Genomic DNA, 55,968 nt, shown 5'->3' with positions numbered 1-55,968 from the left:
CGTAGGCGACCGCCTGCCGCACCCGCACATCGTCGAAGGGGGCGACGCGGTTGTTCATCGACAACAGGATCTCGCCCGTGGACGTCCCGTCGATCACCTGGAAGTCTTCGGCCTCGAACTGCGAGACGAGATCGGGCGCCTGCATGTTCCAGGCCATGTCGATATCGCCGGCGCGCAGCGCGTTCGTCTGCGCCACGGCGTCGGCGAAGTACCGCACCGTCGCCGACTCGATACCGGGCGCCTCCCCCCAGTAGTCGTCGCGGGCGGCGAGCTCGATGCGGTCGCCCTGCACGAACTCCTCGACCGTGAACGGGCCCGTGCCGACCGGATCGGTGGCCAGGGCATCCACCCCGCCCTCGGAGAACATCGCACCGACCGAGGTGCCCATCGCGAACAGCCACGAGTTGCTCGGGCGGCCGAGCACGACCCGCACCTCGGTGTCGGAGACGACCTCGACGCGATCCACGACGTCCATCTGCGCCTTCAGGCTCAGCGTCCAGTCGTTCTTCACCCGGTCGATGCTGAACGCGACGTCGTCGGCCGTGAACTCGTCGCCGTTCGAGAACGTCACCCCGTCGGCCAGTTCGAAGACGTACGTCGTGCGGTCGTCGCTCACCTGCCAGTCGGTGGCCAGCAGCGGCTGGATCCGCCCCTCCTGGTCGATCTTCACGAGCCCCTCGTACACGTTGTTCATCAGCACCTGCGGGATCGCCGAACCCGCCGTGGTCGTGAAGTCGAGATTCGCCGGCTCGCCCGTGAGGCCGACGACGACGCCCGTCTTCGCCTCGTCGTCGGAGGTGCTGCCCGCCGTGCAGCCGGCGAGCGCGAGCGTGGATGCCGCGGCGAGCGCGACGGTCCGGACGATGCGGCGGTGTGCGGTCATGGGGTTCCTTCGGTCTCGGCGAACGCGGGACGGATGCGACGGGCGCCTGCGGACGCACGGCGCGCACGCGGCGCGCACTCCGAGGCTAGCGCGTGGCGACCGACACGACGCATCCGCCGACCCTAGGCTGGGCGCGTGCGCACCGCCGATCGGGGCCAGCAGGGCGCGGGGGACTCCCTCTTCGCACGCGCCCCGCTGCGGTGGGGCTTCACCGTCACCCTCGGGCTGCTCGGGGCCCTCCTCATCGGCTACGCGGTCGTCAACCTCTCCGGGGTGCTCGTCTCGGTGTTCGTCGCCGCGTTCATCGCGCTCGGCCTCGACCCGCTCGTGCACTGGTTCCAGCGCCGCGGCATGCGCCGCGGGGCGGCGGTGACGACGGTCATCCTGCTGTTCGCAGCGGCCGCCGCGATCGTCGTGTGGATCATCGTCCCGCCCGTCGTCACCCAGATCGTCACGCTCGTGCAGACCGTCCCGGCGCAGATCGCGGACCTGGAGGCGCAGCCGTGGTTCACCGAGCTCGACGAGGCGACGAACGGGGTCGCCGACGGCTTCGTCGTCTGGCTCGGCGATGCGCTTGCGGACCCGGAACTGTGGGCCGACATCGGCGGCGGGGCGCTCGCCTTCGGCGTCTCCGTGCTCGACGGCGTCTCGACCGGGATCTTCGTGTTCATCCTCACGATCTACTTCATCGCGAGCCTCGACCAGACCAAGCGGGCCATGCTCTCGCTCGTCGCCGGCTCCCACCGCCCCGTCGTCGCCGACTATGCGGAACGCATCATGCGATCCATCGGCTCCTACCTCAGCGGCATGGCCGTGCTCGCCTTCGTGAACGCCGTGTTCTCGACGATCCTGCTGAGCCTCGTCGGCGTCCGCTACGCCCTCATCATCGGCGTCCTCGCGCTCTTCATCACCCTCATCCCCCTGATCGGCACGATCATCACGACCGCGATCATGACCGTCGTCGCCCTGCTCGTCTCACCGGTCTCGGCCGTCGTCGTGCTCGCCGCGATGCTCGTCTACATGCAGGTCGAGGCCTACGTGCTCACCCCGCGGGTCATGAGCAAGGCCGTGCAGGTGCCGGGGGCCATCGTGCTCATCTCGGCGCTGGCCGGCGGAACCCTCCTCGGCCTCCTCGGCGCGCTCGTGGCGATCCCGGTGTCGGCGGGCATCCTGCTCATCATCCGCGAGATCGTCGTGCCGCGGCAGGCGAAGAAGTAGAGGGCGGTTCGGCCGGGCACCGCGGCGCGAGGCCGCCCGCCCGCCCGACGCGCGCCGCGACGGGTGCGGACTTCCGCGAGAGGCCCTACCCTTGGTTCCGACCGGCGTTGCGAGCCGGCGACGGTTGGGGGACCGGATGCTTCGAATGACGCGACTCGTGTTCGCCGCGGTTCTGGCGGGCGCGATCTCGACGCCGATGCTCGGCGCCGCGGCATCCACACCCGCTGACCGGGCGTCGACCACGGCCGCCGCGCCGCTCGCAGCCGACCGCGCCACGGCATCCACCGCCGCCGCAGCCGACCGCGCCGCGGCATCCACCGCCGCCGCGGCAGCCCCGGCCGACTGCCGCGCGTTCCCCTCGGAGGCCGACGGCCCGCACCGCGCCGACGAGGCCCGCGCGGCCTTCGGCGTCGACGGCACGGGCGTCACCGTCGGCATCATCTCCGACTCCTTCGGCCTCGTCAGCGACCCGACGACGCCCGCCGACGATGTCGCGCTCGGCGTGCTGCCGGGGCCCGGCAACCCCTGCGGCTACGAGACGCCGGTCGAGGTGCTCGTCGAAGGCCCCGACGGCAGCGCAGACGAGGGTCGCGCGATGGCCCAGCTCATCCACGGCATCGCCCCCGGCGCCCGCCTGATCTTCGCGAGCTTCGCGACGCAGCCGGTGCCTCCCGGCATGCCCGAACCGCGTGCCGTGTTCGCCGCCGCCCAGGCGCTCGCCGAGGCCGGCGCCGACATCATCGTCGACGACATCGGCGAGTTCGACCTCGACCTCTACTACCAGCGCGGCGTCACCTCCGTGCAGATGGACGAACTGACCGCCGCCGACGCCGGCCTCATGTTCCTGAGCTCGGCGGGCAACGACAACCTGGTCGGCCCCGACGGCACCGAGGTCGCCGGCCGCCCCGTCGGCTCCTGGCAGACCGCCGCCTACCGGCCCGCCGGCTGCCCGGAGTGGATGGCGGACGGCACGCCCGACGACCTCGACTGCCTCGACTTCAGCGGCACCGGCGACACCTCCTACGGGGTCGAGCTGCGAACGCCCGCCGCGGCCGAGCACAGCATGCTGCAGTGGGGCGAGGCGGCCCGCGTCTTCGAGCCCGTGCCGAGCGCGTTCGAACTGCGCATCTACGACGCCGCCACGCACACCCGGGTGGCGACCTCGACGGCGAACCAGCCGAACTTCCCGATCACCTGGGTGCTGCCGGCCGACCCGCCCGCGGCTGACCTCCCGCCGGGCGACTACGACATCGTCGTCGCCCGCACCCGCGACGGCGGCGATCTGCCGGCGATGTGGATGATGCCGTTCGACCGCAGCGGCCGCGTCGACCTCGTGCCCGAGTACGCCGTGAGCACGGGTGCGGATGCCGTGGGGCCGACCGTCAGCGGGCATCCCGCGCACGGTTCGGCGATCGGCGTCGCCGCCGCCGAGTGGACGACGCCCGACGTCCCCGAACCGTTCAGCTCGATCGGCCCGGGCATCGAACTGTTCGGCCCCTTCGACGAGCAGCCGGCGCCGCCGCTGCCCGAACCCGTCATCACGGCCGCCCCGCAGATCACCGGCGTCGACGGCACCCTGACCTCGTTCTTCGGCCGGCCGGCCGACGGCGGGTACCGCTTTTCCGGCACCTCGGCGGCCGCCCCGAACGTCGCCGCCGTGCTCGCCCTCGCCAAGTCGCTCGCGCCCGAGGCGACCCGCGACGAACTCACCCGGTTGCTCGCCGAGACCGCGCTGCCGATGACGAACCCCTACGCGGCCTTCGGATACGCCGACGAGCACGTCATCGGAGCGGGCCTCGCCGATGCCTACGCGCTCCTCGCGGCGCTCGCGCCGCCGACACCCACACCGGGGCCGACGCCGGGGCCGTCGCCGACCGCTGCGCCCGCCGCCCTCCCCGAGACCGGTGCGGATGCCGCCGCCGCACTCGCCCCCGCCGCCGCGCTGCTCGCGGGAGCGCTCGTCGCCCTGCTCGCGGTCGCCGCCCGCCGCCGCTCCCGCCGCCCCGCCGCATCCACTCGCCGCTGACGCGGGATTCACCGGCGCACTGCGCCCCGGCATCCACTCACCTGCCGGCGAAGTGACGCAACCTGCTGTCCCCAGCACCGCCGGACAGCAATCTGCGTCACCTCGCGGCGCGGGCCGGCATCCACCAGCCCGCGGCCCGCTCAGTCCCAGATCGACGGGGCCTCGGCGCGCGTGGGGGGCAGCGCCACATCGCTGCCCCAGCGCTGCATCCACTCGGGGATCTCGCCGGCCTCGGGCGGCACGCCGACGGCCTCGATGAGCTCGGCGACGCCCACCGTGCCGCCCGAGCGCCTGAGGAACCGCGCACGGATGTGCCCGACTGCGTACAGTTCCGGCCGCCCGTCGGCGCCGGGCCGCACGAACCGCTGCTCCATGTACACGGCCTTCTCGTCGAAGCCGATGATGCGCGACTCGATCGTGAACCGCTGCCACATCGTCAGCGACTTGCGGAACGTCATCGTCTCGCTCGCGACGACCGGGTACCAGTCGCGCTCCTTGAAGATCTGCCAGATGCCGGTGCGCACGAGCATGTCGAAGCGGGCGACGTCCATGATCGAGAAGTACACGCCGTTGTTCATGTGCCGCAGGATGTCCTGATCGGTCGGCAGCGTGATGAAGTTCGACCGGGCGACGTCGTAGTGACCGAGCCGGGGGCCGAATCGGGCGAGGAGGAAACGGAGCAGCGTCCGGAAGAACATATGCACCCGATGGATGATAGAACGCCCACAGCCGCCCGGCCGAACCGTTGGCGGTGATCCACAGCAGGGCCGTGCTTCGGCGGGTGGATGCTTGTGCGGGCCGGCGAGAGCCGTCGCCCGTTCGCGGGGGGTCCGCTGGGCCGCGGCTGCTCGCGCGGCGAGTGGATGCCGGTGCACCCCGGCATCCACTCGCCAGCCGCCGGTCGAGTAGCGAAGCGTATCCCCCAGCCGCCGGTCGAGTAGCGAAGCGTATCCTCCAGCCGCCGGTCGAGTAGCGAAGCGTATCGAGACCCCTTGCGAGAGGGTCTCGATACGCGCTTCGCGCACCTCGACCGGCGCCGCGACACTCACATCGCGGCGGCCTGCCCGCGCCCGGCCCGCACCGGAACCTGCCGCTGGTCGACGCCGTTGTAGACGGAGAGCGGCCGGATGAGGGCGTTCGCGGCCTGCTGTTCGAGGATGTGCGCCGTCCACCCCGTCACGCGCGAGGCGACGAAGAGGGGCGTGAACGTCTCCGTGTCGAAGCCCATGAGGTGGTAGGCGGGCCCGGCCGGGTAATCCAGGTTCGGCTTGATGCCCTTGCGCTCGCCCATCGCCTCTTCGAGCGCGACGTACAGCTCGAGCAGGTCGGGGCGTTCGTAGTGGGCGGCCATCCGCTCGAACGCGGCGCGCATCGTCGGCACCCGCGAGTCGCCGTTCTTGTACACGCGGTGCCCGAAGCCCATGATCTTGCGCTTGGCCGTCAGCGCCTCGTCGAGCCACGACGCAGCCCGCTCGGCGCGCTCGATCTCGGCGAAGGCGTGCATGACGGCCTCGTTCGCTCCGCCGTGCAGCGGCCCCTTCAGGGCCCCGATGGCGCCGGTGACCGCCGAGTACAGGTCGGCGAGGGTGCTCGTGATGACCCGGGCGGTGAACGTCGACGCGTTGAAGGAGTGCTCGGCGTAGAGGATCATCGACACGTCGAAGGCCTCGACGACCTCGAGGTCGGGCAGCTCGCCGAAGGTCTGCCAGAGGAAGTTCGCCGAGTACGACAGGTCGTCGCGCGGTTCGACGAACGCCTCGCCGCGGCGGCGGCGCTGGTCGTAGGCGACGATCGAGGGCAGCTTCGCGAACAGGCGGATCGCTTTGTCGAGGTTCGCCTCGGCGCTGTCGTCGGGGGTCGCGGGGTCGGCGGCGCCGATGAAGCTGACAGCGGTGCGCACCACGTCCATCGGATGCGAGGTCGCCGGCAGGGCGTCGATGACGCGCTTGACCTCGTGGTCGAGGCCGCGCAGGGTGCGCTCGCGCGACTCGAACTCGGCGAGTTCGCCCTCGTCCGGCAGCTCGCCGAACCAGAGCAGGTAGGCGACCTCCTCGAAGGTGCAGTTCGCGGCGACCTCCTGCACCGGGTACCCCCGGTAGAGCAGCGAGTTCGTCTCCGGGTTCACCTTCGAGATCGCCGTGTAGTCGACCGGCACCCCGGCCAGGCCCTTGTAGATCTCCTGCTGTTCCATGTTCCTGCTCCTCGTCGAGTGTGATGTGCAGCCTATTCGGTCCTCCCCCGTCCCCCTTCCCCTGGCGCACCCCCGCGCCCTCTCCCCCACCCTCTCCTCTCCCTCTCCCCCGCCCTCTCCTCTCGATGCTGAGGTTCCCTCACTAGACATGTATGCAGGGTGCGGACCTCCGAACACCCTGCATTCTCGTCCACTCACCGAAGGAATGGTCCTCCACAGGGCGCGGGTGGAGGCGGGCGTTCCACGGGTTCCGGCGAACACGGCGGACGCCGGTGCGGAGCCGGCAGGATCCAGGGGTGACTGCGCGCGCCGAACTCCCGAAACGCCTCCGCGGCGCCGCATTCTCCCTGCTGGACGCCTCCGACGTCCCGCGCAGCCGACTGATGGCGCGCGATCTCGATCGCCGCTTCATCGGCGCGCGGTTCCCATCCGGCGGCGAGCTTCCGCTCAGAGCCGCCGCAGCGCTCGCCGCGTGCCCGCCGGGCACGGTCATCGGCGGGGCGAGTGCCGCACGTCTGCTCGGTCTGCCCCTTCCGCACGGCCTGGCATCCGACGACGAGGTGCACGTCATCACCCCTGCTCCCGGGCGCGCGATCCGCCGCCGCGGCGTGCGCGGCCGCGTCCTGGAACTCTCCGACGGCGACACCGTGCGGTCGGCCGGGCTCGTCGTCACCGGCGCGGGCCGGACGTGGTGCGATCTCGCCGGCAGCCTCACGATCCCGCAGCTGGTGGCGATCGCCGATCGCGTGCCGGAGGCCGAACTGCGGGCAGCCCTCGACCGACACCGCGGCCGCCGGTTCCGCGACAGGCTCGAGACCGCTCTCCGGCTCCGCGATGCTCGCTCCGAGTCGCCGCCCGAGTCCGAACTGCGCTGCATCCTCTGCCTGGAGGGGCTCCCCGCGCTCATCCCCCAGCAGCGCATCTACGACGAGCGCGGCCGCTTCGTCGCACGCGTCGATCTCCTGTTCCCCGAACACCGCGTCGTCCTGGAGTACCAGGGCGACCACCATCGCACCGACCGGGCGCAATGGCGCCGTGACCTGCAACGGCGAGCCGAGCTCGAAGCCCTCGGCTACCGCGTGATCGACATCACCGCCCTCGACCTTCGCGATCCGCACGCCCTCGTCCGACGGATCGCCCGCATCCTGGCCCGTTCCGCCCGGTGAGCGAAGGGCGCCGGGCGACGCCGCGCGACGCATTCGCCGGGCTGATAGCGTGCGGACAGGTGGAACACCGAACGACTGGGGGGTCGGATGCGAGGGGTGCGGATCGCGGGGGCAGCCGCGCGGGGCGGCGGGGCCGCGGTGTTCCTGGCGGGCATGCTGCTGTTCGGCGGAGCGACGGCCGATGCGGCTGCCGGAGCAGCGCCGAGCGGAACGGCGCCGGCCGCGGCGCTCTTCGCGACGGCGCTGCCGATGACGAACCCGTACGCGCCGTTCGGTTTCGCCGACGAGGACGCGATCGGTGCGGGACTCGCGAATGCCGAGGGACTGCTCGAGACCCTGTGCGAGGAGCCGACGCCCACGCCGACCCCCACCCCCGCAGCGCTTCCCGCGACCGGTCCCGAACCCGAACCCGGCGCATCCATCGGCCTGATGCTCGCCCTGGCCGGCACCCTGCTCGCGCACGGCCGCACCCGCCGCGCACCCGAGCCCCGCTGAAGGGGCCGGGCCGGCACGCGAAGCGCGCCGGGGCGCGGGCGGGCGCATCAGCGGGCGACGTGGAAGTTGTAGACGCTCGTGTCGAAGCGGTTGTAGGCCTCGTAGTCGATGAGCTCGTAGAGCTCGGCGCGGTGCTGCATCTCGCCGAGCTTGGCGGTCAGCGAGCCGGCCGATTCGAGTTCGTCGAGGCCGCGCATCGCCGATCCCATGGCGAGGCGCAGCAGCGACACGGGCCAGATGACGATGTTCATGCCCACGTCGGCGAGCTGCTGAACGGTGAACAGCTCGGACTTGCCGAACTCGGTCATGTTCGCGAGCAGCGGCACGTCGACGGCGGCGCGGACGGCCGCGAACTCCTCGAGCGAGCGCATCGCCTCGGGGAAGATCGCGTCGGCACCGGCGTCCACGAGCGCCTTCGCGCGGTCGACGGCGGCGGCCAACCCGTCGACGGCGGCGATGTCGGTGCGCGCCATGATGAGGAAGTTCGGGTCGCGCCGGGCGTCGACCGCGGCGCGGATCCGCTTCAGCGCGGTCGATTCGTCGACGACGGCCTTGCCGTCGAGGTGCCCGCAGCGCTTGGGGTTGATCTGGTCTTCGATGTGGAGGCCGGCCAGGCCCGCGTCCTCCATCTCCTGCACGGTGCGGGCGACGTTCATCGGCTCGCCGAAGCCGGTGTCGGCGTCGATGATCGCCGGCAGTTCGGTCATGCGCGCGATCTGCTTGCCGCGGCCGGCGACCTCCGTGAGGGTCGTCAGGCCGATGTCGGGCAGGCCGAGATCGGCGGAGAGCACGGCGCCCGAGATGTAGACGCCCTCGAAGCCGCGCTGGCCGATGAGCTTGGCCGACAGCGGGTTGAAGGCGCCCGGGAAGCGCATGATCTCGCCGGTGGCGAGGCGCTCGCGGAAGAGGCGGCGCTTCTCGGCGGGGGCGGTGGCGGAGTACAGCATCAGAAGATCCCTTCCGGAACGTCGGCGGCGGCGAGCGCGCCGGGGGCGACGGCGAAGGTGAGGCCGCCGAGCTCGTCCGGCCCGAGCTCGGGCAGGCGCTGGGCGACGTCGAGGAAGCGCTCGATCTCGGCGGCCTCGAGCACGTGCTCGGCGAGGGTGCGGAACTTCTGCACGTACTGCTCGCGTGCGAACGGCCGCGCCCCGAGCGGGTGCGCATCGGCGACGGCGATCTCCTCGACGATCTCGGCGCCGTCGGTGAGCGTGATGACGACGCGGCCGCCGAAGGCCTTCTCGTCCATGTCGAGCGAGTGGTAGCGGCGCGTCCATTCGGGGTCTTCGACCGTGGTGACCTTGCGCCAGAGGGCGACGGTGTCGGGGCGGGCGGCCCGTTCGGGCGCGTATGAGTCGACGTGGTGCCACGCGCCGTCCTGCAGGGCGACGGTGAAGATGTACGGGATCGAGTGGTCGAGGGTCTCGCGCGAGGCCGTCGGGTCGTACTTCTGCGGATCGTTCGCGCCGGAGCCGATCACGTAGTGGGTGTGGTGCGAGGTGTGCAGCACGATGGATTCGACGTGCTCGGGGTCGAGGATGAGCGGGTACTGCTCGTGCAGTTTGCGGGCGAGGTCGATCCACGCCTGCGCCTGGTATTCGGCCGAGTGCTCCTTGGTGTAGGAGTCGAGGATGGCGCGCTTGGCCTCGCCCGGCTCGGGCAGCGAGACCTCGTATCGGCCGTCGGGGCCGTCGAGCAGCCAGGCGATGACGCCGTCTTCGCCCTCGTAGATCGGCACGGGGCTGGTCTGGCCGCGCATGGCGCGGTCGACGGATTCGACGGCCATCTTGCCGGCGAAGGCGGGGGCGTGCGCCTTCCACGTCGAGATCTCGCCCTTGCGGGACTGCCGGGTGGCGGTGGTGGTGTGCAGCGCCTGCCCGATGGCCTGGAAGACGGTCTCCCGGTCGAGGCCGAGGAGGGTGCCGATGCCGCCGGCGGCCGAGGGGCCTAGGTGGGCGACGTGGTCGATCTTGTGCGCGTGCAGGCTGATGCCCTTGGCGAGGTCGATCTGGATCTCGTAGCCGGTCGCGATGCCGCGGATCAGGTCGCGGCCGGTGAGTCCGCGGCGGGCGGCGAGGTGCTGGGCGACGGCGAGCACGGGCGGGATGTTGTCGCCGGGGTGCGAATACTCGGCGGCGAGGAAGGTGTCGTGGTAGTCGAGTTCGCGGACGGCGACGCCGTTGGCCCATGCGGCCCATTCGGGCGAGGTGCGGCGGGCGGCGCCGAAGACGGTGGAGCCGTCGCCGCCGATCGAGACGGGGTGGGCGAGCGCCTGGCTGCGGGCCGAGACGACGGGGCCTCGGGTGATGGATGCCGCGGCGACGGCCGCATTGTCGATGACGCGGTTCACGACCATCTCGGCGACGGCGTCGTCGATTTCGACGGGGTCGGTGGCGACGCCGGCGAGCTTCCAGGCGAGCTGGCCTTCGCGTTCGAGGTTCTCGTCGCTGCGATGGGTGCGGACCTGGTGGACCTGCATGGGTACCCTCCCTGGGCGGTTCGGTGCGGTTCGGCGCGGTTCAGCCGGCGGATGCTGCGAGCGCGTGCCGCAGGCTCTGCCGGAGGTGGACGTGGGTGGCTGCTTCGGCGAGGGCGGCGTCGCCGTCGGCGATGGCGCGGGCGATCGCGAGGTGTTCGGCGGCGGCGTCGCGGAGCCGGGCGGGGTCGGCGGCGGCGAGGCGGCGGGCGCGGGCGGAGTGCAGGCGGACGTTGCGGAGCGCCTGGCTGAAGTAGGGGTTCGCGCAGGCGTCGTCGACGGCGGTGTCGAGTTCGGCGGTGAGCGCGTAGTAGTCGTCGAGGCGGCCGTCTGCGGCGAGCGCGGGGGCTTCGTCGCGGAAGCGCCGGGCGAGCCGTTCGAAGGGGTCGGGATCGGCCCGGCCGGCGGCGAGGGCGGCTGCGGCGGCCTCGAGGGGTTCGCGGAATTCGTAGAGGGCGACGACGCTCTCGGCCGAGAGGGGGGCGGCGATGGTGCCGCGGCCGGAGGACTGCACGAGCCCGTCGGCGGCGAGGCGGGCGAGGGCTTCCCGCAGGGGGGTGCGCGAGACGCCGAGGCGTTCGGCCTGCTCGATCTCGGCGAGCAGGGTGCCGGGGGCGAGGATGCCGGCGAGGAGTTCTTCCCGCAGCGCCTCGTAGGCGCGATCGCTGGCTCGCATGCTCGACCTCTGTATACACCGGACTGATTTCAAGCCCGATCCTACGCCTATTCGGCGTGCTCTGTATACACAGACCGGGCGATCCGCCCGCATCCACCCGCCGCCGCGTCGGCGAACGCGACCCCGGACGGCCGCGCCGCCGCTCAGGCCGCCGGCCGGTCGGCCCACACGGGCTCGGCCACCGCCTCGGTGAGCACCCGCTGCACGAGCCCGGCATCCACCTCGGCGAGCGAGGCGGGCGACCACTTGGGGTTCCGGTCCTTGTCGACGACCTGCGCACGGATGCCCTCGAGCAGGTCGTGCTGCCGCATGAACCACGTCACGAGCCGGAACTCCTGCTCGAAGACGTCCCGCAACTCGGGCAGCGTGCGCGCTCGCCGGATCGCGGCGAGCGTGAAGGTGAGGCCCGTCGGCGAGAGGGCCTCGAGTTCGTCGGCGGCGGATGCCGCGTTCGCCGCCGCATCCGGGTCGGCCGATTCCGCGGCGGCGACCCCGCCGACCCGTTCGCCGGCCGCGAGGGCGCGCAGCCGTTCGATGATCCCGGCGACGGTGGATGCCGAGTAGCAGGCGTCGATCCAGTCGCGCTTCAGCGCGAGCCGCGACTGCCCGGGCGTCTCGTCGAAGAGGCGGACGATCTCGGCCGGAGTGCCGGGGTCGGCCCGCTCCGCGAGCGCCTGCACGAGGTGGCCGAGGTGCTCGCTCGGCACCAGGACGTCGGCGAAGCCCGCGTGGATCGCGTCGGCGGCATCCATCGTCGCCGCGTTCAGCCCGAGGTACGTGCCGAGCTCGCCCGGCGCCCGCGACAGCAGATACGAGCCGCCGACATCCGGGGTGAAGCCGATGCGCGTCTCGGGCATCGCGAGCCGCGAACGCTCGGTGACCACGCGCACCGTCGCATGCCCGGTGAGGCCGATGCCGCCGCCCATCGTGATGCCGTCCATGAGGGCGACGACCGGCTTCGGGAACTCGGCGATGAGGTCGTCCAACCGGTACTCGGCGCGGAAGAAGGCCTGCGCCTCCTCCTGCCGCCCCTCGAGGGCGAAGTCGCGCAGCTCGCGGATGTCGCCGCCGGCCGAGAAGCCGCGCTCGCCCGCCCCGTCGAGGACGACGAGGCCGACCTCGGGGTCGTCGACCCACGCCTTCATGACGCCGGCGAGCTCGCGCAGCATCGCGAAGCTCAGGGCGTTCAGGGCCTTCGGGCGGTTCAGGGTCGCATGTCCGACGCCGTCGGCGACAGCGGCGAGGATGTCATCGGTCACCCGACCACGGTAACCGCACCCGCCGACCCCCGCAGCACCGGTCGGGGATGCGAGCGGCATCCGCTGCGCGATCCCCCTTCCCGCGGGCGATGCGACTTGCTACCGTGATGCGACATCACCCGGCGAGAGGGCCCACATGGGAGTCCGTAGTTCCATCGGCAACGCGCTCAGGCGCGTCATCGGCGACGAGCGCACCGCGAAGCTGCGCACGGGCGAGCGCCGCATCCGCAACGGCGTCGCACGGCGGCTGGCCGATCCCGAGCCGAAACCCGCACCGGCGCCGAAACCGGCCCCGAAACCCGGCCGTTGGCTGCCCTCCGACCCGTTCTCGGCGCATCCGGCCCCGGTCGTCACACGGCACGAGCTGCTCGCGACGCTGCACGAACGCCTCGAACCGCGCACCTACCTCGAGGTCGGCGTGAACGACGGCTCCAGCCTCGTGCTCTCGCACACGCGTTCCATCGGCGTCGACCCCGCGTTCGCCGTGCGCCGCGAACTGCATGCCGATGTGCAGCTCGTGCGGGCCACGAGCGACGACTTCTTCGCCCGGGCGGATGCCGTGGCGCACTTCGACGGCGTGCCCGTCGACCTGGCGTTCATCGACGGCATGCACCTGTCGGAGTTCGCCTTCCGCGACTTCGTGAACCTCGAACGCCATCTCGCGCGCACCGCCGTCGTCGTCTTCGACGACGTGCTGCCGCGCAACGGCCTCGAGGCCGCCCGCGACCGCAAGACCGACGCCTGGGCCGGCGACGTCTACAAGGCGCTCGACGCGCTCATGCGCCGCCGCTCCGACCTCGTCGTGCTGCTCGTGAACACCGCCCCGACCGGCACCGCCGTCGTCGTCGGCGTCGACCCGTCCTACACCGACGGCATGGCCGACCACGACGCCGAACTCGCCTCCTTCGAGCAGGCGGACCCGCAGAACCCGCCCCGCGAATGGCTGGAACGCGCCGTCGCGGTCGACCCCGAGGCGCTGCTCGGCCTGCCCGTGTGGGAGGAGCTGAAGCGCGCCCGAGAGACCGCCGATGCGGATCTCTCCGGCATCGTCGCGGCCCTGCGGGCCCTGCCGCGGTACGGGGATCGAGTGGATGCCGGAGGCGCGGACGGGGTTGCGGATGCCGGCGCTGCGGCGGGCGGTGCCGGCGACGCGGGCGGCGTTGCGGATGGTGCCGGCGCAACGGAGGGTGCCGGAGGCGCGGGCGCGGCAGCAAGCGCGGCCGGCGGAGCAGCGGGAGGCGGCGCCGCTCCCGCCGCGGCGAACGCCTGAGCATGCGGGCGTGTCGGCGCCCCGTCGTACAGTGAGGCCATGACCTCCGCCGCGCCCCGGCATCCATCGCCCCGCACGACCCTGCTCGCCTTCGCCGCCGACCTCGTGCTCGTCGTCGTGTTCGTGCTCATCGGCCGGGCCACGCACGACGAGAACCCCGTCATCGGGGCGCTCACCACCCTGTGGCCCTTCGCGGTCGCCCTCGTCGTCGGCTGGGCCGTCGGCCTCGCCTGGCGGGCGCCGCTCGCGCCGCTGCGCACGGGGGTGCCGCTGTGGGTCGTCACGGTGGCCGGCGGGATGCTGCTGCGCGCCGTGTCGGGGCAGGGCACGGCGCTGCCGTTCGTGATCGTCGCGACGGTCACGCTCGGCTCTTCCTCATCGGGTGGCGCGGCATCGCCGCACTCCTCGCCCGGCGACGCGCGCGGTAGCCGGGCCGGCGCTCGCAGCGTCCGCACGCGTCGGCACGGCGACCACGCACCGGCGGCGGCGCGCGGATGCCCCGGCATCAGGCGGCGGCGCGTGGATGCCGGGCCCCCGGCATCCACCCCGGCGCTCGTCAGTCGGCCGTCGCCGTACCGACGAGCACGCCGCGGGCGAGCGAATGGAAGTGGCGGTTGAAGCCGAGGATCGCCGGCGTCGCATCCTCGGGGAGCTCGAGGTGCTCCACGTCGAGGGCGTCGACGACGAAGAAGTAGCGGTGCACACCCGTGCCGGGCGGCGGGCCGGCGCCGATGAAGCTCGTCAGCCGTCGCTCGTTCGGCAGGGTGACGGTGCCGGCCGGCATCCGCCCGCCCGCGCTGCCCGCGCCCGCGGCGAGCGAGCTCGCCCCGGCCGGGAGGTCGTAGGCGGCCCAGTGCCAGAAGCCCGAGCCGGTCGGCGCGTCGGGGTCGAAGCACGAGATCGCGAAGCTCTTCGTCTCGGGCGGGGCGCCCGTCCAGGCGAGCTGGGGCGAGCGGTCCTCGCCGCCGCCGGCCGCACCCCACTGGGCCTTCGGCATGGGCTCGCCCCCGGCGAAGTCGTCGCTCGTGAGCGTCATGGGTGCGAACTCGCGGAGCGTCGCGAGTTCCGCATACGGGTCGTAGGAGAACATGCGCTGCCTTTCCGGCGGGCTCCGGCGCCCGCCGCCGCCCAGCCTACGTCGCCGGGGCCGGCCGCGACCAGGCCCGGGACGCCCGGCTCGACAGGGCGAGCAGCACGAGGATGTCGAGGGCGAGGGTGAGCAGGGTCGTGCGCAGCGTGATGTCCTGCCCGCCGAAGAAATAGTCGACGGCGAACGCGGTGATGCTGAGCGCGGCGACGACCATGACGACGATGCGCGCCCAGTCGATCCCGCGCCAGACGAGGAACGCGAGCACGGCCTGCACGACCAGCACCCCGGCGCCGGCGCCGAGCACGACCGCCCGGGCGAGCCCGCTCGCGACGGCCGCCTCGCCGGGGCCGAGGGCGTCGATGATCGCACCGGCCTCGTCGCGCACGACGCGATCCCATTCGACGCCGAGCGCGACGAGCCAGACGATGCCGGCGAGCACGCGCAGCACGATGAGCCAGACGCCGGCGGCCAGCGGCCCGGGGCGGCTGGGCGGCGGGGGCGGCGCCTGCTCGTCGACGAGTGCGGTGGGCGGTTCGAAGGCGGTGCGCTTGCGGGCATCCGCCGCCGCTTTGGCCTGTCGCCGCCCTCCTGCCCCGCTCCCGGTCCCGCGCCTGCTCCCGCTCGATGGAAGTCGCGTCTCCCGTTGGAGGTATGGAATCCGCGACCTCCAACGGGAGAAGCGACCTCCATCGGGCTCGCCGAGACCGCGCAGGTCGATCACGGGCAGGTCTCCGTCCGTGCGGATCGAGTCGCCGCCGCCGTTGCGGGAGTGGTATCCGGTCGAGAAATCGCGCAGCACCCCGACCTCGACCCCGGGTACCCCGCGCAGGGTCTCGACGATGTGGTCGCGTTCGATGTCGATGTCGGCGTCGATCTTGTGCGTGATCTGCAGGGTGAACAGCGACAGCCCGACCCGCCGGTCGAAGGTGCCGGCGGCGAGCCAGCCGACGCGGTGCCCGCCGGGCAGCAGCCAGCCGTCGGGCGTGCGCCAGAACCGCACGTGGTGGCGCCTGGCGGGGTTGCCGGCGACCTCCTGCTGGTAGGCGAAATCCTGCCGGCGGCCGAAGAGGAACAGGGGGCTGACCGGCGCTTCGTCGTAGCTGCGGCGGCTCAGGGTCGAGACCACGATGCGCCAGGTGGATGCCGGGGTGACGTCGTCGGCGCGGGTCCACCCCGCCTCGCGCATCGCCCGATGCAGTTCGGCCTCGCCGCCCTGCAGGGCGAGGTTCACCGGGTCGCCGAGCAACCCGTCGCTCGTGCGGGCGCGGCCCATGAAGTAGTCGGGCACGTAGATCGTCGTGAGGATGCGGTGCAGCCGCGGCAGCACGAGATAGGCGAGCACGATCCAGAACGCGACGAAGAGGAGGATGCCGACCCAGCCCCAGTGGAACGTCTCGCCGAGCAGCAGCACCGCGAGCCAGATCGCCGCGAGCCCCGCATAGCCGAAGAAGAAGCCGTCGAGCGCCGTGCGCACGGGCCAGCGCCGCACGCCGGGCGCCCGCCGTGTGCGGCCGCGCGCGGGCCGCGGCCCGGTCTCCCCCATGTCTCGATCGTATCGACGGGTGTGGATGCCGGAGCGCCCCCGAGCTGCAGCCCGCCCGCCGCGCAGGCCGCGAGCCGCAGCCCGCTCGCCGCGGGGCGCCCCCGAACTGCGGCACGCTCGCCGCGGACTCGCAGAAGTGCCGATCTCCCGTGGGAGTGCCGGGAAGTCGGCACTTCGGCAGGAAACCGGCACTCCTGAGGGGGTTCCTGCGGGAGAGCGGCACTCCGGCGGGAATTCGGCACTCCGGCGGGAATTCGGCACTCCTACGGGAGGGCGCTGCGGGAGATCCGCACTCCTATGGGAGGACGCTGCGGGAGATCCGCACTCCTACGGGAGGACGCTGCAGGAGATCCGCACTCCTACGGGCGGGCGCTGCAGGAGATCCGCACTCCTATAGGAGGGCGCTGCAGGAGATCCGCACTCCTATAGGAGGGCGCTGCGGGAGATCCGCGCTCCGGCGGGGAGATCGACACTCCCGGGAGGCCCGGCGCGAACTTAGGGTAGCCTAAGCTGAAGTCCCGATCCTGGAGTCGCCCCCATGACCTTCACCCTCGAACGCCGCCCGCGCGAGCTCGTGTTCCGCCGCGGCCGCCTCGCCGCCCGCACCGAACTCGCGCCCGGTTACGTGCGTGTCCGCATCGAGGGCGAGGAGTTCACCGGCTTCGACTCCCCCGGCGCCGACGACCACATCCGCGTCTTCTTCGGCCCCGACGGCGGGCTGCCGTCCGGCGCCGAGCTGCCGAGCTCCGACGAGTTCCGCGAGCACGGCAGCCGTGAGTACACCCCGGTCGCCTGGGGCGATGCGGCGCTCGAGCTCGAGTTCCTGCTGCACGGCGACGGGCCGGGGGCATCGTGGGCGGCATCCGCACCCGTCGGCGCACCGGTGGCCGTCGGCGGGCCGCGCGGCTCCATGCACGTCGTCGGCACGCCCGACGCCTGGTTCCTCGCGGGCGACGAGACGGCGATGCCGGCGATCCGGCGCTACGTCGAGCTCGCGGGTGCGGATGCCGCGGGCACCGTCATCCTCGAGTCGGCCGATGCGGCCGGCGAACTGCCGCTCGAGGTGCCCGCGGGCATCAGCCTCGTGCGCGCGCACCGCGATGCGGGCGGGCTCGCACCCCTCATCGAGGCCCTGACCCCGGCCGACCGCCCCGCCGGCGAGGTCTTCGGATTCATCGCGGCCGAGCAGGCCATCGTGAAGCCGGGCCGCGCCCTGCTGCACGAGCGCTGGGCGCTCGAGCCCGCGCAGACGATCGTCAAGGGGTACTGGAAGCGCGGCGACGCCGGCTACCACGCCCCGCATTGATCCGTCGGGTGCGGATGCTCCCGCGCATCCTCACCCGTCGTGCACCTCGAGCTCGACGCGCGCCGTCGATCCCGCTTCGAGCCCCTCGGCCCGCAGCACGGCGCGCTTCAGCGGCAGGGCGTAGGTCTCGCCGCCGGGGAAGATCGACGTCGACCACGTCGTCGCCCCGATGGTCGCCGTCACGCGCACGGCGCCGAAGCCGCGCGGCATGCGGGGGCGGTCGGCGATGTCGGCGCTCGGCTCGGAGGGCACGTCCACGAAGAACCAGTTGGGTCGCGCCGCCCACTCGTAGACCTCGGCGGTGAAGCGGATACGCATGTCGCGAGGCTACCGCCGGCCGCCGACAGCGCTCACAGCCGGCGCCGAGGCCCTCGTGAGGTACGACGAGCGGCAGGCGGAGACGGCCCGCGCCGAGGGGCTCCGCATCAGGCTGGGATAGCAGGTCGAATTCGCACGGTTCCGCGGATCCGGAGCAATCGGCCGATAGGGTGAGGACGACGAGAGGGGCGCTCGCGATGCCGACCGGTGTGCCGATCGAGATCAAGCGGCTATCGAAGCAATTCGGGCCCGTGACCGCGGTGGAGCGGCTGACGTTCACCGTGCAACCGGGCCGGGTCACCGGCTTCCTCGGCCCGAACGGCGCCGGTAAGACGACGACATTGCGCATGCTGCTCGGGCTCGTCCGCCCCACGAGCGGCTCGGCGACGTTCGCGGGCGTGCCGTACGCATCGCTCGCCGACCCGCTGCGGTCGGTCGGCGCCTCCCTCGAGACGGCGTTCCACCCCGGGCGGACGGCGCGCAACCACCTGGCGGTCACCGCGGCCGCGGCCGGAATCCCGAAGACGCGCGTCGACGAAGTGCTCGAGGCCACGGGCATCCACGCCTTCGCGGATCGCCGCGTCGGCGGCTTCTCGCTCGGCATGCGCCAGCGCCTCGGCCTCTCGTACACGATGCTCGGCGACCCCGGCGTGCTCGTGCTCGACGAGCCGATCAACGGCCTCGACCCCGAAGGCATCAAGTGGATCCGCGGCTTCCTCAGGCAGCTGGCCGCCGAGGGCCGCACGGTGCTCGTGAGCTCGCACCTGCTGAGCGAGGTGCAGCAGTCGGTCGACGACGTCGTCATCATCTCGAAGGGCCGCCTCGTGCGCACAGGCACCCTCGCGAGCCTCGAACTCGACGTCGCCCCGCAGACGATCGTCGACTCGCCCGACCGGGCCGCCCTGTCGGCCGCGATGGATGCCGCGGGGCTCTCGCACACGGCCGGCCGCAACGGCCTCATCGTCGACGAACCCGACCCGGCGGCCGTCGGTCATGCCGCGTTCGTCGCCGGCGTCGAACTGGCCGCGCTCTACCGGCTGCGCTCGGGCCTCGAGGAATCGTTCCTCGCCCTCGTCGGCGAGCATCCGGAGGTCCCGGCGGGCATGCCCTCGGTGCAGGCGGCGGATGCGGACCGGCCGGAGGCCGGAGCGGCAGCCGAGGGCGGCGACGCCGACGAACCGGGAGCTCCCGCGGGCGAACCCGCCCCGGGCGCCGACGAACCGGACGGCCCCGGCGCCGCGGCCGACTCGGACGACACCCCGGAAGGAGGCGAACGCTGATGCGCGCCCTCGCCTCCGAATACCTGAAGGTCGTCACGACCCGCGCGTGGTGGATCATGCTCGTCCTGCTCGTCGCCTATGTCGGGCTGCTGGCCGGCGGATTCGGCGCCTTCCTCGGCTGGGCCGCCGAGAACCCCGGAGCGGCGGCGGGCGCGAGCACGCAGATGCCGTCTGGGCTCGATCCGGCGCCGCTCGTGTACGCCTTCGCGAGCTCGATCGGCTTCGTCTTCCCGTTCCTGCTCGGGGCGCTCGCGGTCACCGGCGAGTTCCGGCACGCCACCCTCACGCCGACGTTCCTCGCGACGCCCAACCGCGCGACGGTGCTGTGGGCGAAGTTCGGGGTGCTCATCGCCTTCGGTGCGGTCTTCGGCGTCGCGGCGTTCGCGGCGACGATGGGCGCAGGCGGCGGCGCCCTCGCGGCCTTCGGCATCGACCCCGGCTTCGGCGACTCCGAGACGTGGGCGATGGCGGCGCGCGGCGTGCTCGCGATGGCGTTGTGGGCGGCGATCGGCGTCGGCCTCGGCGTGCTCGTGCCGAACCAGGTCGCGGCGATCGTGATCGTGATCGCGTTCACCCAGTTCCTCGAACCGATCCTCAGACTCGTGTTCTCGCTGAACGACGTGACGGCCGTCATCGGACGCTTCCTGCCGGGCGCCGCGAGCGACGCCCTCGTCGGGCCGAGCTTCTACTCGATCGCCGGCATGGGCCAGTCCGAACCCCTCGAGTGGTGGATCGGCGGCCTCGTCCTCGCGGCGATCGCGATCGTCCTCACCGCCATCGGCTCCTTCACGAGCTGGCGCCGCGACATCACCTGAGCCGCGCGACACTCGCAACGGCGCATCCGCCCGCTGCCGGTGCCGCCCGCTGCCGCCGCCCGGCGGCTACGCGTCGCCGTCGGGCTCGGGGGCTGCGGCGACCCGCAACCGCTCGACGAGTTCTGCGGCGTGGTTGGTGGTGAGGATGAGGCGGGCGAACTCTCCGGCCGACAGGTCGAGCACGATGGCCTGGCGCTTGCCCTTCACGAGGACGAAGTCGCTGCCGCCGTGGTATTTCCAGACGCCGGCGGCGACGACGAGCGGGATCTCGGTGCCGCGCGTGCGGATGCCCCGGATCCAGATCCACGGGTCGTCGGTGATGGTCGCCGAGCGGATGTCGTCGCGCTGCACGACGAGGTCGCCGCCGCGGAACGCGAGCGTCTTCTCGGCCCCGGTGAGTTCCACCTCGAGCCGATCCGCATGCACCCGCAGATTCGCCATGTCTCAAGTCTGCCCGACCCTGTACCCCCGAGGGGGCATGCCAGGCCACGAAGCCGTAACGACCCCGTCGTCGGGGATCCACAGCGGCCGGCGGGTCACGCCGGAGGGCGGGCCTCCGCTGCGGCGCGCGCCGCGGCCGGCAGGGCGGCGAAGACGCGGTCGATGGCGGCCTCGTCGTGGGCGGCGGTGACGAACCAGGCCTCGAAGACGCTCGGCGGCAGCGACACCCCGGCATCCAGCATGGCGTGGAAGAACGGCGGGTAGCGCCACGCCTCCTGGCTCTGCGCGCCCGCGTAGTCGCGGACGCCGGCGCGCACCTCGTCGCCGAAGACGAAGCTGAACAGGTTGCCCGCGCGCTGCACGGCGTGCGGCACGCCGGCCTCGGCGAGCGCCGCCGAGACGCCCTCGGAGATGTGGCGCGAGGCCTCCTCGAGGCGCCGGTAGACGCTCGAGTCGAGGGCGCCGAGCGTCGCGATGCCGGCGGCGACGGCGACGGGATTGCCGGAGAGCGTGCCGGCCTGGTACACGGGGCCGAGCGGTGCGAGGCGATCCATGATGTCGGCGCGCCCGCCGAGGGCGGCGACGGGCATGCCGCCGCCGATGACCTTGCCGAAGGTCATGAGGTCGGGGGTGTAGGCGGTCTCGGTGCCGTCTTCGAGGCCCCACCAGCCTGCGGGGCCGACGCGGAAGCCGGTGAGGACCTCGTCGCTGATGACGAGGGCCCCGTGTTCGTGGGCGAGGTCGACGACGGCGCGGTTGAAGCCGGTGTCGGGGGCGACGACGCCCATGTTCGCGGCGGCGGCCTCCATGATGACGGCGGCGATGCGGTCGCCGTGGCTCGCGAACACGGCGCGGAGCGCGTCCGGGTCGTTGTAGGGCACGACGAGGGTGAGGGCCGCGATGGATGCCGGGACCCCGGCCGATCCCGGGAGCGCGAAGGTCGCCAGCCCCGATCCCGCTTCGGCGAGCAGTCCGTCGGAGTGGCCGTGGTAGTGCCCGGCGAACTTCACGAGCACGTCGCGGCCCGTGTAGCCGCGGGCGAGGCGGATCGCGCTCATCGTCGCCTCCGTGCCGGTCGAGACGAGCCGGAGGCGTTCGACGGGGCCGATGCGCTGTTCGACGAGCTCGGCGAGCTCGGTCTCCGTGGGGGTGGAGGCGCCGAAGGAGAGGCCGCGGCCGGCGGCATCCACCACCGCCCGGACGACGCGCCCGTCGGCATGCCCGAGGATCGCCGGGCCCCACGAGGCGACGAGGTCGACGTATTCGCGCCCCTCGACGTCGGTGACGTAGGCGCCGCGGGCGGCGGTGAGGAAGCGGGGCGTGCCCCCGACGGAGCCGTACGCGCGCACCGGGGAGTTCACCCCGCCCGGGATCGCGGCGCGCGCCCGGTCGAATTCTGCGGCGTTCGTGTCGCCCATCATGCCTCCCCGCGTCGGATGCGTGCGGCCAGTTCGGCCGCCCAGTAGGTGAGCACGGCATCCGCACCCGCACGCTTGATGGCGAGCACGGATTCCGCGACGGCCCGGTCGCGGTCGATCCACCCGTGGGCGGCGGCCGCCTCGATCATCGCGTACTCCCCCGAGACCTGGTAGGCCCACACGGGCACCTCGCTGGCGGCCGCGACGTCGGCGAGCACGTCGAGGTACGAACCGGCGGGCTTGACCATGACGGCGTCGGCGCCCTCGGCGATGTCGATGAGCGCCTCGCGGAGGCCCTCGCGGCGGTTGCCGGGGTCGAGCTGGTAGCTGCGGCGGTCGCCCTGCAGGGTCGACTCGACCGCGTCGCGGAACGGCCCGTAGAAGGCGCTCGCGTACTTCGCCGAGTAGGCGACCACCGCGGTGTCGGTGCGGCCTTCGGCGTCGAGGGCGTCGCGCACGGCGGCGACCTGGCCGTCCATCATCCCCGAGAGGCCGAGGATCTCGGAGCCGGCCTCGGCCTGCGCGAGCGCCATCTCGCGGTAGCGCTCGAGGGTGGCGTCGTTGTCGACCATGCCGCGGTCGTCGAGCACGCCGCAGTGGCCGTGGTCGGTGAATTCGTCGAGGCACAGGTCGGTCTGGACGACGAGGGCGTCGCCGACCTCCTCGCGAACGGCACGGGTCGCGACGTTGAGGATGCCGGCCGGGTCGGTCGCCTGCGAGCCGGTCGCGTCGCGGACGAGCGGCACGCCGAAGAGCATGATGCCGCCGAGGCCGAGCTCGGCCGCTTCGGCGGCGGCGCGGCGGAGGGTGTCGAGGCTGTGCTGCACGACACCCGGCATGGATGCGATCGGCACGGGCTCGGCCGCGCCCTCGCGCACGAAGGCCGGCAGGACGAGGTCGGCGGGTGCCAGGCGGGTCTCGGCGACGAGCCGGCGCATCGCCGGGGTCGTGCGGAGCCGCCGGGGGCGGATGCTCGGAAGCGGTGTGTTCGAACGGGGTGTGCTCGGAAGGGGTGCGCTCACCCGTCAAGCCTATGCCGGGGCGCCTGGGCGTTTCCCCGCGGCCGGGGGCGTCGCGGTGGATGCCGGGGGTGGATGCCGCCGCGCGCCCTACTCGGCGTCGCGGCGGGCGACGGCGACCTTGGCGATCGCGTCGATGAGGGATTCGGCGCTGCGCTCCTCGGCGACGACGTCGACGTGCAGGCCGTGCTTGGCGGCATCCTGTTCGGTCTGCGGGCCGATGGCGGCGATGAGGGTCGACTCGGGCAGGGGCGCGAGCTGCTTCTGCACCTGCTCGGCGACGCTTCCCGAGGTCACGAGGAGGGCCTGCACGCGGCCGTCGCGCACGTCGTCGACGACCTTCTGCGCGACGGGGACGCCGACAGTGCGGTAGGCGACGACGGCTTCGACCTGGTGGCCGATGCGGGCCAGGCCCACCGAGAGCACCTGCTTGGCGATCGCCGAGCGCAGGGCGAGCACGCGCAGCGGCTTCTGGCCGCCGGTCGCGCGCTCCCACTCGTCGAGCATGCCCTGCGCGGAGTTCTCCTCCGACGGGACGGTGTCGACGTGGTAGCCGGCGGCGAGCAGGGCGGATGCCGTCGTCTCGCCGACGGCGGCGATCTTCGTCGTCGGGGGCACGACCGCGCCGTGCGAGGAGAGCACGTCGACGGTGGTCGCGCTCGTCACGGTGACCCAGTCGAAGCCGCCTGCGGCGAGCTTGGCGAGGGCCGCTTCGAGGGCGGGGGCATCGTCGGTCGCCGCGAAGTTGATCATGGGCGCAACGACCGGCGAGGCGCCGCGGGCGCGCAGGCTCGCCGCGACCGTGTCGCCCCAGGGGCCGCCGCGCGGCACGAGCACGCGCCAGCCGCTCAGGGGCTTCGCGGCCCCCGATCCGGGCAGCCTGAGCGCCCCGGTCATCGGTTCGGATTCACTCACGGCGACTCCTCCAGAGGTGCGAGGTCGGCGGCGCCGTTGCCGAGCAGTTCCGCGACGACGCGCGAGGCGACATCGCGAGCCGCATCCGCCAGGTCGGCGGCCGCGCGGCTTTCCGGGGTCGCGGCGTGCGAGCTCGTCAACGCCGTCGTCCCGTCGGCACTGTACACGCTCGCCGTGAGGAACAGAAGTTCGTCGGCGAGGAACGCCGTCGCCCCCACGGGGGCCGCGCAGCCGGCCTCGAGCCCGGCGAGCACCCCCCGTTCGGCGATCGTGAAGGCGCGGGTCGTGGCGTGCTCGACGGCGGCGAGACCGCGTTCGAGCTCCCGGCTGCCGCGTTCGTCGCGCACCTCGAGGGCGAGCGCGCCCTGCCCGGCGGCCGTCGGCCAGTCTTCGAGGGGCAGCAGTTCGCTCGCGGCATCCGCACGCCCGAGGCGGCCGAGGCCTGCGGCCGAGAGGATGACGGCGTCGAGCCGTTCCGACTCGTCCTCGGCGGAGAGGCGGGCCAGACGCGAGTCCACGTTGCCGCGGATGTCGATCGCACGGATGTCGGGGCGCAGCGCCCCGAGCTGGGCGATGCGGCGCGGCGACCCGGTGCCGACGCGGGCGCCCTCCGGCAGCTCGGCGAGGGTGCGTCCGCCGAGGGTGCACACGGCATCCCGCGCGTCGGCCCGCTTCGGGATCGCCCCGATCCGCAGGCCCTCGGCGTCGCCGGTCGGCAGGTCCTTCAGGGAGTGCACGACGACGTCGCAGTCGCCGGCGAGCAGCGACTCGCGCAGCGCCGTCGCGAACACGCCCGTGCCGCCGATCTGCGAGAGCGAGGCGCGGGAGGTGTCGCCGTGCGTGGTGACCGGCACCACCTCGATGTCGGCGCCTGCGGCCTTGCCGAGCCGCTCGGCGATCTGACGGGTCTGCGCGAGCGCGAGGGCGCTGCCCCGCGTGCCGACCCGGATGACCGCCATCAGGCCGCCGACCCGGCCTGCCCGGCGGCGTCGATCTCGGCGTCGCTCGCGCCCACGCGCTCGTGGTCGGGCCACGGGCCGAGGGCCGTCAGGTGCGCGCGCTCGGCGTCGGGCACCTCGTTCAGGCGTTCTTCGACGAGGTCGACGAGGCCCGCGACGAAGGCGGGGTGGATGCCCGGGGTCGCCACACGGCGCACGGCGAGGCCGTGCTCTCCGGCCGTGGCGACGGCCTCGTTGTCGAGATCCCAGACGACCTCCATGTGGTCGCTGACGAAGCCGATCGGCACGATCACGATGGCCTTCGTGCGCGCGCCGGCGGCGAGCTCGGCGATCGCATCGTTGATGTCGGGCTCGAGCCACGGGGTGCGCGGGTCGCCCGAACGCGACTGGTAGACGAGGGACCACGGCGAGTCGGCCGCGGCCTGCTCGACGATCGCCTGGGCGACCGCGAGGTGCTGTGCGACGTACGCGCCGCCCTCTCCGTACTCGGGGCCCGAGGCCTGCGCGGCCGCGTTCGGGATCGAGTGCGTGACGAACATCGTGTGGATCTCGCCGGTCTCGATGCCCTCGGCGCGCAGTTCGGCGCGTGCGGCATCCACCCCCTCGACGAGGGGCACGATGAAACCGGGGTGGTCGAAGTACTCGCGGATGCGGTCGATCGCGACCTCTCCGCCGAGGCCCGTGGTCGCAAGCGCCTTCTCGAAGTCCTCGCGGTACTGGCCGACGCCGGAGTACGAGGTGTACGCGCTCGTGACGAGGCCGAGCAGGCGCCGGTCGCCGGCGGCGTGCGCCTGGCGGATCGCATCGGGGAAGTACGGGGCCCAGTTGCGGTTGCCCCAGTAGACGGGCAGCTCGATGCCGCGCGCGGCCAGCTCGGCCTCGAGGGCGGCCTTCAGCTGCCGGTTCTGCTCGTTGATGGGGCTGACCCCGCCGTGGTGGCGGTAGTGGTGGGCGACCTCTTCGAGGCGCTCGTCGGGGATGCCCTTTCCGGCGGTCACGTTCCGCAGGAACGGGATGACGTCGTCCTGACCCTCGGGGCCTCCGAAGCTCGACAGCAGAATCGCGTCGTACCCGGCCATTACTGCAATACCTCCACGATTTCGGCGGTCTGGATGCGTCGGCCCGTGTAGAACGGGACCTCCTCGCGCACGTGCATGCGGGCATCCGTCGCCCGGAGCTCGCGCATCATGTCGACGAGATCGGTGAGCCGGTCGGCCTCCATCGGCAGCAGCCACTCGTAGTCGCCGAGCGAGAACGCGGCGACCGTGTTGGCGACGACCCCGCGGAACGCCGCGCCCTTGCGGCCGTGGTCGGCGAGCATGCGGCTGCGTTCGGCCGGGTCGAGCAGGTACCAGTCGTAGCTGCGCACGAAGGGGTAGATCGTGAGCCACCCCTTCGGCTCGACGCCGCGGAGGAAGCCGGGCACGTGGGCCTTGTTGAACTCGGCATCGCGGTGCACGCCCATCGCGTTCCACGTCGGCAGCAGCGCCCGGAACAGCCGTGTGCGGCGCAGCTCGCGAAGCGCCCACTGCAGCCCCTGCGCGTCGGGGCCGTGCAGCCAGACCATGAGGTCGGCGTCGGCGCGCAGGCCCGACACGTCGTAGAAGCCGCGCACGACGACCTGCTCGTTCTCGATGATCGCGACGGTGCCGTCGAGCTCCTCGACGATCTTGGGGACGTCGCGGCCGTCGAAGTCGTCGGGCCGGGCGGGGTCGCGGCGGAAGACCGCGAAGAGGGTGAACCCGTCGCCGGAGGGCGCAGCCGCGGCGTCGGTTTCGGGGCGTGCAGAAACGTTCTCTGCCGATTCGGCAGGAGGGGGAGTCATGGTTCCATGATCGCTCAGTGCCCGTGATCGGCCAAAACGTCGCGGCCGCTCTCAGCGAGTCCGAAGCGGCGGCGTGCCGGATGCGGCGCGCGCCGGGCGGGTGCGCCGGAGCGTCAGTCGTCGGCGGCGCGGCGCACCAGCATCCACACCCCGAAGCCGACGACGGCCGCTGCGGCCGCACCGATCACGACGACGGCCGTCGGATGCTCATCTGCGAAGGCGCGCGCCTTCGCCCGGAACCGCTCGGTCTTGATGCCCACCTGCTTGGGCACGTTCAGTTTGTCTTCGAGCTCGTTCAGGGTCTCGGCGAAGGCCTCGCGGGCCAGTTCGGCGTTCGCGCGGGCCTGGGCGCGGTTCAGGTTGCGCTCGCGGGTCGCCGCGTCGCGCTTGGAGAGATGCGGGGCGGCAGCGGATGCCGCGGCCCGCTCCTGCCCCCACGCACCCGGATCAGCGGCGGTCATAGTCGCCCACCCCCTTCGCGGCGTCGATGTCCTGCCTGAGCGATTCGATCGTGTCGAGCGGTTCGGAGCCGCGTTTGAAGTTCACGACCGCGATCCACACGAGGATCGCGATGAGCAGCAGCAGCACGCCGCTCACGGTCAGCGCCGCCGCCCAGGCGGGCATGACGAGCGCGAGCGCGAGGATCGCCGTGGCGATGAGCGTGCCGAGCAGGAAGATGCCCACGAACGCGGCGGCGACGATGAGCCCGGCGCCGATGCCGAAATGCTTGGCCTTGTAGCTGATCTCGGCCTTGATCTGGGCGATCTCGGCGCGCACGAGTTCGGAGACCCGCGTCGGCAGCTCCCCGATGAGGGTGAAGAGCGAACGTTCTTCGTCTGACGGCATCCGCGCCCCCGATCAGTCGTTCTTGCGCGTGCCGCGCTGCCCGGCCGGTTTCGCCCGCGTCGACGACGTCTTCGAGGACGACGAGCGCTGCTTCGCCTGTTTCGCCGCCGAGGACACCTTGCCGGCGGCGGCCTCGGCCGATGCGGCGGCGGCGTCGATCGCATCTTCGAGCTCGTCGGCCGCATCGTCGACCGCACGTTTGGCGGCCTTGGCGGCCTTGCCGACGTCGGCCTTCGCGTCGCGCTGGGAGTCGGCGGTGCTGCGGACGAAGCGCTTGACGCCGTCGAGCACCGAATCGCTCACGTCGCCGACGCGTTCGAGCGCGAAATCCTTGACGGTTTCGACGCCCTGCTGCACCGCGGGCGTGTTCCAGACGTTCTTCGCCGCGGACGCGATCTGCTCGTATCGCTGCCGCCCGGCGCGCGTGCCGAGCACGTAGCCGATGCCGAGCCCCACGACGAAGAGGAGCTTGCCCTTCATGTCCACCCCTCTCCATGTTGGCGTCCTCCCAGCGTAGACCTCGCATGCGCTCGTGCAAACGGGGCGTGCGGGGAATATGCCGTTGCGGCTATGGATCGGCGCCGGCCGGCGGGCGCCGCGCGGCGGGCCGGGCGGGGACTGGCGCGGCCGGGCGCGTGACGGTAACGTCGCGGCAGGCGACGGGAGGGCGAGGATGCCGGACGAGCGGACGAGCGACACGATGACGGGTGCGGATGCCGAGGGGCGGTCCGCCCCGGGGGCGGCAGGGCGGCCGGCTGCGGTGGATGCCGCGACGCGCTCGCTCCGCGAGATCGCCGCCGTGCTGACCGCCGCCCTCTGGGCCGCCGTCACGGTGCTGCTCGTCGCGGGCGTGTCGCTCATGCTGTTCGGCGTGCTGCTCACCGCGCGGCCCACCGGACTCTGGCAGGGCGCGCTCTGCATCGTCGCGGCCGCGGTGCTCGCGGGCGTGTACCGCGCCCGACGCTGACGGGCGCGGGGCGCGGAGGCACCGGGGCGCGGGCGGCTGCCGCGGCGGCGCCTCAGCCGAGCGCGGCGAGCGCGCGGGCGGCCGCCGCGCGGGCGTGCGGGATGACGGAGGCCAGGCCGGTTCCGGCCAGCCATGAGCCCGTCGCCCCGATGGCGGGCACTGCGGCGGGCATCGCGGCGAGCGCGAGCTCCAGGCGGTCGACGCGGTCGCGCTGGCCGAGCGCGGCGTGGGAGAGCGCGTCGCGCCAGCGGACGCGCGCGGCATCCACCGCGGTGTCGAGGCGGACGCCGAGGAGGGCGGATGCGTCGGCGAGGGCGAGCGCGGTGAACGCGTCGTCGTCGAGGTCCGCCGCCGGGTTCGCTTCGCCGGCGCGGCCGTAGGAGAGGCGCACGATGTGGCGGCCGGCGGGCAGCGCTTCGGCGAGCCACGGCCACTTCGCGCTGACATGGGTGAGGGCCTTCGCGGTGACGCCGGGGGCGTCGCGGGAGACGAGGAGGCCCGTGCCGCGCGGTGCCGCGTCGAGGGCGGGGGCGTCGACGGCGAGGATCGCGAGTTCGACCGAGGCCGGCTCCGGCCACGGTTCGGTGAAGGGGGTGGATGCCGCAGGCTCGGCGAGACCGGCGAGCAGGGCGCGGGATGCCGCGGCGGGCGCGGCGAGGACGACGGCGCGCGCGGAGACGGTGCCGGCGCTGCCGGCGGACGCGCGGATGCCGGTTCCGGCGCGGTCGAGCCGCGTGACGGCCGTGCCCGGCACGAGGACGACGCCGAGGCGGCGCGCTTCGGCGACGAGCGCGTCGACGAGGGTGTGCATGCCGCCGCGGAGGCCGCGCACGGCCGAGCCGGCACGCCGTGCGGCGAGCAGCCGCCCGACGGCGGGGCCGAGCGCGCCCGCCTCGCGGACGGCGGCGGGCAGACCGGGCGCCACGGCATCCACGTCGAGCACGTCGGGGTCGGTCGAGTAGACGCCCGAGGAGATCGGCGCGACGAGCCGGGTGAGCACCTCATCGCCCATCCGGCCCCGGACGAGGGCGCCGAGCGCCGTCGGCTCCTCGGGCAGCTCGAGCGGGCGGGCGTCGAGGGCGGCCGCACGCTCGGCGGCCTCAGCCCCGATGAGGGCGACGACGTCGCCGGCGAGCGGATCGGCGGGGATGCCGAGGAGGCCGGTCTTCGGCATCCGCCGCACACCCAGGGCGCCGTCGGCGTCGCGGAACGCGAGCGAGGATCCGCCCGGTCGCGGGTCGACGATCTCCGCCCCGAGGCCGAGCTCCTCGAGGTACGGCTGCACGACGTCGCCGCGCAGCGCGAACGATTCGGCCCCCGAATCGAGGGTCAAGCCGCCCAGGCGCACCCGGCCGACGCATCCGCCGAAGCGGTCGGAAGCCTCCAGCAGCGCCACGGAGGCGCCGGCGTGTGCGGCATCCACCGCGGCGACCAGGCCCGCGACGCCCCCGCCGGCCACGACGAGGTCGACGGATGCCGGAAGGGACGCTCGGCTCATGCGCCGAGTTCGTGCACGAGACGGACGAGGCGGGTCAGCACCGACGCATCCGTCGCCGGCGGCACCCCGTGCCCCAGGTTGAAGACGTGCGCCGGCGCGGCCCGCCCGGCCTCGACGACCTCGCGCGCGGCCTGCTCGAGGGCCCACCACGGCGCCCCGAGATAGGCGGGGTCGAGGTTGCCCTGCAGCGGCACCGCCTCGCCGATGCGGGCGGCGGCGACGTCGAGCGGGATCCGGTAGTCGACGCCCACGGCATCCGCACCCACCTCGTGCATCTCGCGCAGCAGCTCGCCCGTGCCGACGCCGAAGTGCACGACGGGCACGCGGCGGATGCCGTCGGCCGACTCGTACTCGAGGTCGCGGACGTGCGCGAGGGCCCGCGCCGAGGCGGGGGCCACGAAACGCTCGTAGTCGGCGAGCGAGAGCGCCCCGGCCCACGAGTCGAACAGCTGCGCCGCCGAGGCGCCGGCGAGCACCTGCGTGCGCAGGAACCGACCGGTGACCTCGGCCGTCCACTCCATGAGCGCCGACCATGCCCCCGAATCGGTGTGCATGAGGGTGCGGGCGGCGAGGTGGTCCTTGGAGGGGCCGCCCTCGGCGAGGTAGGCGGCGAGGGTGAACGGAGCGCCTGCGAAGCCGATCAGGGGGGTCGCGGACGCCTCGCCGTTCGGGATGCCGGCGAGCTCGGCGACCGTGCGGCGCACCGCCTCGCGGATGGGTTCTGCGGCCTCGTCGAGCCGGGCGGGGTCGAGCTCGGTGAGGCGGGCGACGCCGACGGAGTCGCCGTACGCGCGCTCGAACACGGGCCCACGGCCCGGCTGGATCTCGACCGGGACGCCGAGGAGCTTCAAGGGAACGACGATGTCGCTGAAGAAGATGCCCGCATCCACCTTGTGCCGCCGCACCGGCTGCATCGTGATCTCGCTCGCGAGCGCCGGATCGAGGCAGGCGTCCAGCATCCGCGTGCCGACGCGCAGCTCCCGGTACTCGGGCAGCGAACGGCCCGCCTGCCGCATGAACCACACGGGCAGGGTGTCGGCCCGCTCGCCGCGGTAGGCGCGGATGAGACGCGAGCGGTCGGTGGAGCCTGAGGCGAGCGGATGATCGGTGGGGAGGCGCACGGGGATATTCTCGCGCATGCCGCTGTGCGATGCCTGGCGGAGTCGCCGGTTGAGTAGGCGCCGTTGGCGCCGTATCGAAACCCGGCCTGGTCTCGATACGGCGCTGCGCGCCTACTCGACCGACGTGGGCGGCGTCGCCGGTTGAGTAGGCGCCGTTGGCGCCGTATCGAAACCCCGGCATGGTCTCGATACGGCGCTGCGCGCCTACTCGACCGACGGAGGGGGCGCTGCGCGCCTACTCGACCGACGTGGGCGGCGTCGCCGGTTGAGTAGGCGCCGTTGGCGCCGTATCGAAACCCCGGGGCCTGGTCTCGATACGGCGCTCCGCGCCTACTCGACCGACGGGGTGCTGCGCGCCTACTCGACCGACGTGGGCGGCGTCGCCGGTTGAGTAGGCGCCGTTGGCGCCGTATCGAAACCCCGGGGCCTGGTCTCGATACGGCGCTCCGCGCCTACTCGACCGACGGAGGGGGCGCTCCGCGCCTACTCGACCGACGTGGGTGGAGGCGCTCTGGGCGTCTTCGCAGACTCGCCTTCGACGGCCGGTAGAATCATCCGGTGCTCATCTGCTTGACCGCGAGCCACCAGAACGCCGGATTCGACATGCTCGAGAAGCTGCAGGCCGCTTCCGGCGGTGCCGCGCGCGGCATCCTCGACCGCCACCCCGCCTTCGACGGGGCCGTCGTCGTCGCCACGTGCAACCGTTTCGAGGCCTACCTCGACCTGCCCGCGCCCGAGGGCGCCTCCCCCGTCCCCGCCGTGCACGCCGCGATCGGCGTCGTCGGAGACGCCGCCGGCCTCACCCCCGACGAGCTGCGGGCCACCTTCGGCTTCCAGCACGGCAACGCCGTCGCCGAGCACCTCTTCTCGGTCGCCGCCGGCCTCGAATCCGTCGTCGTCGGCGAGGGCGAGATCGCCGGGCAGGTGCGTCGATCGCTCGAAGCCGCCCGCGCCGAGGGCACCACGAGCCCCGAACTCGAACGCCTCTTCCAGCGCGCCTCGCAGACCTCCCGCCGCGTGAAGAACGAGACCGCGCTCGGCGGCGAAGGGCGTTCGCTCGTGCGCCTCGCCCTCGACCTCGCCGAGAGCCGCATCGACGACTGGGCCGCCGTCCGCGTCCTCCTCGTCGGCACCGGCCGCTTCGCGGGCGCCTCCCTCGCCGCCCTCCGCGAACGCGGGGTCACCGACGTTCGCGTGTACTCCCCCTCCGGCCGCGGCGCGAAGTTCGCCGCCTCGCACGAACTGCCGGCCGTCGCCCGCGGCGACTATGCCGCCGAGGCCGCCGCCGCCGAGCTCATCGTCGCCTGCTCGACGGTCGACCGTTTCGTGGTGGATGCCGCGCTCCTCGAGACCGGGCGCGCGGCCGGCATCCACTCGGGTCTGCACGCGGTCGGCGAAGGGGTCGCCGACCGCCGGCTGCTGCTCGACCTCGGCCTGCCGCGGAACATCGATCCGGCCGTCGCCGACCTGCCCGGCGTCGAACTGCTGGACCTGGAGACCATCAAGGTGCACGCGCCGCTCGGCGACTTCGACCAGGCCGACGCCGCGCGCCAGATCGTGCATCGTGCCGCCCGCACCTTCGGCGAGGTCGCCGAGGAGCTCGACCTCGCGCCGGCCCTCGTCGCCTTGCGCTCCCACGTCTTCGACATCCTCGACGCCGAGATCGACCGCGCCCGTTCGCGCGGCGACGACGGCACCGCCGAGGCGGCGCTGCGCCACATGGCCGGCGTGCTGCTGCACACTCCGATGGCCCGTTCGCGCGAGTACGTGCGCCGCGGCGAGGCCCGCGCCTGGGTCGAGGGCCTCGAAGCGCTCTTCGGGGTGCGGGCGGATGCCGCAGGCGACCGGCCGGCGGATGCCGCCGCCTCCGAGGCGGACGACGAGGAGCGGCCCGCGGCGAGCGCCTGAGACCGGCGCTTCGCTCGCCCGGCCGTTCGGCGACCGCCTCAGGCCGGCGCGACCCGGAAGGCGTCGCGGCGGATGCGATGTGCGGCCGCCTGCGCGTCGGGCACGACCCGGGCGAGGCCCGTTCCGGCCAGCCACGAACCCGTGACGGCGAGCGTCGGATCGAGTTCGAACATGCTCCGCAGCCGCTCGTTGCGTTCGCGGACGCCGAGGAGCAGCTCGCTCGCACTGTCGCCGACGGCGGTGCGGCTCCAGCCGAGCAGCTTCGCCCGGTCGATGGATGCCCCGAGCATCGCCTCGGCGTCGCCGAACGCGAGTTCGAGCAACGCATCGTCGTCGAGCTCGGCGAGATCGGGCTGTGCGGCGACGTCGTAGGAGAGGCGCAGCACGTGGATGCCGGGGCCGGCCTGCTCGCCGAGCCACGCCCATCGCACCGACTCGTCGACGAGCAGCGAGGCCCGCACGGGCGAACCGTGCGCGGCGAAGACGACGCCCTTCGGTTCCGCATCCAGTGCCGGCGCATCGCAGACGAGCACGACCGTCTCGACGGCGTCGGTCTCGAACGTTTCGGCGGCCAGCGCCTGCCAGGCTTCGTCGGCGTGCTCGAGCAGCGGCACCGCGGTGCGGGCGTCGGCGGCGACGATCGCGTAGCGCGCCTCGACCTCGAGCGGACCGAGGCGCGGGTCGGCGGGAGCTTCGAGGGGTGCGGATGCCGTCGGCCCCGTCGCCGGTTCGGGCTCGACTTCGCCCTGCCCGGGCACCTCGATGGCGCCTTCGAAGTCGGCGCGCACCAGCCATCTCGGCGAGCCTCCGGCATCCACCGCGCGTTCGAGGCTCGCGACGGGATGCTCGAGGAACAGGCGCGCACCCAGCCGCGCGAGGTCGGCGACGAGGGCGTCGACGAGGCGCGACATGCCGCCGCGGAGGCTCGCGCGCTCGGGCTCGCGGCCCTCGTGGAGGTACTGCGCGACCCCGCCCGAGAGGGAACCGGTGCGCGTCATCGTCTGGTTCAGGCCCGGGACGAGGGCGTCGAGGTCGATACGGTCGGGGTCGGTGCGGTAGGCGCCGCGGATGACCGGGGCGACGAGCCGGTCGAGCACGGCGTCGCCCATGCGGGAGCGCACCAGGTCGCCGAAGTTGCGGGCGGGGCCGATGCGGAGGATCGGGCGGACGCGGTCGCTCCAGGCGCGCACCGTGCCGCGGCCGCCGATGACCTCGCGGACGTCTTCGGCGAGCGGATTCGCCGGCACACCGAAGAGGGTGTCGGCCGGCATCCGCACCGGGGCGTCGCCCCCGCCGATCCACGCGCGGCCGTCGGCCGGCCGCACCGCATCGTCGTCGAGCCCGAGCTCTTCGAGGAGTTCGGCGAGCCCGGCGACGCCGGCCCGGAACGAGGTCGCTCCGCCGTCGACGGCGAGCTCGGCGACCTCGACGCGGCGCATGCATCCGCCGACGCCCTGGTGCCGTTCGACGATCACCGTCGACAGGCCGACCTTCGCGCACTCGCGCGCCGCGACGAGCCCGGCGACGCCGCCGCCGATCACGACGACGTCGGCGGAGAGCCGTCGCGGCTCGATTTCGGGGCGTTCGACGTCCATCCCTCGATTCTCCCTGTTGTCGACGGGATCTCGCACCCTTCGGGGTGTTCGCACAGGCCCGCGCGGAGTACACTCGCGATCGTCGCGTTGCCCGGCGCGACCGCGCGGCCGCCCCAGCCGCGCTCCCCGACGTTGGAGTCGACGTGTCCCGAACCGTCCGCGACCGTGCCCTGAAAACCTTCTTCGTGGCGGCAGGCCTCGCCGTGATCGCCGCCATCGCCCTGTTCCCCGATGCGATCGCGCGCGTGCTCGTCCGGCTGCCCGATCCGGGCGGCTCGCCGTACGCCGGCCCGGCGATCATCGCCCTCGTCGTCGTGCTCGTGCCGCTCGTGTTCTTCATCCGCCTCGGCCGCCTCGGCCGCAGCGCCGCCGCGTTCCGGACGCTGGAACGGGCCGGCGGCGGCGTGACGGCGGGAGCGCGTCGCACCCGTTCGCTGCTCGCGGCCGTGTCGGAGCTCTACGGCGGGGACGCGAAGGCGCTCGGCGTGCGCATCGGCATCCGCTTCGTGCTGCGTGCCGAAGCCGAGGGCGTCGGCTTCTGGGCCGGCGGGCGCAAGCCCAAGCGCCTGCTGCTCGTTCCGTGGGACGAGGTGCGCACCATCCGCAGCGACACCATGGCGATCGGCGACCGTTCGGTGCCGGTGATGCTGCTGCGCGTGCGGCACGCCGGCGCGAGCCTGGAACTGCCGGTGCTGCTCGCCTCGCACGCGCGTGCGAGCGCGATACCGCTGCGCGGGGAGGCGTTCTTCCAGGTCGTGCGCGCCTTCAAGGCGAAGCAGCGCGCACACCTCGTCGCCGGCGGTCTCGCCTGGGAGGAGGCGCTGCAGGTCGCACCGATCACGGCGCCGATCCCGATCATCAAGGGGCAGCGCCCCACCCTCGCCGAACGCCGCGCCTTCGCGGCGGCAGCCCCGGCCGCCGAGTAGCGCTTACGCGCCGAGGAGGCGCTGGGCCAGGTAGCCCTCGATCTCGGCGAGCGGGACGCGCTCCTGCTGCATGGTGTCGCGGTCGCGCACCGTCACGGCCTGGTCGTCGAGCGAATCGAAGTCGACCGTGATGCAGTACGGCGTACCGATCTCGTCCTGGCGGCGGTAGCGGCGGCCGATCGCGCCGGCGTCGTCGAAGTCCACGTTCCAGTTGCCGCGGAGTTTGGCGGCGAGCTCGCGCGCCATCGGGGAGAGCTTCTCGTTGCGGCTGAGGGGCAGCACGGCCGCCTTCACCGGCGACAGGCGCGGATCGAGCTTCAGCACGGTGCGCTCGTCGACGCCGCCCTTCGCGTTCGGCACCTGCTCGACGTGGTAGGCATCCACCAGGAACGCCATGAGCGAGCGGGTCAGACCGGCCGCCGGCTCGATGACATAGGGGATCCAGCGTTCGTTCTTGGCCTGGTCGAAGTACGACAGCTCCTTGCCGGAGTGCTCCGAGTGGGTCTTCAGGTCGAAGTCGGTGCGGTTGGCGACGCCCTCAAGCTCGCCCCATTCGCCGCCGGTGAAGCCGAAGCGGTACTCGATGTCGATGGTGCGCTTCGAGTAGTGCGAGAGCTTCTCCTCCGGGTGCTCGTAGAGCCGGAGGTTCTCGGGGTCGACGCCAAGGCCGGTGTACCAGTTCCAGCGGTAGTCGACCCAGTACTGGAACCATTCGTCGTCCGTGCCGGGCTCCACGAAGAACTCGAGCTCCATCTGCTCGAACTCGCGCGTGCGGAAGATGAAGTTGCCCGGCGTGATCTCGTTGCGGAACGACTTGCCGATCTGACCGATGCCGAACGGCGGCTTCATCCGCGCCGCCTGCAGCACGTTCGCGAAGTTCGTGAAGATGCCCTGCGCGGTCTCGGGGCGCAGGTAGTGCAGGCCGGACTCGTCCTGGACCGGGCCGAGGTAGGTCTGCAACATCATGTTGAAGTCGCGCGGCGGGGTCCACTGACCGCGGGTGCCGCAGTTCGGGCAGACGATGTCGGCCATGCCGTTCTCGGGCGCGCGGCCCTTCTTCTCCTCGAAGGCCTCGATCATGTGGTCTTCGCGGAAGCGCTTGTGGCAGTGCAGGCACTCGACGAGCGGGTCGGTGAAGACGCCGACGTGGCCCGAGGCGACCCACACCTGCTTCGGCAGGATGACGCTCGAGTCGAGACCGACGACGTCGTCGCGGCGGGTGACCATGTACTTCCACCACTGCCGCTTGATGTTCTCCTTGAGCTCGACGCCCAGGGGGCCGTAGTCCCACGCGGAGCGGGATCCGCCGTAGATCTCGCCGGCCTGGAAGACGAAGCCCCGGTGCTGGGCGAGGGCGATGACGGCGTCGAGACGGCTGGGTGCGGCCACGGTGGCTCCAATGGTGCAGCTGGCGGGTGGATGCCGGGGCGCGCCCCGGATGGATGCCGCCCGGCGCGGGCCGGCACGGCATCCACCCATCCTACGTCGGCCCCGCGCCGCGCGCGGGCCCGCGCATCAGCTGGCGGACGCCCGCCGGCGGGCAGCCAGCAGCACGAACGCGCCGGAGACGAGCAGCGCGAACGCGACACCGCCGATGCCGGTGTCGATGCCCGTCTCGGGGAGGCCGGATGCGGTCTTCGCAACGGCAGCAGCCGGCGCCTTCGGCGTTTCAGCCGGTGCGGTCGGTGCCGCGGGTGCGGCCGGTGTCGGCGACGACGTCGATCCGGTATCGGGGTTGGTCAGCCCGGCAGGCAGAATCGTCAGCTCGACGGCGTCCGAATAGACGGTGCTCCAGTCGGGATAGGGCTGCCAAGCCCTGAGTTCGATCCGCGGCATGCCCGGGAACGCGTACAGCGGGTCGACAGGATGCACGACGACATCGATCGTGCCGTCCGGCTCCACCGGGAACCAGTACAGGCCGACCGTTCCCTGGCCGGCCGAGATCTGCACGGCCACATCCGGGATCGCCGGGTTGAACCCGCTGCCGCGGACGGGAATGCCGTCTCCCCATCCGCCCTCGACGAACTCGGTGACGCCCACCTCGATGACCGGCGGCGGGAACACGGGGATCTGTTCGACCGGCTCCTCCTCGCCCGGTTCGACCGGGTCGCCGTTCTCCTCGACGTCGTAATCGGTGTCGCCCGGCTCTCCGCCGGGAGCCGGCGGGAAATCGGGCGTGTCGTTCGGGTCGCCCATATCGTACTCATCCTCGTCGACGGGCGGGTCGACCGTATCGTTCGGGTCGCCCGGCTCGGAGAACGTCTCGACGATAGACGGCTCCTCGGCGGAAGCGGGTGCGGCGGAGAACGCGAACAGGGCGATGGTCGCGGCCGCCGCGAGGGCCCCGAAACGGCGCCCTGGCAGGGTCAGTGGCACGGGGAAAGGGCCTTTCGGGTCGGGGATGCGCGGATGGCGCGATTGAAAGCTATGCGATCCGTATGACCCGGGGTATCCCCCGTTCGCGGGCCAGGCGAAAGCCGAGGCTCTTCAGCCGGGCCGCCGGCGGCGGAGCGTCAGGGTCGGGATGCCGGGCGTAGGCTCGGACGGTGACGCTCCCCGACATCCACACCGCCGCCATCGCGCTCGTGCGCGACCGGCGCGTGCTCATGGTCACCGCGCGCGGCCGCGACGTCTACTTCATGCCGGGCGGCAAGATCGACCCCGGCGAGACGCCTGCCGAAGCCGCCGCACGCGAAGCCCGCGAGGAGGTCTCGCTCGAGCTCGACCCCGATGCCCTCGAGTTCCTCTTCGACGTCGCCGTGCAGGCTCACGGCGAGCCCGAGGGGCGGATCGTGCGGATGGCGGTGTTCCGGGCATCCACCGACGACGAACCCGCGCCGGCCGCCGAGGTCGAGGCGCTGCACTGGGCGAGCTCCGTCGACGCCGGCCGCTGCCCGCCCGCCGGCGTCGACGTGCTGCGCCGGCTCGTCGCCGCCGACCTCATCGACTGAAGCCCGATCGGAGGGCGCGGCGGGATGCGCCCCGGGGGGATGCCGCCCGGCCCGGCCGGCACGGCATCCACCCGTCCGGTTACCCGGCGATGATCGCGCGGAGGGAGTCGACGTAGTCCTGCAGGGCGGTGCGGCCGGTTTCGGTGAGGCGGGCGCGCATGCGCCGGCGGCTGTCGACGCTGCGGCGTTCGGTGACGACGTAGCCGGCGGTCTCGAGGGCGGTCAGCTGCTTCGAGAGGGCCGAGTCCGAGAGCCCGAGGCGATCGCGGATGAACGCGAACTCGGCCCAGTCGGCGGCGGCGAGCAGGGCGAGGACCGAGAGGCGCGTGCCCGGCTGGAGCACCTCGTCCGGGGTGGATGCCCCGCCGGCGATGTCGGCGGGGCTCATGCGGCGGCCCTCCGGGCGGCGCGCTGCGAGGCCCACATGGCGATGCGGGGACCGCCGGCGACGAGGAGCGTCGCGGGCGCGAGGCTCGCGAACAGCGCGGGGTGGCCGGCTCCGTCGGCGTTCAGGAGCAGGGCCAGGCCGACCGTGACGAGCACGAGGACGACGAGGAAGATCCAGACCACGAGGCCGGTGTCGCGGCCGGCGGTGGCGGCGCTCGGCTGCACGCGGCCGCTGCGGTGACGGCCTCCCATGAGCCGGCCGCCGACGATCGCATGGGCGAGGCCGATCGCGAACGTGAGGATGACGGTGAGCCAGGCGTTGCCGAGGTCGGCGATGGCGCCGAGTGCGACCCAGGCGATGCCGAGCCCCCACCAGTAGGCGGCCGGCGCGCCGACCTCGACGGCGACGGTGCGTTGTGCGGCTTCGGTGTCGGCGAGCGCGCGTCGCGCTTCGTCCGGTGTCATTTCCATGGTGCCCCCTTCGGTGTTTTCCCTTGAGGAAAGATGTAACTTTCCGTTGAGGAAAGACTACGACTTGCCCGCGAGGAAAGTCAAGCATCGAGTACCGGCATTCCCGGGTGCGGATGCCGCGGCGCGCCCCGGCATCCACCGCGCCCCTCAGGTGCGCAGCACCACGATCGTCGTGAGATAGCCGAGGTACAGGGCCATCATCAGCGCCCCCTCCCAGCGGCGCACGATGTTCCGGCCCGTCAGGAAGATCGGCACGCACACGAGCGCCGCCGCCAGCATCACCGGCAGGTCGATCCACACGATCTCGGGCGGGATCTCGAACGACCCCGGCGTCGCCAGCCCCGTGATGCCCAGGATGAAGACGATGTTGAACACCGAAGACCCGATGAGGTTGCCGACGGCGATATCGCGATGGCCGCGCAGCGTCGACACGATCGCCGTCGCCAGCTCGGGCGCCGACGTGCCGATCGCGACGATCGTGAGGCCGATGATCGCCTCCGAGACGCCGAGCGCGCTCGCGATGCCGACCGCGCCGTCGACGAGCAGGTCGGCGCCGAGGAGGATGATCGCCAGACCCGCCACGAGCACGAGCGCCGAGATCAGGATCGGGCCGACCTTGCCGTCGCGCTTGGGCTCCGGGTACTCCCCCGCGGCCTCCGCGATGACCGCGGACCGCTCCCGCCGCGCAGCACGCACGAGCACGACCAGATAGACGAGGCCGGCCGCCACCAGCACGAACGAGTCGAACACGCTGAGCTCCCCGTCGAGGCACAGCACGACGAGCAGCAGCGAGGCGATGACGATCGAGCCGAGGTCGAGCCGGATGGTGTGCGGGCCGAGTTGCAGCGGCCGCATCACCGCCACGAGCCCCAGGATCAACAGGATGTTCAGCGTGTTCGTGCCCGCGATGTTCGCCACCGCGAGATCGGCGTGGCCGGCGAGCGCCGCCTCGATGCCGATCGCCAGCTCGGGAAAGCTCGTGCCGATCGCCACGATCGTCGCCCCGATGATCAGCGGCGGGATGCCGAGGCCCGCCGCGAACCGGGCCCCGCCGCGCGCGACGAACTCGGCGCCCACGATCACGCCGACCAGACCGATGACGAACGCGAGGGCCGCGGGCATCAGAACACGATGATCTGGCGCAGCGCGGACCCGTCGGCGAGGGCATCCATCGCCTCGTTCACTTCGTCGAGGCCGATATGGGCCGAGATGAGCCGCTCCACCGGCAGACGGCCCTCGCGCCACAGCTCCGCGTACACCGGGATGTCGCGGGCCGGCACCGCCGAGCCGAGGTAACTGCCGATGACGGTGCGGGCCTCGGCGGTCACCGTCAGCGGCGAGATCGACGAGCGGGCGTCGGGCCCCGGCAGTCCGACGGTGACCGTGCGGCCGCCGGGCGCGGTGAGCGCGAAGGCCGTCTCGAAGGCGCGCGGATGCCCCGCGGCCTCGACCACGACGGGGGTGCGGATGCCGGCCGCGACGGCCTCATCGGGCGTGTACACGGCATCCGCCCCCGCCTCGCGGGCCGCCTCGAGTTTGGCCGGCACGGCATCCACACCGATCACCCGGCCGCCGTCCCGGCGCGCGACCGCCGTGATCAGGGCCGCCATCCCGACCCCGCCGAGGCCGACGATCGCGATGTCGTCGTCCGGGTCGGCCCGGCCCGCGTTCAGCACCGCCCCGCCGCCCGTGAGCACCGCGCAGCCGAGCACCGCCGCGACATCCGGCGGCACGTCGAGACCCACCTCGACCGCCGAGCGCCGGTCGACGACCGCATGCGTGGCGAAACCCGACACCCCGAGATGGTGGTGCACGGGTTCGCCGCCGCGATGCAGGCGGGTCGCACCCGACATCAGCACACCCTCGTTGTTGGCGCGCGTGCCCGGCTCGCACGGCAGACGGCCGTCGGTGCGGCACCCGGCGCACTCCCCGCAGCGCGGCAGGAACGCCATCACCACCCGCGCCCCGACCGCGATATCGTCCACGCCCTCGCCGACCGCCTCGACGATCCCGGCGGCCTCATGGCCGAGCAGCATCGGAACCGGGCGCACACGATGCCCGTCGACGACCGAGAGGTCCGAATGGCACACGCCGGCCGCCTCGATGCGCACGAGCAGCTCACCGGGCCCCGGGGGGTCGAGCTCGAGCTCGGTGACGGTGATCGGACGCGACTGCCCGAACGGGCGCTCACGGCCGATCTCTTCCAGGACGGCACCACGGATCAGCATGGCACCCGAACCTACCGTACGCACGGACGACGGCGGGCGGACCGGTGACCCGATCCGCCCGCCACCCTCGGCCGTTCGTTACATGAACAGCTTCGAGATCGCGTTCCACGCCTGGTAGATGCCGAGCACGATGAACAGCACCGCCGTGATCACGAGCGCCGTGTTCGTGTGCCAGCGGTTGCGGAACTCCTTCGGCACCCGGTCCGTGTTCAGGATCGGCAGCAGCGTGATCGCCAGGAACGGCATGAACAGCGCCCCGAGGAACCCGTACAGCAGAACCAGGAAGATCGGCTGGTCGAGGAAGAGCATGAGCATCGGCGGGAAGGTCAGCCAGAGCACGTAGACCTTGAACCACTTGCCGTGGCCCTTCGAGTCGGGGTGGTCGCTGCCCTTGCCGGTGATGTTGCCCATGAAGTCGGCGAACATGAGCGAGACGCCGTTCCACACGCCGAGCACCGACGAGAAGCCGGCAGCCCAGAAGCCGACGAGGAACCAGACGCCGACGAAGTCGCCGTAGCGCTCGCGCAGCACGCGGTCGAGGTCGAGGAGACCCTGGTCGCCCGAGGAGAGCGCGACGCCGGCCGCCTGCACGACCTCGACGCCGACGATGAGCATCGAGATGACGAAAACGCCGGTGACGATGTAGGCGACGGTGTTGTCGATGCGCATGACGCGCATGAACTGCGGCTTGTCCCAGCCCTTCTCGCGCAGCCAGTAGCCGTACGCGGCGAGGGTGATGGTGCCGCCGACGCCGCCCGCGAGGGCGAGCGTGTAGAACATGCCGTTCGCCCCCTCGGGGATGAGCGGCACGAGGCCGGTGAAGACGTTCCACACGTTCGGTGCGGCGATGACGGCCAGCACGACGATCGTGACGAACATGAGGCCCACGAGCAGGGCGGTGATCTTCTCGAAGATCTTGTAGCGGCCGAACCAGATGAGCACGAAGGCGACGAGGCCCGTGCCGACGGCCCACATCCAGGTTTCCCCGCCGAAGAGCGCGACGAGCGGCAGTGCCGTCGAGCTCATCGCCGAGGCGGCGTAGACGAAGCCCCAGATCACGATGTAGGGGGCGAAGTACCAGACCGGCCAGCGGCCGAGCGAGCGCCAGCCCTCGAAGATCGTCTTGCCGGTGGCGACGGTGTACCGTCCGGCGCCTTCGACGAGCACGATCTTCAGGATGACGCCGAGCACGACGGCCCACAACAGGGCGTATCCGTAGTTCGAGCCGGCGACGAGGGTGGCCACCATGTCGGCCGAGCCGACGCCGGTGGCCGCTACTACGAGGCCCGGCCCGATGATCTTCCATTTCGGGGTTTCGACCGCTGTCGACGTCGTCGTCACGCGTACTCCTGTCGGGTTGTTTCGGGGTGGATCTCCCAGCGCACGCAGGCATGAGGAAACCTCGAATGCGTGCGGGGAACTCAGATACCCTACCCCGAACGCGAGGCTTCACCGCATCCCGGGACTTCGCCGAGCGCCCCCTGAAAGCGGGATGGATGCCGTCGGCGGCGTTCGGCAGCCGGCTCGCCCGTGCTGCGGCGGATGCCGGTCAGTGCACGTATTCGAGCAGGTCGATGCCGACCTGACGCATCCCGTCGAGCACGGCCAGACGCGCCGGCATCGAGGTGTCGGCGAAATACATCGACACCGCATACGAGACGCTCGCCCTCGGGCCGCGGAGCACCCCGACCTCGCTGCGCACCCCGCCGTCGGTGCCCGTCTTGTTCATCAGCAGCACGCTGTGATCGGGTTGCCGGTGGGCCAGCGGATCCAGCCCGAACGCGCTCGCCACCATCGAGAGATCCATGTTCAGCGACAGCCAGCCCACGACCCGCTGCGACACCTCCGGGCTGACGATCTCGCCGCGTGCGAGGGACGCGAACAGCCAGGTCAGCTCCTTCGCCGAACCGATCGAGAGCTGCGGGGCATCGTCGGGCCCGCGATGGTCTCGCACCAGGTCGAGCAAGGCGGTGCGGGTCAGGCCGAGCGCCTCGGTGCGGGCGCGGACCGCCTCGAGGCCGATCGTGCGGATCAGCACGTTCGTCGCCAGATTGTCGCTCGTCGCCCCGACGAGCGCGGCGAGGTCGGCCATCGGCAACGACGCCGTCTGCAGATGCTGCCAGACCCCCGAATCGCCCACGGCATCCCGCGGCGCACGCTCGAACGTCGCGAACGCATCGCTCGACGGCTCCACGAGACGCGCGGCGACCTCGACGAGCAGCAGCACCTTGCCGATGGATGCCATCGGCATCACCACATGGTCGTCGACCGAGAACAGCACGCGGCCGCTGGCCAGATCCGTCGCACGCGCCGACACCTGCACGCCCGCGAGAGCGAGCTCGCCGAGAGCGTGGAACCCGCGCTCGAAGTTCTCGTAGGGATCGTCGGCCTGACGTCGGCCGCGGCGCAGGAGGGCATGCCGCGCGCGGCGCTCAGACTCCTGCGACGTCACCAATTCGGATCCGGTCCTTCTGATTCTGCTCTCCGGCCGGCCCCCGACGGCGTTCTCACCCGTCGCCGTGGCATCCACCCCGGCGCCGAGCACTCCCGCCATCGTAGCCGCCTCGGCCGCCGGCCGGGCCAGGCCGGCGCAACGTCACCAGATCGTGACGCGCTCCTCCGCGTCGAGCCAGGCCGCATCGCCCTCGGCCACACCGAACGCCTCGTAGAACGCGTCGATGTTGCGCACGATCTGGTTGCAGCGGAACTCGTTCGGCGAGTGCGGGTCGATCGCCAGCAGCCTGATGATCTCTTCGTCGCGGCCCTTCTGCTGCCAGGCCTGCGCCCACGACAGGAAGAAGCGGCGGGCCGCCGTGAGCCCGTCGACGACCGGCGGCTCGGCGCCGTTCAGCGAGATCAGGTACGCCTTCCAGGCGATCGCGAGTCCGCCGAGGTCGCCGATGTTCTCGCCGATCGTGAGGGCGCCGTTGACATGGTGCTCGCCGCCGGCCACGGCCGCGAGCTGCTCGGGCACGAGGGCGTCGTACTGGGCGATGAGCGAACCCGTTCGCTCCTCGAACGCGGCCCGGTCGGCCTCCGTCCACCAGTCGGTGAGGCGGCCGTCGCCGTCGTACTTCGAACCCTGGTCATCGAAACCGTGCCCGATCTCATGCCCGATGACGGCACCGATCGCGCCGTAGTTCGCCGCCGGATCGCGATCGGGCGTGAAGAAGGGGAACTGCAGGATCGCCGCGGGGAACACGATCTCGTTGAACCCCGGGTTGTAGTACGCGTTGATCGTCTGCGGCGTCATGAACCACTCGTCGCGGTCGAGCGGCTTGCCGATCTTGCCGAGCTCGCGATCCATCTCGAACGCCGCCGTGCGGCGCACGTTGCCGACGAGGTCCGCGGCGTCGATCTCGAGCGCCGAATAGTCGCGCCATTTCACCGGGTAGCCGATCTTCGGCGTGAACTTCGCAAGCTTGTCGAGGGCCTTCGCCCGCGTCTCGGCACCCATCCAGTCGAGCTCGGAGATCGACTGACGGTACGCCTCGACGAGGTTGCCGACGAGCTCGTCCATCGCATCCTTCGACTGCGGCGGGAAGTGCCGTTCGACGTACACGCGGCCGACGGCCTCGCCCATCGCGCCCTCGACGAGGGAGACCCCGCGCTTCCACCGTTCGCGGATCTCGGGCGTGCCCGTGAGCGTGCGCCCGTAGAAGTCGAAGTTCGCCTGCACGAACTCCTCGGTGAGATACGGCGCGTTCGCGCGGACGACCTGCCAGGCCAGCCAGTCCTTCCACGCCTGCAGGCGCTCTTCGGTGAGCAGCCGCCCGAGGCCCGCGAGGAAGGAGGGCTGGCGCACCACGAGCTCGTCGAGCGCGCCCTCGGGGGCACCGAGGGCATCACGCCACACGGCGAGCTCGGGGCCGGCCGCGTCGTCGCCGGCGAAGGCCGCGGCGGCATCCGCCCACGAACGCAGGTTGTACGTCTTCGTGCTGTCACGGCTGGCCACATTGTCCCAATGGACGTTCGCGATCGCCGTCTCGAGCTCGAAGACGCGCTCGGAGCGAACCGCGGCGTCGTCGAGGTCGGCGAGGCCGAGCATCCGCTCCAGGTGCACCTGGTACGCGGCACGGATCTCCGCGAAGCGCTCCTCGCGGTAGTAGCTCTCATCCGGCAGCCCGATGCCGGCCTGCTCGACGAGGACGATGTAGCGCTCCGGGTCGCCCGGGTCGTTGTCGACGAAGAGGCCGAAGAAGCCCGGCACGCCCTGCCGCTCGAGCCCGCCCACGGCGGCGAGCAGCTCGGGGATCGAATCGGCCAGCGAGGCCTCGATGAGCTGACCGGCCAGCGGTGCCTTGCCGAGCAGCTCGATCCGCTCGACGTTCATGAAGCTCGCATACAGGTCGCCGACCTTGCGCGTCTCCGTGCCCGGCTCGGCGCCCTGCGCCTCCACGATGATGTCCTGCACGGCCTGCTCGGCCTCCTCGTGCAGGATGATGAAGGAGCCGTAGCGGGCCTTGTCGGACGGGATCTCGGTGCGCGCGATCCAGCGGCCGTTGACATGCCGGAACAGGTCGTCCTGCGGGCGGACCGCCGGGTCGAGTTCGTCGAGGTCGATGCCGGAGGCGAGGGGGGCGTTGGTCATGGGCACCAGCCTATGGCGCGCCGCCGACATCGCGTGAGGGATCCGGCGACGGACTCCTCCGTGTCCGCCGTGAACGCGCAGACGTCCGCCTCGACGTCCACGGCGATCCCGGCCCCATGTCGGCGGCATGACCTACCGTTGATCCCGCCCATGAGTACCCCTGCCGACCAGACCCTGCGCCGCGGCGTGGATCGCGAGATCCTGCGCCTGGCGCTGCCGGCGTTCGGCGCGCTCGTCGCCGAACCCCTGTTCCTCCTCGCCGACACCGCGATGGTCGGCCACCTCGGCACCGCGCAACTGGCCGGCCTCGGCCTCGCGAGCGCCGTGCTGCAGACCATCATCGGGCTCATGGTGTTCCTCGCCTACTCGACCACCCCCGCGGTCGCACGGCTGCTCGGCGCCGGCGACCGTCGCGGCGCGATCTCCTCCGGCATCGACGGGCTCTGGCTCGCCCTCGGCATCGGCGTCGTGCTCGGGCTGGCCGGGTGGGCGGCCGCACCGTGGCTCGTGGATGCCTTCGGCCCCGCCGCGGACGTCGCCGCCGAAGCGGGCACCTACCTGACGATCTCGATGGCGGGGCTTCCGGCGATGCTCATCGTCTTCGCCGCCACCGGCCTCCTGCGCGGGCTGCAGGACACGCGCACGCCGCTCTTCGTCGCCGGCGGCGGCTTCGGCGCGAACATCCTGCTCAACTACCTCTTCATCTACGTGCTCGGGCTCGGCATCGGCGGCTCGGCCATCGGCACCGTCGTCGCCCAGTGGGGCATGGTCGCCGTCTACCTCGTCGTGATCGGGCGGCATGCGGCGGCGGCGGGCGCATCGTGGATGCCGCATCACGCGGGGGTGCTCCGCGGCATCCACTCGGGCGGCTGGCTGTTCCTGCGCACGGCGAGCCTGCGCGCCGCGTTCCTGCTCGCGACCTGGTCGGCGACCGTGCTCGGCTCGGCCGAACTCGCCGCCTTCCAGATCGCGATGTCGCTGTACATGACCCTCGGTTTCGCCCTCGACGCGCTCGCGATCGCCGCGCAGGCGCTGATCGGCCGATGGCTCGGCGCGGGCGACGTCGAACGGGTGCAGCTCGTGCTGCGGCGCTGCCTGCTGTGGGGCGTGGGCGCCGGGGTCGTGCTCGGCGCGATCGTCGCCGGCCTCGCCTGGGTGCTGCCGTCGCTGTTCACCTCCTCCGCCGACGTCGCCGGGCTGCTGCCGCCCGCACTCGTCGTCCTCGGCATCTCCGCCCCGCTCGGCGGGCTCGTGTTCGTGCTCGACGGCGTGCTCATCGGCGCCGGCGACGCCCGCTACCTCGCCTGGACTGGGGTCGTGAACCTCGCCGTCTTCGTGCCGCTCGCCCTCGCCGTCGCGTTGGCGGCGAGAGACGCCGACGGGGCCGCCGCCCTCGGATGGCTCATGGCCGCGTTCGCACTCGGGTACCTGGGGGCGCGCGCGGTCACACTCGGCCTCCGCGCCCGCGGCTCGCGATGGATCGTGACGGGGGCGGTGCGGTAGAGGGGCGGGAGCCGGGGCGGTCGGCTCCGTGCCGGTCGTGACCGGCCCGGGTGGTCGGGCCCAGCCGAGCCGGTCGTGACCGGCCCGGGTGGTCGGGCCCCGTGCCGAGCCGGTCGTGACGCGCGCCTACCGGGCGGGGGCCGTCGTGTCGCCGATGTGCAGCACGCTCGTGAACCGCACCGACTCCGGCTCCTCGCCGCCGAGCATCCGCACCACGCACTCGCCGGCCGCCCGCCCCTTGGCGACGCTCGGCTGCACGAGCGTCGTGAGATCGTGCTGCAGACCGTCGACGCGGATGCCGTCGAATCCGAGGACGCTGAGCTCGCCCGGAACGGACAGGCCGAGCTCCTCGGCCGCCATGATGACGCCGGCGGCGAGCAGATCGCTCTGCGCGATGATCGCCGTCGGGCGCTCGGCGGGGTCGGCGAGGAGTTCCCGGCCGGCCAGGATGCCCTCTTCGATCGAGCTGGCGGCGGCGATGCGGCCGCCGATCTCCGGATACACGTCGCGGGCGCCGAGGAGACGTTCGCGTGCCGTGTCGCCCGTGGCGGCGGCCACGGTCTCGGGCGTCACCGGGCCGCGGGTGCGTGCGGCATCCATCGGCAGGGTCACCGTCGCGACCCGTTCGTGCCCGAGCCCCCGCAGATGCTCGGCGCCGCGGCGAGTGGCGTCGCGGTTGTCGAGCGAGATCTCGGGGATGCCGGCGCCCGCCGCCCCCTCGACGGCGACCGTCGGGATGCCGCGTCTGGCCAGAGCGGCGACCGTGTCGCCGAGCCGGGGGCTGCAGCCGATGAGGACGACCGCGTCGACCGGGGCGTCCTCGACCGAGACTGCGGCGTCGAGGCCCGCGATGCCGGCCTTGGCCGTTCCGGTGTCGCCGGCGGCGGTGTTGCCGGCGGCCGTGTTGCCGGTGGCCGTGTTGCCGGTGGCGGTGTTGCCGGTGGCCGTGTCGCCGGCGGCCGTGTTGCCGGCGGCCGTGTTGCCGGCGGCGGTGTTGCCGGTGTCCGTGTTGCCGGCGGCGGTGTTGCCGGTGTCCGGCAGGAGCAGCAGACCGGCGCCGAGCGGGGCGATGCCCTCGGCGATCCCGTCGAGCATCCGGATCTTCACCGGGTCGAGGAAGGCGTCGCGCACGCGTTCTTCGAGCACGACGCCGACGATGCCGCTGCGGCCGCGGCGGAGCGACCGGGCGCGCGGATCCGGCCCGGCGTAGCCGAGCTCCTCGGCGGCGGCGAGCACCCGTTCCTTCGTCGCATCGCTGACCGGACCCGAGCCGCTGAACGCGAGCGACGCGGTGGAGGCGGATACCCCGGCGCGGGCGGCGACGTCGGCGAGCGTCGGGTGGCGGGGCGCGGACGCTGGGCACATGCTCGGGCGCTCCTCGGACGACGGCCGCCGGCGGACGCCGACACGCCGATTGTAGGTCCGCACGGGGTCCGCGCGGCGCCCCCGCGACACGCGTCCCCCGAAAAGCGGCACCCCCAGCCGGGCGACGCATCGCGTCACCCGCCCCCGGCAGACCACCCACGCGGCTCCACCCCCAGGGCCGCCGGCCAGCGCCCACCGGCATCCACTCGCCGCGCACCCGACCCCGCGGCCGGCACCGGCACCCGAGAAGTGCCGACCTCCCGCCGGAGTGCCGGGAAGTCGGCACTCCCACAGGAAACCGGCGCTCCTACCCCGGCCGCGCCCACCGGCATCCACTCGCCAGGCGCCCGCCCGACCCCGCGCCCGGCACCGGCACCCGAGAAGTGCCGACCTCCCGCCGGAGTACCGGGAAGTCGGCACTCCCACAGGAAACCGGCACTCCCACCCCGGCCGCGCCCACCGGCATCCACTCGCCAGGCGCCCGCCCCCTATGCTGTGCGCATGCCAACCGCCCTCATCACCGGTGCCAGTTCCGGACTCGGCGTCGAGTTCGCCCGCAACCTCGCCGCCACCGGCGCCGACCTCGTGCTCGTCGGCCGCGACCGCGACGCCCTCGACGCCGTCGCCGAGGAGGTGCGGTCGCGCCACGGCATCCGCACCGAAGTGCTGCCGGCCGACCTCGTGAAACCCGATGAGCTCGCCCGCGTCGAAGCCCGCGTCGCCGACCGCGAGCATCCGATCGACCTGCTCGTGAACAACGCCGGCTTCGGGCTGCCGCTCGACTTCGCCGCCAACGACATCGACGACGAGGTGCGCCACCTGCGCGTGCACATCGAAGCCCCCATGCGGCTCATGCACGCCGCGCTCGGGGCGATGCTCGCGCGCGGACGCGGCCGCATCGTGAACGTCGCCTCCGTCGCCGGCTTCATCCCGCGCTCGACGTACGGCGCCTGCAAGGGGTGGCTCATCGGCTTCAGCCGCTGGGCGAACGGGTACTACGGCCCGCGCGGCGTCACCGTCACGGCGGTGTGCCCGGGATACACGCACACGAACTTCCACGAACGGCTCGGTCTGCCGCCGGGGCAGGAGGGGATCCCCGCGTGGATGTGGCTGGATGCACGAACGGTCGTCGCCGAGGGGCTGCGGGATGCGGCGCGCGGCAAGCCCGTGTCGGTTCCGTCGCTGCGATACAAGCTGCTCGTCGGGCTCACGCGGGTGCTGCCGCCGACGCTCGCGGCGCGCGTCGGCGAGAAGGGGCGCTGAGCGCAGTCGGGGCCGCGCCCGGCGGGCTGCAGCCCCGCGCCCGCCGCTGGGGCCGCACTGCCCGCCCGTGGCCGTGCCGCCCGCCAGTGGGCCGTGCGGCCCGCCGCAGATTCGGAGAAAACCACCGAATCGGATGGATGCGCGTGCGCACGTCCGGAACCGTGGCGATCCCCGGATCCGTGGCGGGCGGGCGGAGCCGCGCTGCCGCTCCGGAATCGTAGTGGGCGCAGTTTGCGCTGCCGCTCGCGGGCGCGCGGGCGCGCCGAGCGCCGGCGCCACCGTTCCGGAGATCGCCACCGAATCGGATGGATAGGCGTGCCCACGTCCGGAACCGTGGCGATCTCCGGATCCGTGGTTGACGGGCGCAGTTGCACTGCCGTGCTCCGGCTCGCGGGCGCGCCGAGCGCCGGCGCCACCGTTCCGGAGATCGCCACCGAATCGGATGGATACGCGTGCCACGTCCGGAACCGTGGCGATCTCCGAATCCGTGGCGGCGGGCGGATGCGAATGCGAAGTTCAGCGTGCGGGATGCGGACCCCGCCCGCGCGCCCGTTGCGCCGGGCGGCGCGCATCGCATAGCGTTGTCGAATCGATTCGATCGCACCGGCGTGCCGGCCCGTCGAGCGATCGCGCCGACGATGCGCGCCCAGCACGACCGACCGAGGGCATCCACTCATGACCGACACCCCCACCCGCGCACGACGCGAGCTGACCTCGTGGCGCAACGCCGTGTTCGCGATCTTCTTCCTCAGCGGGCTCAGCATGGCCACCTGGGTGTCGCGGATCCCCGCCGTCCGCGACGACGCCGGCCTCGCCCTCGACGTCGTCGGCATCGTCATCCTCGGCATGTCGGCCGGCTCGGTGCTCGGCCTCATCGCCGCCCCCTGGCTCCTCGCGCGCGTCGGCGCGCACCGCGGCATGGTCCTCTGCCTCATCCTCGTCGCCTGCGGGCTCGTCGTCGTCGGCGTGGGCTCGACCGTGTTCGGTTCGGTGGCCGTGCTCATCGTCGGCATGGCCGCGTTCGGCTTCGGCAACGGCGCCGTCGACGTCATGATGAACGTCGAAGGCGCGGCCGCCGAGCGCGAGATCGGCAAAACGCTGATGCCGCTCATGCACGCCTTCTTCAGCCTCGGCACGGTCACGGGCGCCGCCGTCGGCGCCGGCGCGTCGGCTGCCGGCATCCCGGTGCTCTGGCATGCCTCGGCGATCGCCGTGCTCATCGTGGCCGGCATCGTCGTCGCGGTGCGGTTCGTGCCGCTTCGCGCGGCCGTCGGCGACGAAGTGGATGCCGGTTCGCCCCGCAAGCCGTGGCGCCGACGCTTCGTCGACGGCCTGCGCGTCTGGGGCGACGTGCGACTGCTGCTCATCGGCGTCGTCATGCTCGGGATGGCGTTCGCCGAAGGCTCCGCGAACGACTGGATCGCCCTCGCCGCCGTCGACGGGCACGGCCTGTCGAACACCGAAGGCGCCGTCATGTTCGGGGTGTTCGTCACCGCGATGACCGTCGGACGCGTCGCCGGCGGCCCGGTGATCGACCGCTTCGGGAGGGTGCGGATCCTGCAGATCTCGGCGGTGCTCGGCATCATCGGCCTCTCCCTGTTCATCTGGGGGCCGAGCCTCGTGCCGGGGGCCGTGTGGCTCGCCGTCGTCGGGATCGTGCTGTGGGGCCTCGGCGCCTCGCTCGGCTTCCCCGTCGGCATGTCGGCCGCGGCCGACGACCCGAAGGACTCGGCGGCGCGCGTGAGCGCGGTCGCGATCATCGGCTATTTCGCGTTCCTCGCGGGCCCGCCGCTGCTCGGCTTCCTCGGCGAGCACTTCGGCATCCTGAACGCCCTGCTCGTCATCCTCGGCCTCATGGTGCTGGCCGGGCTGGCCGCACCGGCGACCCGGGAACGCGCCGCGCGCTGATCCGCCGCCCCACGGCATCCACTCGTCGCGGCAACTACACTCGAACGGTGCGTCTCGTCATCGCCCGTTGCTCCGTCGACTACGCCGGCCGGCTGTCGGCGCACCTGCCGCTCGCGACCCGCCTGCTCATGGTCAAGGGCGACGGCAGCCTCCTCATCCACTCCGACGGCGGCAGTTACAAGCCGCTGAACTGGATGAGCCCGCCCTGCACCCTCGAGGTCGGCGTCCCCGATGACGACGCCCGGGAGGCGGGTGTGGATGCCGTGTGGACCGTGACCCACAAGAAGACCGCCGACCGGCTCACCGTCTCGATCCACGAGGTGCTGCACGATTCCGAGCACGAACTCGGCGTCGACCCCGGGCTGCAGAAGGACGGCGTCGAGTCGCATCTGCAGAAGCTGCTCGCCGAGCAGATCGAACGCCTCGGCGACGGCTACCGTCTCGTGCGCCGCGAATACATGACCGCCATCGGTCCCGTCGACATCCTCGCGACCGATGCCGACGGCGCCAGCGTCGCCGTCGAACTGAAACGCCGCGGCGACATCGACGGCGTCGAACAGCTCACCCGCTACCTCGAACTCATGAACCGCGACCCCCTGCTCGCCCCGGTGCAGGGCGTCTTCGCCGCGCAGGAGATCAAACCGCAGGCCCGCACCCTCGCCGAAGACCGCGGCATCCGCTGCGTCGTCCTCGACTACGACGACATGCGCGGCGTCGACAGCGGGGTGCCGACGCTGTTCTGAGTTGACTGTTGCGCCGGTCCCGGCCCAGCGCATCGCGGTCGGCCGGGTGGATGGCCGGGTTCGGCGGCGAGCGAGTCGCCGCCTCGTGGAGCGTCGTGCGCGAGGTCCGCGTGGCGCCCCGCGACACGCGTCCTCGCGAAAGGCGGCAGCCCCAGCCGGGCGGCGCGTCGCGTTTCGCGGCGTCCCCGGCGAACCGCGCACGCGACTCCACCCCCGGCCACGCGGCCGCCCCGAAGCATCCACGCACCTGCTCCACGGCCCTCCCCGTCCAGCAACGCCTACGATTGGGGGCGTGAAGCCCCTCGGACCCGGCCGCGCGTGGAGCGTCGTCCTCTTCGACCTCGACGGCACGATCGTCGATTCGGCTGCGGGCATCGTCGAGTCGCTCGCGCACACCTTCGAGGCGATGGGGGCGGCGGTTCCGTCGGAGGAGATCCTGCGCTCGTACGTCGGGCCGCCGCTGCTGGAGGCGCTGCGCATGCAGGGCGGCTTCACCGATGTGGATGCCTGGAACGCGCTCAGCATCTACCGCGACCACTACGGCGAGGTCGCGATGCATGCTCCGGCGTTCGCGGGCCTGCCGGAGCTGCTCGGGGCGCTCGCCGACGCCGGCATTCCGCTCGCGGTCGCCACGAGCAAGCCCGAGCCGATGGCGCGGCGCATCCTCGAACACCTCGGCCTGGCGTCGCGGTTCGCCGTGATCGCGGGTGCGAGCGAGGACGAGACGCGCTCCACGAAAGCCGACATCGTCTCCGACGCCCTCGCCCGGCTGCGCGCCGCGAAGGTCGACACGAGCCGGCCGGTCATGGTCGGCGACCGCGGGTACGACGTCGTCGGCGCATCCGCGAACGAGGTTCCGACGATCCTCGTCGCGTGGGGGTACGGGTCGCCGATCGAGGCGCATGACGCGATCGCCGTGGCCGATACGGTCGACGAGCTCGCTGCAATGCTGACCTCGGGTGTGGATGCCGCCTCGCACCCGGGCGCCCGGCGCACCGTGCCGGGGGCCGCCGCCGGCGCGTAGGGCGCCCCGCGGCATCCACTCGCCGTCAGTGCTCGGTGACCTCGACCGTGAACGTCACCGTCTCGCCCGAGTCGGCGTTGTCGAGGGTGACGTCGGTCGTGCCGACGGACTCGGCCGTGAGGCCCGGGTTGTACTGCGCGCTGCCGTCGTCGCGGCCGGGCAGGAACGTCACGATCGCGGGGTCGGCGATGTCGGCCTCCCAGGCGGTGTACGTTTCGTCGTCGCCGATGAGGTCGACGGCGCCGCCCCGCTGCACCTCGACGGTCGTGCCGTCGACCTCGTTGAGATCGACGATGACCGGCGGATCGACGTTGTGCTGCTGCGACTCCGCCGCGCAACCGGCGAGGCCGGCGAGCGCGAACGCCCCGGCCAGCACGGCGGCGGTGCGGATGCCGGCGCGGCGCCCCGGCTGCCCTGATCCGAACATGATCCCCCCAGATCGTTCCGTCACGGTCAGCCTAGCGAAGCGCGTGCGGCGGGTCGATGGATGCCCGGGGGCGGTGCCGCCCGGGGTCCGCACCCGCGGCGAGGCTGCACGCGCGGTGCCGCCCGCGCTACAGGCGCCGCATCGCGAAGGTGTCGGCGAGGCGGCTGCGCGCACCGGGGGCGGCGAGCGCGCGCACGAGCGCGTTCCGGGCGTGCAGCGCCGCCCCGTGCACGGGAGCGCCCATCGCGGTGTTGAACGCCGCCTGCCGGATCGCCCGGGCGGCGGCGGCGCGGCGGGCGCGCGCAGAGACGCCGAAGGGTTCGGGGTCGGCCGTAGCGAGGCCGTCGAGCACGGCGCGGCAGAGCGCCAGGGCATCCATCCACCCGAGGTTCATGCCCTGCCCGCCGATGGGGCTGAGCTCGTGCGCGGCGTCGCCGAGGAGGGCGATGCGGCCGCGCGCGAAGCCGGCGGCGAGGTGCTGGTGGACGGTGAAGGCGCTCGGTTCGTCGAGGTGCGGGTGGATGCCGGTTCGCTCCCGGACGAGGCGTGCCAGGGCATCCGCACCCGCCCTCCCTCGCCGCCCGCCCACGGCGCGTCGAGCCGGACGACCCAGCGGCGCCGGCCCCCGGGCAGCGGGAACGATTCGACGACGCCGTCGGGTTCGAGGGCGATGATCGCCTCCTCGCGCACGCTGCCGAGGTCGGGCCCGTCGGCCATGACGTAGTGCCCGGAGCCGGGGCGACGGCGCCAGCCGATGCCGAGCTGCGCCCGCGAGCGGCTGCGGACTCCGTCGGCGATCACCGCGTAGCGGGCGCCGAGGTGGAGCCCGCCGGTGCCGGCGAGCACGACGCCGGCACCGCGTTCCCGCACGAGCCTGACGTCGTGGCCGCGGCGCAGGGCGCCCGGGGCGATGTCGGCGAGGCGTTCGGCGAGCAGGCGTTCGGTTTCGCGTTGCGGCAGCGACCGCACGGGTCCGGAGAAGCCGATGCCGCCGAGGCGCCGACCGCGGCAGACGACGGCGCCGGAGCGGATGGGGGCTGCTGCGGCATCCACCGCCTCGCCGAGGCCGACGGCGGCGAGCGCGGCGAACCCCGGCGGGTGGATGCCGATCGCACGCGAGTGCGGGCTCAGCGTCGTGCGGCGTTCGATGACGGCGATCTCGAGGCCGTGCCCGGCGAGCAGGCAGCCGGCGAGCAGCCCGACCGGCCCGCCGCCGACGATCGCGACGTCGCAGCTCGGGCCCGGCTCAGGCATCCCGCACCGCCTCGAGCCGTGACGGGAACCCGGCCCGGACCCGCCAGCCCGCCGGCAGCACGGCGGCGAGCTCGGCGGGAGTGAAGCTGCGCCGGATGGAGGTGAGCCCGTCGGCGCGGATGAACGAGCCCGCGAGCAGCGTCGCCTCGAACGGGGCCGTCGCCGCCGCGAACGCGAGGTGCCCCCAGCGGCTGCGGGCGATGTCGGCGTGCACGATCACGCCGCCGGGGCGCACGAGGCGCTCGGATTCGGCGAGCAGCGCCCCGAGCGCGGCCGCGTCGAGGTGGTGCAGCACATGGTTCGAGATGACGATGTCGAAGGTTTCGCCGGCGTCGGCGAGCTCGCGGCTCGTGACGCGGCGGTAGGCGACGCCGGGCGCCGGATGCCGTTCAGCCCAGGCGATCGC

54 protein-coding genes and 1 pseudogene (2 of these 55 only partly in view) are annotated in these 55,968 nt (G+C 72.8%); 18 read left to right on the top strand and 37 right to left on the bottom strand.

Features of this window, described 5'->3' with window-relative positions; all coding sequences use genetic code 11:
* Positions 1 to 883, bottom strand: partial view of an ABC transporter substrate-binding protein gene (locus G127AT_RS08795; protein ID WP_210896070.1) — the 5' portion only. The gene continues 623 nt to the left of window position 1, outside the view; the window shows 883 of its 1,506 coding nt (coding positions 1-883); its start codon is at positions 881 to 883; its stop codon lies beyond the left edge, outside the window.
* 135 nt (positions 884 to 1,018) lie between these two features.
* Here G127AT_RS08795 and G127AT_RS08790 point away from each other — a divergent pair, with 135 nt between their 5' ends.
* Positions 1,019 to 2,101 (top strand): AI-2E family transporter, encoded by a 1,083-nt coding sequence (locus G127AT_RS08790; protein WP_244857505.1) that lies wholly within the window; start codon positions 1,019 to 1,021, stop codon positions 2,099 to 2,101.
* 145 nt (positions 2,102 to 2,246) lie between these two features.
* On the top strand, positions 2,247 to 4,127 hold the full coding sequence (locus G127AT_RS08785; protein WP_210896068.1) for a S8 family serine peptidase: 1,881 nt from the start codon (positions 2,247 to 2,249) through the stop codon (positions 4,125 to 4,127).
* A gap of 140 nt (positions 4,128 to 4,267) precedes the next feature.
* Here G127AT_RS08785 and G127AT_RS08780 read toward each other — a convergent pair whose 3' ends face one another.
* Both G127AT_RS08780 and G127AT_RS08775 read right to left on the bottom strand, forming a co-directional pair.
* Positions 4,268 to 4,831 carry a thioesterase family protein gene (locus G127AT_RS08780; RefSeq protein WP_244857504.1) on the bottom strand — a complete coding sequence of 188 codons (564 nt, stop codon included), beginning with the start codon at positions 4,829 to 4,831 and terminating at the stop codon, positions 4,268 to 4,270.
* A 341-nt stretch (positions 4,832 to 5,172) separates the two neighbouring features.
* Positions 5,173 to 6,318, bottom strand: coding sequence for a bifunctional 2-methylcitrate synthase/citrate synthase (locus G127AT_RS08775; protein ID WP_210896066.1), 1,146 nt, complete (start codon positions 6,316 to 6,318; stop codon positions 5,173 to 5,175).
* 296 nt (positions 6,319 to 6,614) lie between these two features.
* Between G127AT_RS08775 and G127AT_RS08770 the strand changes: the two genes are divergently transcribed.
* Together G127AT_RS08770 and G127AT_RS08765 are read left to right on the top strand one after the other, a co-directional pair.
* Positions 6,615 to 7,484, top strand: a complete 870-nt coding sequence (locus G127AT_RS08770) for an endonuclease domain-containing protein (protein WP_210896064.1) — start codon at positions 6,615 to 6,617, stop codon at positions 7,482 to 7,484.
* 96 nt (positions 7,485 to 7,580) lie between these two features.
* Complete coding sequence (locus tag G127AT_RS08765; protein ID WP_210896062.1) at positions 7,581 to 7,979, top strand: hypothetical protein; 399 nt, start codon at positions 7,581 to 7,583, stop codon at positions 7,977 to 7,979.
* A gap of 47 nt (positions 7,980 to 8,026) precedes the next feature.
* On the opposite strand, the gene prpB is transcribed toward G127AT_RS08765, so the two are convergent.
* From prpB to G127AT_RS08745, 4 genes are all read right to left on the bottom strand, one after another.
* Complete coding sequence (prpB, locus tag G127AT_RS08760) at positions 8,027 to 8,926, bottom strand: methylisocitrate lyase (protein ID WP_210896060.1); 900 nt, start codon at positions 8,924 to 8,926, stop codon at positions 8,027 to 8,029.
* The gene (locus G127AT_RS08755) at positions 8,926 to 10,455 is read right to left on the bottom strand and encodes an MmgE/PrpD family protein (RefSeq protein WP_210896058.1); all 1,530 of its coding nucleotides are present in this window, start codon (positions 10,453 to 10,455) and stop codon (positions 8,926 to 8,928) included. The genes prpB and G127AT_RS08755 overlap by 1 nt, the downstream gene beginning before the upstream one ends.
* A 40-nt stretch (positions 10,456 to 10,495) precedes the next feature.
* Positions 10,496 to 11,128, bottom strand: a complete 633-nt coding sequence (locus G127AT_RS08750; protein ID WP_210896056.1) for a GntR family transcriptional regulator — start codon at positions 11,126 to 11,128, stop codon at positions 10,496 to 10,498.
* Positions 11,129 to 11,271: 143 nt separating this feature from the next.
* Positions 11,272 to 12,387 carry an enoyl-CoA hydratase/isomerase family protein gene (locus tag G127AT_RS08745; RefSeq protein ID WP_244857503.1) on the bottom strand — a complete coding sequence of 372 codons (1,116 nt, stop codon included), beginning with the start codon at positions 12,385 to 12,387 and terminating at the stop codon, positions 11,272 to 11,274.
* Between the two features lie 136 nt (positions 12,388 to 12,523).
* On the opposite strand from G127AT_RS08745, the gene G127AT_RS08740 reads away from it, so the two are divergent.
* Entirely contained in the window at positions 12,524 to 13,657 is a 1,134-nt protein-coding gene (locus G127AT_RS08740; protein WP_210896052.1) for a class I SAM-dependent methyltransferase, read from the top strand.
* Between the two features lie 39 nt (positions 13,658 to 13,696).
* Positions 13,697 to 14,275 carry a DUF3054 domain-containing protein gene (locus G127AT_RS08735; protein WP_342344034.1) on the top strand — a complete coding sequence of 193 codons (579 nt, stop codon included), beginning with the start codon at positions 13,697 to 13,699 and terminating at the stop codon, positions 14,273 to 14,275.
* On the opposite strand, the gene G127AT_RS08730 is transcribed toward G127AT_RS08735, so the two are convergent.
* Together G127AT_RS08730 and G127AT_RS08725 are read right to left on the bottom strand one after the other, a co-directional pair.
* A complete protein-coding gene (locus tag G127AT_RS08730) occupies positions 14,214 to 14,747 on the bottom strand; it encodes a YbhB/YbcL family Raf kinase inhibitor-like protein (RefSeq protein ID WP_210896050.1) in 534 nt (177 codons plus the stop codon). The two genes, G127AT_RS08735 and G127AT_RS08730, sit on opposite strands and share 62 nt — an antisense overlap.
* Positions 14,748 to 14,790: 43 nt before the next feature.
* Entirely contained in the window at positions 14,791 to 16,290 is a 1,500-nt protein-coding gene (locus G127AT_RS08725) for an LssY C-terminal domain-containing protein (RefSeq protein WP_210896048.1), read from the bottom strand.
* Between the two features lie 538 nt (positions 16,291 to 16,828).
* Here G127AT_RS08725 and G127AT_RS08720 point away from each other — a divergent pair.
* Entirely contained in the window at positions 16,829 to 17,596 is a 768-nt protein-coding gene (locus tag G127AT_RS08720) for a siderophore-interacting protein (protein WP_210896046.1), read from the top strand.
* Positions 17,597 to 17,626: 30 nt separating this feature from the next.
* Here the strand turns inward: G127AT_RS08720 and G127AT_RS08715 are convergent, their stop codons facing one another.
* Positions 17,627 to 17,914 carry a DUF1905 domain-containing protein gene (locus tag G127AT_RS08715; RefSeq protein ID WP_210896044.1) on the bottom strand — a complete coding sequence of 96 codons (288 nt, stop codon included), beginning with the start codon at positions 17,912 to 17,914 and terminating at the stop codon, positions 17,627 to 17,629.
* 170 nt (positions 17,915 to 18,084) lie between these two features.
* Here G127AT_RS08715 and G127AT_RS08710 point away from each other — a divergent pair, with 170 nt between their 5' ends.
* Together G127AT_RS08710 and G127AT_RS08705 are read left to right on the top strand one after the other, a co-directional pair.
* The gene (locus G127AT_RS08710; protein WP_244857502.1) at positions 18,085 to 19,194 is read left to right on the top strand and encodes an ABC transporter ATP-binding protein; all 1,110 of its coding nucleotides are present in this window, start codon (positions 18,085 to 18,087) and stop codon (positions 19,192 to 19,194) included.
* Complete coding sequence (locus G127AT_RS08705; protein ID WP_210896041.1) at positions 19,194 to 20,009, top strand: ABC transporter permease; 816 nt, start codon at positions 19,194 to 19,196, stop codon at positions 20,007 to 20,009. Before G127AT_RS08710 ends, G127AT_RS08705 begins: the two co-directional genes overlap by 1 nt.
* A gap of 66 nt (positions 20,010 to 20,075) precedes the next feature.
* On the opposite strand, the gene G127AT_RS08700 is transcribed toward G127AT_RS08705, so the two are convergent.
* The 10 genes from G127AT_RS08700 to G127AT_RS08655 form a co-directional block, all read right to left on the bottom strand.
* Positions 20,076 to 20,450, bottom strand: coding sequence for a hypothetical protein (locus G127AT_RS08700; protein WP_210896039.1), 375 nt, complete (start codon positions 20,448 to 20,450; stop codon positions 20,076 to 20,078).
* Positions 20,451 to 20,545: 95 nt separating this feature from the next.
* Positions 20,546 to 21,868, bottom strand: coding sequence for a glutamate-1-semialdehyde 2,1-aminomutase (hemL, locus tag G127AT_RS08695; protein WP_210896037.1), 1,323 nt, complete (start codon positions 21,866 to 21,868; stop codon positions 20,546 to 20,548).
* Positions 21,868 to 22,890, bottom strand: coding sequence for a porphobilinogen synthase (hemB, locus tag G127AT_RS08690; protein ID WP_425305848.1), 1,023 nt, complete (start codon positions 22,888 to 22,890; stop codon positions 21,868 to 21,870). The genes hemL and hemB overlap by 1 nt, the downstream gene beginning before the upstream one ends.
* An 87-nt stretch (positions 22,891 to 22,977) precedes the next feature.
* On the bottom strand, positions 22,978 to 23,784 hold the full coding sequence (locus G127AT_RS08685) for a uroporphyrinogen-III synthase (RefSeq protein WP_210901981.1): 807 nt from the start codon (positions 23,782 to 23,784) through the stop codon (positions 22,978 to 22,980).
* A 14-nt stretch (positions 23,785 to 23,798) separates the two neighbouring features.
* Positions 23,799 to 24,761 carry a hydroxymethylbilane synthase gene (hemC, locus tag G127AT_RS08680; RefSeq protein ID WP_210896035.1) on the bottom strand — a complete coding sequence of 321 codons (963 nt, stop codon included), beginning with the start codon at positions 24,759 to 24,761 and terminating at the stop codon, positions 23,799 to 23,801.
* Positions 24,761 to 25,840: a ferrochelatase gene (locus G127AT_RS08675; RefSeq protein WP_210896033.1), complete on the bottom strand. Its 1,080-nt coding sequence runs from the start codon at positions 25,838 to 25,840 to the stop codon at positions 24,761 to 24,763. The genes hemC and G127AT_RS08675 overlap by 1 nt, the downstream gene beginning before the upstream one ends.
* Complete coding sequence (hemQ, locus tag G127AT_RS08670; RefSeq protein WP_210896031.1) at positions 25,840 to 26,586, bottom strand: hydrogen peroxide-dependent heme synthase; 747 nt, start codon at positions 26,584 to 26,586, stop codon at positions 25,840 to 25,842. Before hemQ ends, G127AT_RS08675 begins: the two co-directional genes overlap by 1 nt.
* Before the next feature lie 113 nt (positions 26,587 to 26,699).
* A complete protein-coding gene (locus tag G127AT_RS08665) occupies positions 26,700 to 27,047 on the bottom strand; it encodes a DUF3618 domain-containing protein (RefSeq protein ID WP_210896029.1) in 348 nt (115 codons plus the stop codon).
* Positions 27,034 to 27,432, bottom strand: coding sequence for a phage holin family protein (locus G127AT_RS08660; protein ID WP_210896027.1), 399 nt, complete (start codon positions 27,430 to 27,432; stop codon positions 27,034 to 27,036). The genes G127AT_RS08665 and G127AT_RS08660 overlap by 14 nt, the downstream gene beginning before the upstream one ends.
* 12 nt (positions 27,433 to 27,444) lie before the next feature.
* Entirely contained in the window at positions 27,445 to 27,912 is a 468-nt protein-coding gene (locus G127AT_RS08655; protein WP_210896025.1) for a hypothetical protein, read from the bottom strand.
* A gap of 193 nt (positions 27,913 to 28,105) precedes the next feature.
* Between G127AT_RS08655 and G127AT_RS08650 the strand changes: the two genes are divergently transcribed.
* Positions 28,106 to 28,399 carry a hypothetical protein gene (locus G127AT_RS08650; RefSeq protein WP_210896023.1) on the top strand — a complete coding sequence of 98 codons (294 nt, stop codon included), beginning with the start codon at positions 28,106 to 28,108 and terminating at the stop codon, positions 28,397 to 28,399.
* 52 nt (positions 28,400 to 28,451) lie between these two features.
* On the opposite strand, the gene hemG is transcribed toward G127AT_RS08650, so the two are convergent.
* Entirely contained in the window at positions 28,452 to 29,897 is a 1,446-nt protein-coding gene (gene hemG / locus G127AT_RS08645; protein WP_210896021.1) for a protoporphyrinogen oxidase, read from the bottom strand.
* Positions 29,894 to 31,036: a uroporphyrinogen decarboxylase gene (hemE, locus tag G127AT_RS08640; protein WP_210896019.1), complete on the bottom strand. Its 1,143-nt coding sequence runs from the start codon at positions 31,034 to 31,036 to the stop codon at positions 29,894 to 29,896. The genes hemG and hemE overlap by 4 nt, the downstream gene beginning before the upstream one ends.
* 540 nt (positions 31,037 to 31,576) lie before the next feature.
* Between hemE and G127AT_RS08635 the strand changes: the two genes are divergently transcribed.
* Complete coding sequence (locus tag G127AT_RS08635; RefSeq protein ID WP_210896017.1) at positions 31,577 to 32,926, top strand: glutamyl-tRNA reductase; 1,350 nt, start codon at positions 31,577 to 31,579, stop codon at positions 32,924 to 32,926.
* 38 nt (positions 32,927 to 32,964) lie between these two features.
* Here the strand turns inward: G127AT_RS08635 and G127AT_RS08630 are convergent, their stop codons facing one another.
* Entirely contained in the window at positions 32,965 to 34,521 is a 1,557-nt protein-coding gene (locus G127AT_RS08630) for a protoporphyrinogen/coproporphyrinogen oxidase (RefSeq protein ID WP_210896015.1), read from the bottom strand.
* Between the two features lie 143 nt (positions 34,522 to 34,664).
* Between G127AT_RS08630 and G127AT_RS08625 the strand changes: the two genes are divergently transcribed.
* Positions 34,665 to 35,447 carry a hypothetical protein gene (locus tag G127AT_RS08625; RefSeq protein ID WP_210896013.1) on the top strand — a complete coding sequence of 261 codons (783 nt, stop codon included), beginning with the start codon at positions 34,665 to 34,667 and terminating at the stop codon, positions 35,445 to 35,447.
* 3 nt (positions 35,448 to 35,450) lie between these two features.
* Here G127AT_RS08625 and G127AT_RS08620 read toward each other — a convergent pair whose 3' ends face one another.
* Both G127AT_RS08620 and G127AT_RS08615 read right to left on the bottom strand, forming a co-directional pair.
* Positions 35,451 to 36,836, bottom strand: a complete 1,386-nt coding sequence (locus tag G127AT_RS08620; RefSeq protein ID WP_244857501.1) for a glycine--tRNA ligase — start codon at positions 36,834 to 36,836, stop codon at positions 35,451 to 35,453.
* 126 nt (positions 36,837 to 36,962) lie between these two features.
* Complete coding sequence (locus G127AT_RS08615; protein ID WP_210896009.1) at positions 36,963 to 37,823, bottom strand: hypothetical protein; 861 nt, start codon at positions 37,821 to 37,823, stop codon at positions 36,963 to 36,965.
* 170 nt (positions 37,824 to 37,993) lie between these two features.
* Between G127AT_RS08615 and G127AT_RS08610 the strand changes: the two genes are divergently transcribed.
* Positions 37,994 to 38,398, top strand: coding sequence for an NUDIX hydrolase (locus G127AT_RS08610; protein WP_210896007.1), 405 nt, complete (start codon positions 37,994 to 37,996; stop codon positions 38,396 to 38,398).
* A gap of 79 nt (positions 38,399 to 38,477) precedes the next feature.
* On the opposite strand, the gene G127AT_RS08605 is transcribed toward G127AT_RS08610, so the two are convergent.
* The 7 genes from G127AT_RS08605 to G127AT_RS08575 all read right to left on the bottom strand — a co-directional run bounded on the left by G127AT_RS08605 (position 38,478) and on the right by G127AT_RS08575 (position 46,075).
* Positions 38,478 to 38,786 (bottom strand): transcriptional regulator, encoded by a 309-nt coding sequence (locus tag G127AT_RS08605; RefSeq protein ID WP_210896005.1) that lies wholly within the window; start codon positions 38,784 to 38,786, stop codon positions 38,478 to 38,480.
* Positions 38,783 to 39,256, bottom strand: a complete 474-nt coding sequence (locus G127AT_RS08600) for a hypothetical protein (protein ID WP_210896003.1) — start codon at positions 39,254 to 39,256, stop codon at positions 38,783 to 38,785. Before G127AT_RS08600 ends, G127AT_RS08605 begins: the two co-directional genes overlap by 4 nt.
* 147 nt (positions 39,257 to 39,403) lie before the next feature.
* A complete protein-coding gene (locus tag G127AT_RS08595; protein WP_210896001.1) occupies positions 39,404 to 40,378 on the bottom strand; it encodes a calcium/sodium antiporter in 975 nt (324 codons plus the stop codon).
* On the bottom strand, positions 40,378 to 41,484 hold the full coding sequence (locus tag G127AT_RS08590; RefSeq protein WP_210895998.1) for an alcohol dehydrogenase catalytic domain-containing protein: 1,107 nt from the start codon (positions 41,482 to 41,484) through the stop codon (positions 40,378 to 40,380). Before G127AT_RS08590 ends, G127AT_RS08595 begins: the two co-directional genes overlap by 1 nt.
* 78 nt (positions 41,485 to 41,562) lie before the next feature.
* On the bottom strand, positions 41,563 to 42,825 hold the full coding sequence (locus G127AT_RS08585) for an Nramp family divalent metal transporter (RefSeq protein ID WP_244857500.1): 1,263 nt from the start codon (positions 42,823 to 42,825) through the stop codon (positions 41,563 to 41,565).
* Positions 42,826 to 43,033: 208 nt separating this feature from the next.
* Entirely contained in the window at positions 43,034 to 43,936 is a 903-nt protein-coding gene (locus tag G127AT_RS08580; RefSeq protein WP_244857499.1) for a serine hydrolase, read from the bottom strand.
* 144 nt (positions 43,937 to 44,080) lie between these two features.
* Complete coding sequence (locus G127AT_RS08575) at positions 44,081 to 46,075, bottom strand: M13 family metallopeptidase (RefSeq protein WP_210895994.1); 1,995 nt, start codon at positions 46,073 to 46,075, stop codon at positions 44,081 to 44,083.
* Positions 46,076 to 46,225: 150 nt separating this feature from the next.
* On the opposite strand from G127AT_RS08575, the gene G127AT_RS08570 reads away from it, so the two are divergent.
* Positions 46,226 to 47,578 (top strand): MATE family efflux transporter, encoded by a 1,353-nt coding sequence (locus G127AT_RS08570; protein ID WP_210895992.1) that lies wholly within the window; start codon positions 46,226 to 46,228, stop codon positions 47,576 to 47,578.
* 126 nt (positions 47,579 to 47,704) lie between these two features.
* On the opposite strand, the gene G127AT_RS08565 is transcribed toward G127AT_RS08570, so the two are convergent.
* Positions 47,705 to 48,943: a substrate-binding domain-containing protein gene (locus G127AT_RS08565; protein ID WP_244857498.1), complete on the bottom strand. Its 1,239-nt coding sequence runs from the start codon at positions 48,941 to 48,943 to the stop codon at positions 47,705 to 47,707.
* Positions 48,944 to 49,444: 501 nt separating this feature from the next.
* Between G127AT_RS08565 and G127AT_RS08560 the strand changes: the two genes are divergently transcribed.
* The 4 genes from G127AT_RS08560 (at position 49,445) to G127AT_RS08545 (ending at position 53,881) form a co-directional block, all read left to right on the top strand.
* Entirely contained in the window at positions 49,445 to 50,206 is a 762-nt protein-coding gene (locus tag G127AT_RS08560; protein ID WP_210895990.1) for an SDR family NAD(P)-dependent oxidoreductase, read from the top strand.
* A gap of 675 nt (positions 50,207 to 50,881) precedes the next feature.
* Complete coding sequence (locus tag G127AT_RS08555; protein ID WP_210895988.1) at positions 50,882 to 52,114, top strand: MFS transporter; 1,233 nt, start codon at positions 50,882 to 50,884, stop codon at positions 52,112 to 52,114.
* Between the two features lie 47 nt (positions 52,115 to 52,161).
* Complete coding sequence (gene nucS, locus G127AT_RS08550) at positions 52,162 to 52,857, top strand: endonuclease NucS (protein WP_210895986.1); 696 nt, start codon at positions 52,162 to 52,164, stop codon at positions 52,855 to 52,857.
* 292 nt (positions 52,858 to 53,149) lie between these two features.
* Positions 53,150 to 53,881: an HAD hydrolase-like protein gene (locus G127AT_RS08545; RefSeq protein ID WP_210895984.1), complete on the top strand. Its 732-nt coding sequence runs from the start codon at positions 53,150 to 53,152 to the stop codon at positions 53,879 to 53,881.
* A gap of 25 nt (positions 53,882 to 53,906) precedes the next feature.
* Here G127AT_RS08545 and G127AT_RS08540 read toward each other — a convergent pair whose 3' ends face one another.
* The 4 genes and pseudogenes from G127AT_RS08540 to G127AT_RS16315 all read right to left on the bottom strand — a co-directional run.
* Positions 53,907 to 54,308 carry a hypothetical protein gene (locus tag G127AT_RS08540; RefSeq protein ID WP_210895982.1) on the bottom strand — a complete coding sequence of 134 codons (402 nt, stop codon included), beginning with the start codon at positions 54,306 to 54,308 and terminating at the stop codon, positions 53,907 to 53,909.
* Positions 54,309 to 54,435: 127 nt separating this feature from the next.
* Positions 54,436 to 54,897, bottom strand: coding sequence for an FAD-dependent oxidoreductase (locus tag G127AT_RS16250; RefSeq protein ID WP_280527550.1), 462 nt, complete (start codon positions 54,895 to 54,897; stop codon positions 54,436 to 54,438).
* A 26-nt stretch (positions 54,898 to 54,923) separates the two neighbouring features.
* Positions 54,924 to 55,562, bottom strand: a pseudogene (locus G127AT_RS16245) (FAD-dependent oxidoreductase); the annotation flags it as partial.
* Positions 55,555 to 55,968, bottom strand: partial view of a methyltransferase domain-containing protein gene (locus tag G127AT_RS16315; RefSeq protein ID WP_342344033.1) — the 3' portion only. It continues 2,064 nt past the right edge of the window; only the last 414 of its 2,478 coding nucleotides appear in the window; the start codon falls outside the window, past its right edge; its stop codon occupies positions 55,555 to 55,557. The pseudogene G127AT_RS16245 and the gene G127AT_RS16315, both read right to left, overlap by 8 nt.

Origin of the sequence: Agromyces archimandritae (genome assembly GCF_018024495.1) — a bacterium.
GTDB lineage: Bacteria > Actinomycetota > Actinomycetes > Actinomycetales > Microbacteriaceae > Agromyces > Agromyces archimandritae.
Note: the sequence above shows the minus strand (reverse complement) of the source record. Positions and strands in the feature narration are given on the sequence as shown.

Bases quoted from the DNA above. Each gene is read 5' to 3' on its own strand.
- hemE (WP_210896019.1), bottom strand. From the start codon at position 31,036: ATGCGCGAGAATATCCCCGTGCGCCTCCCCACCGATCATCCGCTCGCC.
- prpB (WP_210896060.1), bottom strand. From the start codon at position 8,926: ATGCTGTACTCCGCCACCGCCCCCGCCGAGAAGCGCCGCCTCTTCCGC.
- G127AT_RS08705 (WP_210896041.1), top strand. From the start codon at position 19,194: ATGCGCGCCCTCGCCTCCGAATACCTGAAGGTCGTCACGACCCGCGCG.
- G127AT_RS08595 (WP_210896001.1), bottom strand. From the start codon at position 40,378: ATGCCCGCGGCCCTCGCGTTCGTCATCGGTCTGGTCGGCGTGATCGTG.
- G127AT_RS08655 (WP_210896025.1), bottom strand. From the start codon at position 27,912: ATGAAGGGCAAGCTCCTCTTCGTCGTGGGGCTCGGCATCGGCTACGTG.
- hemG (WP_210896021.1), bottom strand. From the start codon at position 29,897: ATGAGCCGAGCGTCCCTTCCGGCATCCGTCGACCTCGTCGTGGCCGGC.
- G127AT_RS08675 (WP_210896033.1), bottom strand. From the start codon at position 25,840: ATGGCCGGGTACGACGCGATTCTGCTGTCGAGCTTCGGAGGCCCCGAG.
- G127AT_RS08590 (WP_210895998.1), bottom strand. From the start codon at position 41,484: ATGCTGATCCGTGGTGCCGTCCTGGAAGAGATCGGCCGTGAGCGCCCG.
- G127AT_RS08685 (WP_210901981.1), bottom strand. From the start codon at position 23,784: ATGACCGGGGCGCTCAGGCTGCCCGGATCGGGGGCCGCGAAGCCCCTG.
- G127AT_RS08735 (WP_342344034.1), top strand. From the start codon at position 13,697: ATGACCTCCGCCGCGCCCCGGCATCCATCGCCCCGCACGACCCTGCTC.
- G127AT_RS08700 (WP_210896039.1), bottom strand. From the start codon at position 20,450: ATGGCGAATCTGCGGGTGCATGCGGATCGGCTCGAGGTGGAACTCACC.
- G127AT_RS08775 (WP_210896066.1), bottom strand. From the start codon at position 6,318: ATGGAACAGCAGGAGATCTACAAGGGCCTGGCCGGGGTGCCGGTCGAC.
- G127AT_RS08555 (WP_210895988.1), top strand. From the start codon at position 50,882: ATGACCGACACCCCCACCCGCGCACGACGCGAGCTGACCTCGTGGCGC.
- hemC (WP_210896035.1), bottom strand. From the start codon at position 24,761: ATGGCGGTCATCCGGGTCGGCACGCGGGGCAGCGCCCTCGCGCTCGCG.
- G127AT_RS08575 (WP_210895994.1), bottom strand. From the start codon at position 46,075: ATGACCAACGCCCCCCTCGCCTCCGGCATCGACCTCGACGAACTCGAC.
- G127AT_RS08565 (WP_244857498.1), bottom strand. From the start codon at position 48,943: ATGTGCCCAGCGTCCGCGCCCCGCCACCCGACGCTCGCCGACGTCGCC.
- G127AT_RS08755 (WP_210896058.1), bottom strand. From the start codon at position 10,455: ATGCAGGTCCACCAGGTCCGCACCCATCGCAGCGACGAGAACCTCGAA.
- G127AT_RS08560 (WP_210895990.1), top strand. From the start codon at position 49,445: ATGCCAACCGCCCTCATCACCGGTGCCAGTTCCGGACTCGGCGTCGAG.
- G127AT_RS08725 (WP_210896048.1), bottom strand. From the start codon at position 16,290: ATGGGGGAGACCGGGCCGCGGCCCGCGCGCGGCCGCACACGGCGGGCG.
- G127AT_RS08570 (WP_210895992.1), top strand. From the start codon at position 46,226: ATGAGTACCCCTGCCGACCAGACCCTGCGCCGCGGCGTGGATCGCGAG.
- G127AT_RS08740 (WP_210896052.1), top strand. From the start codon at position 12,524: ATGGGAGTCCGTAGTTCCATCGGCAACGCGCTCAGGCGCGTCATCGGC.
- G127AT_RS08630 (WP_210896015.1), bottom strand. From the start codon at position 34,521: ATGGACGTCGAACGCCCCGAAATCGAGCCGCGACGGCTCTCCGCCGAC.
- hemQ (WP_210896031.1), bottom strand. From the start codon at position 26,586: ATGACTCCCCCTCCTGCCGAATCGGCAGAGAACGTTTCTGCACGCCCC.
- G127AT_RS08665 (WP_210896029.1), bottom strand. From the start codon at position 27,047: ATGACCGCCGCTGATCCGGGTGCGTGGGGGCAGGAGCGGGCCGCGGCA.
- G127AT_RS08730 (WP_210896050.1), bottom strand. From the start codon at position 14,747: ATGTTCTCCTACGACCCGTATGCGGAACTCGCGACGCTCCGCGAGTTC.
- G127AT_RS08785 (WP_210896068.1), top strand. From the start codon at position 2,247: ATGACGCGACTCGTGTTCGCCGCGGTTCTGGCGGGCGCGATCTCGACG.
- G127AT_RS08605 (WP_210896005.1), bottom strand. From the start codon at position 38,786: ATGAGCCCCGCCGACATCGCCGGCGGGGCATCCACCCCGGACGAGGTG.
- G127AT_RS08720 (WP_210896046.1), top strand. From the start codon at position 16,829: ATGACCTTCACCCTCGAACGCCGCCCGCGCGAGCTCGTGTTCCGCCGC.
- hemL (WP_210896037.1), bottom strand. From the start codon at position 21,868: ATGGGCGACACGAACGCCGCAGAATTCGACCGGGCGCGCGCCGCGATC.
- G127AT_RS08715 (WP_210896044.1), bottom strand. From the start codon at position 17,914: ATGCGTATCCGCTTCACCGCCGAGGTCTACGAGTGGGCGGCGCGACCC.
- G127AT_RS08540 (WP_210895982.1), bottom strand. From the start codon at position 54,308: ATGTTCGGATCAGGGCAGCCGGGGCGCCGCGCCGGCATCCGCACCGCC.
- G127AT_RS08650 (WP_210896023.1), top strand. From the start codon at position 28,106: ATGCCGGACGAGCGGACGAGCGACACGATGACGGGTGCGGATGCCGAG.
- G127AT_RS08660 (WP_210896027.1), bottom strand. From the start codon at position 27,432: ATGCCGTCAGACGAAGAACGTTCGCTCTTCACCCTCATCGGGGAGCTG.
- G127AT_RS08750 (WP_210896056.1), bottom strand. From the start codon at position 11,128: ATGCGAGCCAGCGATCGCGCCTACGAGGCGCTGCGGGAAGAACTCCTC.
- G127AT_RS08600 (WP_210896003.1), bottom strand. From the start codon at position 39,256: ATGGAAATGACACCGGACGAAGCGCGACGCGCGCTCGCCGACACCGAA.